At 65.7% G+C, this 55,852-nt stretch carries 50 protein-coding genes and 2 pseudogenes (1 of these 52 cut by a window edge); 16 read left to right on the top strand and 36 right to left on the bottom strand.

All coding sequences use genetic code 11. The features are described 5' to 3' along the window. From ACK6AU_RS06435 to cbiE, 11 genes and pseudogenes are all read right to left on the bottom strand, one after another. On the bottom strand, positions 1 to 854 hold the beginning of the coding sequence (locus ACK6AU_RS06435) for a TonB-dependent receptor (protein WP_409298340.1). It extends 1,285 nt beyond the left edge of the window; 854 of the gene's 2,139 nt are visible here — the first part of the coding sequence; the start codon lies at positions 852 to 854; the stop codon falls past the left edge of the window. 152 nt (positions 855 to 1,006) lie between these two features. Next, positions 1,007 to 2,389 (bottom strand): PepSY-associated TM helix domain-containing protein, encoded by a 1,383-nt coding sequence (locus ACK6AU_RS06430; protein WP_409298338.1) that lies wholly within the window; start codon positions 2,387 to 2,389, stop codon positions 1,007 to 1,009. A gap of 171 nt (positions 2,390 to 2,560) precedes the next feature. Continuing rightward, positions 2,561 to 4,693 (bottom strand): TonB-dependent copper receptor, encoded by a 2,133-nt coding sequence (locus ACK6AU_RS06425; RefSeq protein WP_185697568.1) that lies wholly within the window; start codon positions 4,691 to 4,693, stop codon positions 2,561 to 2,563. 88 nt (positions 4,694 to 4,781) lie between these two features. After that, positions 4,782 to 5,228 (bottom strand): DUF2946 domain-containing protein, encoded by a 447-nt coding sequence (locus ACK6AU_RS06420; protein ID WP_409298336.1) that lies wholly within the window; start codon positions 5,226 to 5,228, stop codon positions 4,782 to 4,784. 22 nt (positions 5,229 to 5,250) lie between these two features. After that, the gene (locus ACK6AU_RS06415; RefSeq protein WP_409298334.1) at positions 5,251 to 5,745 is read right to left on the bottom strand and encodes a copper chaperone PCu(A)C; all 495 of its coding nucleotides are present in this window, start codon (positions 5,743 to 5,745) and stop codon (positions 5,251 to 5,253) included. A 49-nt stretch (positions 5,746 to 5,794) separates the two neighbouring features. Then, positions 5,795 to 6,193 (bottom strand): DUF2946 domain-containing protein, encoded by a 399-nt coding sequence (locus ACK6AU_RS06410; protein ID WP_022642041.1) that lies wholly within the window; start codon positions 6,191 to 6,193, stop codon positions 5,795 to 5,797. Positions 6,194 to 6,292: 99 nt separating this feature from the next. Further along, positions 6,293 to 6,583 carry an addiction module antidote protein gene (locus ACK6AU_RS06405; protein ID WP_124345642.1) on the bottom strand — a complete coding sequence of 97 codons (291 nt, stop codon included), beginning with the start codon at positions 6,581 to 6,583 and terminating at the stop codon, positions 6,293 to 6,295. A gap of 3 nt (positions 6,584 to 6,586) precedes the next feature. After that, positions 6,587 to 6,889: pseudogene (locus ACK6AU_RS06400) on the bottom strand (type II toxin-antitoxin system RelE/ParE family toxin). Positions 6,890 to 7,066: 177 nt separating this feature from the next. Beyond that, positions 7,067 to 7,795 (bottom strand): cobalt-precorrin-6A reductase, encoded by a 729-nt coding sequence (locus ACK6AU_RS06395; RefSeq protein WP_409298331.1) that lies wholly within the window; start codon positions 7,793 to 7,795, stop codon positions 7,067 to 7,069. Beyond that, positions 7,792 to 8,889, bottom strand: a complete 1,098-nt coding sequence (locus ACK6AU_RS06390; protein ID WP_185697571.1) for a cobalt-precorrin-5B (C(1))-methyltransferase — start codon at positions 8,887 to 8,889, stop codon at positions 7,792 to 7,794. Before ACK6AU_RS06390 ends, ACK6AU_RS06395 begins: the two co-directional genes overlap by 4 nt. Continuing rightward, positions 8,882 to 10,126, bottom strand: a complete 1,245-nt coding sequence (gene cbiE / locus ACK6AU_RS06385) for a precorrin-6y C5,15-methyltransferase (decarboxylating) subunit CbiE (protein WP_185697572.1) — start codon at positions 10,124 to 10,126, stop codon at positions 8,882 to 8,884. Before cbiE ends, ACK6AU_RS06390 begins: the two co-directional genes overlap by 8 nt. Before the next feature lie 48 nt (positions 10,127 to 10,174). Here cbiE and cobG point away from each other — a divergent pair, with 48 nt between their 5' ends. The 5 genes from cobG to ACK6AU_RS06360 all read left to right on the top strand — a co-directional run bounded on the left by cobG (position 10,175) and on the right by ACK6AU_RS06360 (position 15,519). After that, the gene (cobG, locus tag ACK6AU_RS06380; protein WP_185697573.1) at positions 10,175 to 11,578 is read left to right on the top strand and encodes a precorrin-3B synthase; all 1,404 of its coding nucleotides are present in this window, start codon (positions 10,175 to 10,177) and stop codon (positions 11,576 to 11,578) included. Next, positions 11,571 to 12,197, top strand: coding sequence for a precorrin-8X methylmutase (locus ACK6AU_RS06375; protein WP_185697574.1), 627 nt, complete (start codon positions 11,571 to 11,573; stop codon positions 12,195 to 12,197). Before cobG ends, ACK6AU_RS06375 begins: the two co-directional genes overlap by 8 nt. Then, positions 12,197 to 12,928 carry a precorrin-2 C(20)-methyltransferase gene (locus ACK6AU_RS06370; protein ID WP_031320795.1) on the top strand — a complete coding sequence of 244 codons (732 nt, stop codon included), beginning with the start codon at positions 12,197 to 12,199 and terminating at the stop codon, positions 12,926 to 12,928. Before ACK6AU_RS06375 ends, ACK6AU_RS06370 begins: the two co-directional genes overlap by 1 nt. Continuing rightward, entirely contained in the window at positions 12,928 to 14,649 is a 1,722-nt protein-coding gene (gene cobJ / locus ACK6AU_RS06365; RefSeq protein WP_409298328.1) for a precorrin-3B C(17)-methyltransferase, read from the top strand. Before ACK6AU_RS06370 ends, cobJ begins: the two co-directional genes overlap by 1 nt. Positions 14,650 to 15,258: 609 nt before the next feature. Beyond that, positions 15,259 to 15,519: a hypothetical protein gene (locus ACK6AU_RS06360; RefSeq protein ID WP_409298326.1), complete on the top strand. Its 261-nt coding sequence runs from the start codon at positions 15,259 to 15,261 to the stop codon at positions 15,517 to 15,519. Positions 15,520 to 15,607: 88 nt separating this feature from the next. Here the strand turns inward: ACK6AU_RS06360 and ACK6AU_RS06355 are convergent, their stop codons facing one another. The 13 genes and pseudogenes from ACK6AU_RS06355 to ACK6AU_RS06295 all read right to left on the bottom strand — a co-directional run bounded on the left by ACK6AU_RS06355 (position 15,608) and on the right by ACK6AU_RS06295 (position 32,582). Further along, a complete protein-coding gene (locus ACK6AU_RS06355; protein WP_185697578.1) occupies positions 15,608 to 16,201 on the bottom strand; it encodes a MarC family protein in 594 nt (197 codons plus the stop codon). A gap of 41 nt (positions 16,202 to 16,242) precedes the next feature. After that, the gene (locus tag ACK6AU_RS06350; RefSeq protein WP_409298324.1) at positions 16,243 to 19,029 is read right to left on the bottom strand and encodes a response regulator; all 2,787 of its coding nucleotides are present in this window, start codon (positions 19,027 to 19,029) and stop codon (positions 16,243 to 16,245) included. Between the two features lie 101 nt (positions 19,030 to 19,130). Beyond that, complete coding sequence (gene purD, locus ACK6AU_RS06345; protein WP_185697580.1) at positions 19,131 to 20,420, bottom strand: phosphoribosylamine--glycine ligase; 1,290 nt, start codon at positions 20,418 to 20,420, stop codon at positions 19,131 to 19,133. A 188-nt stretch (positions 20,421 to 20,608) separates the two neighbouring features. After that, the gene (gene purH, locus ACK6AU_RS06340; RefSeq protein WP_409298322.1) at positions 20,609 to 22,216 is read right to left on the bottom strand and encodes a bifunctional phosphoribosylaminoimidazolecarboxamide formyltransferase/IMP cyclohydrolase; all 1,608 of its coding nucleotides are present in this window, start codon (positions 22,214 to 22,216) and stop codon (positions 20,609 to 20,611) included. A gap of 83 nt (positions 22,217 to 22,299) precedes the next feature. After that, entirely contained in the window at positions 22,300 to 22,620 is a 321-nt protein-coding gene (fis, locus tag ACK6AU_RS06335; RefSeq protein WP_003186237.1) for a DNA-binding transcriptional regulator Fis, read from the bottom strand. Then, entirely contained in the window at positions 22,617 to 23,630 is a 1,014-nt protein-coding gene (gene dusB, locus ACK6AU_RS06330) for a tRNA dihydrouridine synthase DusB (RefSeq protein ID WP_409298320.1), read from the bottom strand. Before dusB ends, fis begins: the two co-directional genes overlap by 4 nt. Before the next feature lie 196 nt (positions 23,631 to 23,826). Beyond that, positions 23,827 to 25,146, bottom strand: coding sequence for a DUF3426 domain-containing protein (locus tag ACK6AU_RS06325; RefSeq protein ID WP_409298318.1), 1,320 nt, complete (start codon positions 25,144 to 25,146; stop codon positions 23,827 to 23,829). Positions 25,147 to 25,176: 30 nt separating this feature from the next. Further along, positions 25,177 to 26,055 carry a 50S ribosomal protein L11 methyltransferase gene (prmA, locus tag ACK6AU_RS06320; protein WP_409298316.1) on the bottom strand — a complete coding sequence of 293 codons (879 nt, stop codon included), beginning with the start codon at positions 26,053 to 26,055 and terminating at the stop codon, positions 25,177 to 25,179. Between the two features lie 180 nt (positions 26,056 to 26,235). Beyond that, a complete protein-coding gene (gene accC / locus ACK6AU_RS06315) occupies positions 26,236 to 27,594 on the bottom strand; it encodes an acetyl-CoA carboxylase biotin carboxylase subunit (protein ID WP_185697585.1) in 1,359 nt (452 codons plus the stop codon). Between the two features lie 17 nt (positions 27,595 to 27,611). Next, entirely contained in the window at positions 27,612 to 28,076 is a 465-nt protein-coding gene (accB, locus tag ACK6AU_RS06310) for an acetyl-CoA carboxylase biotin carboxyl carrier protein (protein ID WP_185697586.1), read from the bottom strand. A gap of 48 nt (positions 28,077 to 28,124) precedes the next feature. Then, entirely contained in the window at positions 28,125 to 28,577 is a 453-nt protein-coding gene (gene aroQ, locus ACK6AU_RS06305; RefSeq protein ID WP_185697587.1) for a type II 3-dehydroquinate dehydratase, read from the bottom strand. 319 nt (positions 28,578 to 28,896) lie between these two features. After that, a pseudogene (locus tag ACK6AU_RS06300) lies at positions 28,897 to 29,412 on the bottom strand (methyl-accepting chemotaxis protein); the annotation flags it as partial. 1,499 nt (positions 29,413 to 30,911) lie between these two features. Next, on the bottom strand, positions 30,912 to 32,582 hold the full coding sequence (locus ACK6AU_RS06295; protein WP_185697589.1) for a PleD family two-component system response regulator: 1,671 nt from the start codon (positions 32,580 to 32,582) through the stop codon (positions 30,912 to 30,914). 288 nt (positions 32,583 to 32,870) lie between these two features. Here ACK6AU_RS06295 and ACK6AU_RS06290 point away from each other — a divergent pair, with 288 nt between their 5' ends. The 4 genes from ACK6AU_RS06290 (at position 32,871) to speA (ending at position 37,183) form a co-directional block, all read left to right on the top strand. Further along, entirely contained in the window at positions 32,871 to 33,938 is a 1,068-nt protein-coding gene (locus tag ACK6AU_RS06290) for a DUF2333 family protein (protein WP_185697590.1), read from the top strand. Positions 33,939 to 33,941: 3 nt separating this feature from the next. Further along, positions 33,942 to 34,478: an NUDIX hydrolase gene (locus ACK6AU_RS06285; protein ID WP_022642067.1), complete on the top strand. Its 537-nt coding sequence runs from the start codon at positions 33,942 to 33,944 to the stop codon at positions 34,476 to 34,478. A 197-nt stretch (positions 34,479 to 34,675) separates the two neighbouring features. Beyond that, positions 34,676 to 35,047 (top strand): translation initiation factor Sui1, encoded by a 372-nt coding sequence (locus tag ACK6AU_RS06280; protein WP_185697591.1) that lies wholly within the window; start codon positions 34,676 to 34,678, stop codon positions 35,045 to 35,047. Positions 35,048 to 35,269: 222 nt separating this feature from the next. Beyond that, on the top strand, positions 35,270 to 37,183 hold the full coding sequence (speA, locus tag ACK6AU_RS06275) for an arginine decarboxylase (protein WP_185697592.1): 1,914 nt from the start codon (positions 35,270 to 35,272) through the stop codon (positions 37,181 to 37,183). A gap of 97 nt (positions 37,184 to 37,280) precedes the next feature. Here the strand turns inward: speA and ACK6AU_RS06270 are convergent, their stop codons facing one another. Together ACK6AU_RS06270 and ACK6AU_RS06265 are read right to left on the bottom strand one after the other, a co-directional pair. Further along, on the bottom strand, positions 37,281 to 38,627 hold the full coding sequence (locus tag ACK6AU_RS06270) for an MATE family efflux transporter (RefSeq protein WP_409298312.1): 1,347 nt from the start codon (positions 38,625 to 38,627) through the stop codon (positions 37,281 to 37,283). Positions 38,628 to 38,697: 70 nt separating this feature from the next. Next, positions 38,698 to 38,991, bottom strand: coding sequence for a hypothetical protein (locus tag ACK6AU_RS06265; RefSeq protein ID WP_085595360.1), 294 nt, complete (start codon positions 38,989 to 38,991; stop codon positions 38,698 to 38,700). Between the two features lie 189 nt (positions 38,992 to 39,180). Here ACK6AU_RS06265 and ACK6AU_RS06260 point away from each other — a divergent pair, with 189 nt between their 5' ends. From ACK6AU_RS06260 to ACK6AU_RS06240, 5 genes are all read left to right on the top strand, one after another. Further along, positions 39,181 to 39,486: a MazG-like family protein gene (locus tag ACK6AU_RS06260; RefSeq protein ID WP_185697594.1), complete on the top strand. Its 306-nt coding sequence runs from the start codon at positions 39,181 to 39,183 to the stop codon at positions 39,484 to 39,486. Next, the gene (locus tag ACK6AU_RS06255) at positions 39,483 to 40,232 is read left to right on the top strand and encodes a methyltransferase (protein ID WP_409298309.1); all 750 of its coding nucleotides are present in this window, start codon (positions 39,483 to 39,485) and stop codon (positions 40,230 to 40,232) included. The genes ACK6AU_RS06260 and ACK6AU_RS06255 overlap by 4 nt, the downstream gene beginning before the upstream one ends. An 11-nt stretch (positions 40,233 to 40,243) precedes the next feature. Then, positions 40,244 to 40,870 carry a DUF4136 domain-containing protein gene (locus tag ACK6AU_RS06250; RefSeq protein WP_409298307.1) on the top strand — a complete coding sequence of 209 codons (627 nt, stop codon included), beginning with the start codon at positions 40,244 to 40,246 and terminating at the stop codon, positions 40,868 to 40,870. 32 nt (positions 40,871 to 40,902) lie between these two features. Continuing rightward, positions 40,903 to 41,460, top strand: a complete 558-nt coding sequence (locus ACK6AU_RS06245) for a DUF4136 domain-containing protein (RefSeq protein WP_185697597.1) — start codon at positions 40,903 to 40,905, stop codon at positions 41,458 to 41,460. A 155-nt stretch (positions 41,461 to 41,615) separates the two neighbouring features. Further along, positions 41,616 to 43,613, top strand: coding sequence for a pilus assembly protein TadG-related protein (locus ACK6AU_RS06240; RefSeq protein WP_185697598.1), 1,998 nt, complete (start codon positions 41,616 to 41,618; stop codon positions 43,611 to 43,613). Here ACK6AU_RS06240 and ACK6AU_RS06235 read toward each other — a convergent pair. Next, positions 43,598 to 46,363, bottom strand: coding sequence for an ATP-binding protein (locus tag ACK6AU_RS06235; protein WP_409298305.1), 2,766 nt, complete (start codon positions 46,361 to 46,363; stop codon positions 43,598 to 43,600). The two genes, ACK6AU_RS06240 and ACK6AU_RS06235, sit on opposite strands and share 16 nt — an antisense overlap. Further along, positions 46,360 to 46,797, bottom strand: coding sequence for a TadE/TadG family type IV pilus assembly protein (locus ACK6AU_RS06230; protein WP_185697600.1), 438 nt, complete (start codon positions 46,795 to 46,797; stop codon positions 46,360 to 46,362). Before ACK6AU_RS06230 ends, ACK6AU_RS06235 begins: the two co-directional genes overlap by 4 nt. A 74-nt stretch (positions 46,798 to 46,871) precedes the next feature. Between ACK6AU_RS06230 and ACK6AU_RS06225 the strand changes: the two genes are divergently transcribed. Both ACK6AU_RS06225 and ACK6AU_RS06220 read left to right on the top strand, forming a co-directional pair. Next, entirely contained in the window at positions 46,872 to 47,339 is a 468-nt protein-coding gene (locus ACK6AU_RS06225; RefSeq protein ID WP_409298302.1) for a prepilin peptidase, read from the top strand. Positions 47,340 to 47,462: 123 nt separating this feature from the next. Further along, positions 47,463 to 48,245: a response regulator transcription factor gene (locus ACK6AU_RS06220; RefSeq protein ID WP_185697602.1), complete on the top strand. Its 783-nt coding sequence runs from the start codon at positions 47,463 to 47,465 to the stop codon at positions 48,243 to 48,245. A gap of 40 nt (positions 48,246 to 48,285) precedes the next feature. On the opposite strand, the gene ACK6AU_RS06215 is transcribed toward ACK6AU_RS06220, so the two are convergent. The 8 genes from ACK6AU_RS06215 to cpaB are packed head-to-tail and all read right to left on the bottom strand — an operon-like array spanning position 48,286 to position 55,735. After that, the gene (locus tag ACK6AU_RS06215; protein WP_185697603.1) at positions 48,286 to 48,552 is read right to left on the bottom strand and encodes a DUF3613 domain-containing protein; all 267 of its coding nucleotides are present in this window, start codon (positions 48,550 to 48,552) and stop codon (positions 48,286 to 48,288) included. 2 nt (positions 48,553 to 48,554) lie between these two features. Continuing rightward, positions 48,555 to 49,289, bottom strand: a complete 735-nt coding sequence (locus ACK6AU_RS06210; RefSeq protein ID WP_409298300.1) for a tetratricopeptide repeat protein — start codon at positions 49,287 to 49,289, stop codon at positions 48,555 to 48,557. Positions 49,290 to 49,299: 10 nt separating this feature from the next. Beyond that, on the bottom strand, positions 49,300 to 50,184 hold the full coding sequence (locus ACK6AU_RS06205; RefSeq protein WP_185697605.1) for a type II secretion system F family protein: 885 nt from the start codon (positions 50,182 to 50,184) through the stop codon (positions 49,300 to 49,302). Position 50,185: 1 nt separating this feature from the next. Continuing rightward, a complete protein-coding gene (locus ACK6AU_RS06200) occupies positions 50,186 to 51,067 on the bottom strand; it encodes a type II secretion system F family protein (protein ID WP_409298298.1) in 882 nt (293 codons plus the stop codon). A gap of 16 nt (positions 51,068 to 51,083) precedes the next feature. Further along, entirely contained in the window at positions 51,084 to 52,355 is a 1,272-nt protein-coding gene (locus tag ACK6AU_RS06195) for a CpaF family protein (RefSeq protein ID WP_185697607.1), read from the bottom strand. Further along, positions 52,352 to 53,545 carry a CpaE family protein gene (locus ACK6AU_RS06190; protein WP_409298296.1) on the bottom strand — a complete coding sequence of 398 codons (1,194 nt, stop codon included), beginning with the start codon at positions 53,543 to 53,545 and terminating at the stop codon, positions 52,352 to 52,354. Before ACK6AU_RS06190 ends, ACK6AU_RS06195 begins: the two co-directional genes overlap by 4 nt. Continuing rightward, on the bottom strand, positions 53,542 to 54,777 hold the full coding sequence (locus ACK6AU_RS06185; RefSeq protein ID WP_185697609.1) for a type II and III secretion system protein family protein: 1,236 nt from the start codon (positions 54,775 to 54,777) through the stop codon (positions 53,542 to 53,544). The genes ACK6AU_RS06190 and ACK6AU_RS06185 overlap by 4 nt, the downstream gene beginning before the upstream one ends. A gap of 19 nt (positions 54,778 to 54,796) precedes the next feature. Further along, positions 54,797 to 55,735 (bottom strand): Flp pilus assembly protein CpaB, encoded by a 939-nt coding sequence (gene cpaB / locus ACK6AU_RS06180; protein ID WP_185697610.1) that lies wholly within the window; start codon positions 55,733 to 55,735, stop codon positions 54,797 to 54,799. Positions 55,736 to 55,852: the final 117 nt, after the last annotated feature.

Raw genomic sequence — 55,852 nt, 5'->3', positions numbered from 1 at the left:
TAGTGCTGCTTGTCGTTGCTGACGTTGTAGTTCTTGTCCCGCAGGCGCTTGTGCAAGCGCCCGTCGATCAGTGGCGTGCCGAAGTCGTTCATCGGGTTCTGGTCGCCGTAGTCGTGGGCCAGGGTGAAGGCCAGGTCATCGCGGGCCTGCCAGCGCAGGGCGGCGCTGACGAAATCCCCCGAGGAATCGCCACGGTCGACCCAGCCGTTGCTGCGCTCGCGATTGAGGTTGAGCCGGTAGCTCAGGCTGTCGCTCAGCGAACCGCCACTGTCCAGGGCCTGTTGCTGGCGATCGAAGGAACCGTAGCCCAGGCGCAGGTGGTTCTCGATCTCGCCACTGAAGGGCTTCTTGGGGAGGGTGTTGATCACCGCGCCAGTGGCGCCTTCGCCGTACAGCACCGAGGCCGGGCCGCGCAATACGTCGACCCGTTCCACGGCCCAGCTGTTCACCGGAAAGGTCACGGTGCCCATGCCGGTGTACATGCGGTTGCCATCGTAGAGTTGCATCACCGAACTCTGCCCGGTGAAGCCCCGGGCCGACAACGAGGTGCCGCCATCACCCGGGGTGCCGGTGCGGCTGATGCCGGCGCTGCGCGATACCGCGTCCTGGATGCTGCGATCGCCCCGGGCGCGAATGCGCTCGCCACTCAGGCTGTCGGTGCTGGCCGGGGTTTCCAGGGCGCTCAGGCCCAAGCGTGAGCCGGCGGTGGTCGGGGTCTTCAGGCTGATGCTGTCGTCGCTGTCGTTGGCTGCGGCAGAGATAGTGCCGGTGGGCAGGGTCAGGGCGGTATCGCCGGCCTGGGACAGGGACGGTAGGGCGAGCAGGCAGAAAGTGGACAGCAGGTACTTGTTCATCGGGACGCAGGATCGCTTCTTCCAGAGGGTGTCCGCAGCGGCGAGGCTGCGGACAGGATCTTACATGCAGCGTTATAAAGTAACATTATAAATCCGCACGACTGAAGCGGCGAAATTCTACAGGGCGCTCTGCAACGCGCATCTCGCCGGCTTCATGTTGAAGATGAGGCGGATTCAGGACCCCGGGCCAAGCGCGAAAGCACCAGGCGATCCAACAGCCACACCACCACCAGCGAGGCGCCGACCAGGGGGAACGCCAGGGCCAGCAGGACGATGACCAGCATTGCGGTTTTCCAGCGTGGCAAATCGTGGCGCAGCGGCGGAACCCCGAGACGGCCGGCGGGGCGACGCTGCCACCACATGACGATGCCGCTCACCGCACCGAGCAGGATCATCAGGCACACCACCAGCACCACCAGCTGGTTGACGCGGCCGAACATCTTGCCCTCATGCAACATCACTCCCAGCTCGGTGGCTCGGGCCACATTGCTGTAGTGCTGCCAGCGCACATCGGCCAGGACCTTGCCGGTGTACTGGTCGACATGCAGGGTGGCGTCGTTGCGCGGGTCGTCGGCGAACAGGGCGATGGTGAACACCCCGGTGGCGCTGCTGGGCAGGGTGATGCTGTAGCCGGGCTCGACCTGGCGCTGGCGCGCGATGTCCTGGACCTGTTGCAGGCTGATGGCTGGGGCTGCCGGGGCCGCTGCGGCCATGGCCTGGCCCATGTGCTCGGCATGGTCGCCGGACATCGGCATCGGCGTGTTCTCCAGGGCCCAGGGCACGGTCTGGCGGGTGGCGCTGTTGAGCTCGCCGGCCTGCTGGTCGGAGGTCGGTACGTCGTTCCACATGGCCGCCGGGAAGCGGTTCCATAGGTCGGCGTACTGCTTGCCCCAGAAGCCGGTCCAGGTCATGCCGCTGAGTAGCATCAACAGCAGGAAGGCCGCGCCCCAGAACCCCAGCACGCCATGCAGGTCGCGCCAGAACAGCCGGCCCCTTGCGTTCAGGCGTGGCCAGAGCACGCCTGCCGAAGACTTGCCCCGTGGCCACCACAGGTACAGGCCCGAGACCACCAGGACGATGCCCCAGCTGGCCGCCAGCTCCACCAGCCGGTCGCCGACGGTGCCGATCATCAGCTCGCCGTGAATGGCCCGGGCCACCGCCTGCAGGTTGCGCTTGGCATCCTGCTCGCCAAGCACGTCGCCATGGTAGGGGTCGATGAAGACGTTGAGTTCCTGGCCTTTGTGCTGCACCACGAACTGGGCGCTGCGCCCGGCATCCACAGGTGGCAGGTACTGCTTGATTCGGCCCTGGGGATAGGCCGCCTGGACCCGTTGCAGTAGCTGGTCGGCCGCCAGGCTGTGCTGCCCGGCGGGGACCTTGAGCAAGCTGGGGTACATCAGTGGATCGAGTTGCGGTTTGAACAGGTAGACGATGCCGGTCAGGGCCAGCATCACCATGAAAGGGGCGACGAACAGCCCGGCGTAGAAATGCCAGCGCCAGGCCAGGTTGTAGAAAGACACTTTGGGTCGGTTCATCGGCAAGCGCTCCGCAAGGTTGTGGATCTGTCGTTATGGGTGGCACCTGAAACCACTGCTGAAGGCCCTGGGGGCCTTGTCGCAGCCTCGCCCGCTCGGCAGCGGCTACAGGTGCCTGGTGTAGCCGCTGCCGCAGGCTGCGTACGGTCGCGCAGCGGCCGCAACGGTTCGTCAGAAGCTCAGGTCGACCTTGGTCCAGAAGGTGCGGCCGGGTTCCTTGATGGCTTGTGGATCAGTGGCCGGGTAGCCGAAGCCGGCGTTGCCCGCCAGGTTCAGGTGCTCGGCGTAGGCCTTGCCGAACAGGTTGTCGACCCCGGTGCTGAGCTTGAGGTTCTTGTTGATGCGGTAGGCGCCGTTGAGCGAGAACACGCCGAAGCCGCCGCTCTGGCCGAAGTCCTTGCCGACCACGTTGCCCTTGTTCAGGTCGACGCGGTTCTGCGCCGCCACCACCCGCCACAAGGCGCCGGCGCTCCAGTCGTCCTCGCTGTAGGTCAGGCCCAAGCGCGCATCCAGCGGTGGCATCTGCGGCAGGGCCTTGCCATCGCTGCTGTTCTTGCCCCAGGCGTAGGCCAGGGTGGCATCGGCCTTCCAGTTCGAGGTCAGCTTGTAGGCCGCGCCCAGTTCGCCGCCCATGATCCGGGCGTCGATGTTCTCGGCCCGGGACGTGCTCATGCCCATCATCTTCGAGTTGTAGTCGAAGAGGATGTAGTCCCGTACCTGGCCGATGTAGCCCGAAGCCCAGGCCTCCAGGTCGGCGCCCTGGTACTGCAGGCCGAAATCGAGCTGGGTGGTTTTTTCCGGCTTGATCGAGTCAAAAGCGTTCAACGAGCCGGCCGGGCCCATCTTCGGCGAGAACAATTCCCAGTAGTCGGGGAAGCGCTGGGCGTGGCCGAGACCGGCGTACAAGGTGGTCGGACTGTCGGCCAGGTCATGCTCGTAACGCACGAAGCCGCTGGGCAGGGTGTCGGCCCGCGTGTCGCCGGCGGTGGGGTTGGGGCGGCTCATCATTCCCGACTTGATGCTCTGCCGGTAGTCCTTGGCCGAGGCCCGGTCGAGGCGGGCGCCGGTGATCAGCCGGTCGCGCTCGGCGGCGTACCAGGTCAGCTCGCCGAAGGCGCCATAGTTGTGGAAGTCGGCGTCCTTGGCCCAGGGCTGGCCCTTGTGCGCATCCACGCCCATGCCGCCGCGCTGGCGGTGTTCGTTGGTCTGGGCATCGATGCCGCCGATCAACTGCACATCGGCCCAGCGCCAGGTGGCCTTGATCCGCGCCCCGAGAGTGCGGCGGTCGACGTTGCTGACCATGGGCTTGCCCATCATGCCGCTGCCCGACGGGGTGCGCAGGCTGTAGTTGTCCATCACGTGATCGGCGTAGTTGTAGTAGACCTGGGCCTCGACCTTATCCAGGACCTCGCCGATGTTGGATTTCTCGAACCGCAGGCCCAGGCTCTCGCGCTTGAACTGCGAGCCATCCATGCCGCGACCGGCGTAGCGGGCCTCGCCGTCGCCCTTGCCGGCAGTCAGCTCCAGCAGGGTGTCGGCGTCCGGGGTCCAGCCCAGGGCGACATCGCCGTTCCACTTGTCGTAGCGCGAGGCCACGGTGTCGTTGTTACCGTCCTTGTAGTCGTCGGAGTGGGCGGTGTTGCCGATCACCCGGACATAACCCAGGGGGCCGCCGGCAGCCGCGTCCAGGGTCTTGTCGAAGCGGCCGTTGGAGCCGGCCAGCAGGCTGGCGTTGACCCGGGTGCCGAGTTCGCCGAAGTGCTCGGGCTCACGGTCGAAGAGCACGGTGCCGGCGGAGGCACCGGGGCCCCAGAGCACGGTCTGCGGGCCCTTGATCACGGTCAGCCGGTCGTAGGTTTCCGGGGAGATGTAGGAGGTCGGGGCGTCCATGCGACCAGGGCAGGCACCGAGCATCATGCTGCCGTTGGTGAGGATGTTCAGCCGTGAGCCGAACATGCCGCGCAGCACCGGGTCGCCGTTGGTGCCGCCGTTGCGCACCAGGGCGAAGCCGGGAATGGTCTTGAGATAGTCGCCGCCATCGCTGGCCGGCACCGGTTGGCGTGGGTCCTTGGGGTTGGTGACCACGGTCAGGGGCGAGCTGGGGGCGATGGCGGTGATCACCGTCGGGCTCAGCTCGGTGCTGTGGTGGGCGTGTTCGGCCGAAGCCTCGTCGGCCACGGCCAGGGGCGCCAGCAGGGCACCACACAGCACCGCCAGGGCACGGTTGAAGTGCTGGCGCGACGGGTTCAGGGCAAAAGGCTTGGATGGCTGGGCAACGCCCAGGCGCGAGTCAGCAGAAAACATAATGGTTCCATCGATCGGTCTTGAATGACACGGCCGCGAGCGCACGCCTGTCGTGCTGACAGCCGGCCGTGTGGAGTGAGCAGGTGACTCAGGCGTCGATCGGCGGAGCGCGGGTCAGCGCGCCGGGGAACACGGTCTGCCGGGCGTGGCCCAGGCGCGTGGTGGGGACCAGGAAAGGCTGGGCCAGCGGTGCATCGAGCTGGGCGAATGACAGCCCTGACGGCAGTGCCGGGCAGTTGAACAGCAGGCTGCAATAACCGCATTTCTCCCAGAGCACATGCTGCTCGCTCTGGGCTTTGGCGGGGTGCGAAGCGTGTGGGTTATCGCCGTGGCAGCCGGACACGCCGCTGCCCATGTCCATGGATACGGACATGTCCATCGGCATCGCGTGATCCATCGGCATCGACTGGGAAATCAGCGGACCGATGAAGATCATCAGCATGGCGAACAGGCTGATCCAGCTGCCGCGCCGCACTCCGATGGAGGGACGGCGCGCGGCGGACCGCCTGCGGCCAGGCGCGAGCGGGGCGTTCACGGATGGGACCGGCGGTCAGTGTTTAGTGAGCGTGCTGATGCTCTTGCGCAGCGCCGGGTGCCTGCTTCTGCACGGCGACCTCGACGGTGACGTCGCCGGCCTTTTCGAAGTGCAGGGTCAGCGGGAAGCGCTTGCCATCGCTGAGCAGGCTGCGGTCCTTGAGCTCCATGAGCATCACGTGATAGCTCATGGGCGCGAATCGCACTTCGCCGCCGGCGGGCACGGCCACCTTGGCCACCTGCTGCATCTTCATCATGTCGCCCTGCATCACATGCTCATGCAGTTCGGCGCGACCGGCGATCGGCGTCTCGACGCTGAGCAGGGTGTCGGCGCTCTTGCCCGGGTTGTGCAGCACGAAATAGGCGGCGACGGTCGGCGCGTTCGGCGGCAGTTCCTGCGACCAGGGATGGTCGATCTGCAATTGGCCGGCCTTGTATTCATGGGCGCTGGCGAAGCTGGCAGGCAACAGCAGGGCGGCCAGCAGCAGGGTGTGCTTGACCAGGGAAGACTTGAGCATGGTGGTTCTCCAGAACGATTCAAAAACGCAGGTCACTTGCGAAAGGGAATCATGCCAGAGGCGGTGCACCGGGATTCAGGCTGGGCCATTGCTGGCGCGGGGTGAGTTGTTCGAGCGGTGGTTGCGGGGCGCCCGGCTGGGCGATGAAGCGGGTGAAGTACAGCTGCGGCGCATGGCCAGGCAGGGCCACCAGGGGCGCCGAGCCGGAGCAGCACCAGCAATGCTGCATGTTCGAGTGATCGTCGTCCTGCGGGGCTTTTTGTTCGAGCTTGCCCAGGGAGATGGCGATCATCTTGGTGCCGCTGGAGGAACAGAAACTGCCCCATAGCAGTTGTTCGTCCAGCCCCTGGTCGCTGTTCTGCATGGCCCCGGAAAGCGGCATGGCAAGCATGTTGAACAGCACTGCGAAGCAGGCGATCCAGGCAAATGCGAGCCGTTGTCGGGACATGGTGACGATCCGTCGGTTGAGCGATCAGGCGGGTATTTAGCCTGATCGCTGTGGATAAGTAAAAAAACAACGTGTGCGGTGTGGTGTCGCAGTGCTGGCTCAGGCCGGGCTGACCTGGAGCTTGAGTCCCAGCGCCTTCATCACCTTGATGATAGTCGCGAACTCGGGATTGCCCTGGCTGCCCAGCGCCTTGTACAGGCTTTCGCGGCCCAGGCCGGTGTCCCGGGCTATCTGGGTCATGCCCCGGGCGCGGGCGATGTCGTTGAGGGCGGCGCGGATCAGCACGCCATCGCCGGCATCTTCCTCGAAGCAGGCATCGAGGTAGGCCACCATGTCCTGCGGGGTCTTGAGGTAGTCGGCCGCATCGAAGCGGGTCACTGGGGTGCGCATGTTTCAGTCCTCGCTCTTGAGGTCGTGAGCCCGTTGCCGGGCTCGTTGGATGTCGCGACTCTGGGTGCTCTTGTCGCCACCGATCAACAACAGGTAGAGCCGTTCGCCTCGCCTTGAAAAGTACACCCGGTAGCCGGGCCCACGGTGGATACGCATCTCATGGACTCCACCTCCCATTGATACACAGTCGCCGAACCGCCCTAGTTACGCTGCCCTGATCCGGGCCAGTACACGGGTCTTCCCCTGAGGGTCCTTGAGGCGAGTGAGCCAGTGGCTGAACTCCTGGGTTTGCTCGAAGACGAACATGGCGACTGTATTCCTTGGGATACGCCCCTGGCAACTCATTTGCCAGATGAAAGGCAACGCTGCGACGACCGGGCGTGCAGCCGGTCGTTGCTGAGCTCCCAAGAAAGTTAAGGCAGGAGACTGGCGGGCACAGCCAGGGCGTTCCCAGGTTGAGGTGAGGCGCGGCGCTTTTTGCTGTCAGGCGCTAGACAGCCGCTCGAGGGCGGCCAGGAGCTGGGGTACTTCGGTAAAATGGCGATCGACCTCGGGCAGGTCGGGGCGCTTGAGTATCAACACCGGTACTCCCCGTTCACGGGCCACTTCCAGCTTGGGTTCGGTGGCGCTGCTGCCGCTGTTCTTGCTGATCAGCACATCGATGCGCCGGCGCGCGAACAGTTCGCGCTCGTCGTCGATCTGGAACGGGCCGCGGGCGCCGATCACTTCGCAGCGCTCGTTGCCCGGGCAGGCTTCCAGGGCGCGCAGGGTCCAGAACTGGCTGGCGGGAATCTCCTCCAGATGCTGCAAGGGTTCGCGCCCCAGAGTGAACAGCGGTCGCTGGAACGGTTCGAGGGCTTGCATCAGTTGTGGCCAGTCGGCCACCTCGCGCCAGTCGTCCCCGGGCTGCGCTTGCCAGGCCGGGCGGCGCAGGGCCCAGCAGGGAATGCCGGCGAGCCGGGCGGCGGCCTGGGCATTGACGCTGATCTGCGCGGCATAGGGGTGAGTGGCATCCAGTAGCAGAGTGATGTTCTGGGCGCGAATGAACTGCGCCAGGCCCTCGGCTCCGCCATAGCCACCGACCCGCACCTGGCAGGCCAGGTCCGTGGGCACCCGGCCGATGCCGGCCAGGCTGTAGACATGTTCCGGCCCCAGGGTGCGGGCGATGGCCAGGGCCTCGGTGACTCCGCCCAGCAGCAGGATGCGGCTCATGGCTGGGCTCCGGCATGGCCGACGATGCCGCCCTGGCGGTCGATGGCGAAGACTTCCACCTGGACCTGGGCCGGTACCACGCTGCGGGCGAAGTCCAGGGCGTGGCGGCACACCGCATCGCCCAGGGCGACTCCGGCGGCGCTGGCCAGGGCCAGTGCCTGCTGGCTGGTATTGGCCTGGCGGATGGCCTCTTGCAGCGGTTGGTCGGCACCGATTTCGGCGGCCCATTGCGCCAGCTGCGGCAGGTCGATGCTGGAGTGGCGGCTGTGCAGGTCCATGTGCCCGGCGGCCAGCTTGCTGATCTTGCCGAAGCCGCCGCACAGACTGAGTTTATCCACAGGGGCCTTGCGCAGGTGCTTGAGGACCGCGCCGACGAAGTCGCCCATTTCGATCAGGGCGATTTCCGGCAGGTCGTAGACCCGGCGCATGGTGTCTTCGCTGGCGTTGCCGGTGCAGGCGGCGACGTGCCGGTAGCCGTTGCTCCTGGCGACATCGATGCCCTGGTGGATCGAGGCGATGTAGGCCGCGCAGGAAAACGGCCGGACGATGCCACTGGTGCCCAGGATCGACAGCCCGCCGAGAATCCCCAGGCGCGGGTTCATGGTCTTCTGCGCCAGGGCCTCGCCGCCCTCGACGTTCACCGTGACTTCGAAGCCGCCGCTGTAGGCCTGCTCCTCGGCCAGGCGTTGCAGGTGCTCGCTGATCATCCGTCGCGGCACCGGGTTGATCGCCGGTTCGCCCACCGCCAGGACCAGCCCGGGGCGGGTCACGGTGCCGACTCCGGCCCCGGCGACGAAGCGAATACCCGGCTCAGGGGTCAGGCGCACCTGGGAGTAGAGCAGGGCGCCATGGGTCACGTCCGGGTCGTCGCCGGCATCCTTGATGGTCCCGGCTTCCGCACCGTCGGCGGTGCGCCGGCAGAACTCCAGGCGCATCCGCACCTCCTTGCCCTTGGGCAGGACGATATCCACCGCATCGGCCTCGACGTTGCCCAGCAGCAGGCGGGCGGCCGCGAGGCTGGTGGCGGTGGCGCAACTGCCGGTGGTCAGGCCGCTGCGCAGTGGAGCGGGCTGTTCGGCGGTTTCCTCACGCATGGGGCGCGTCCATGGATGGCGTGTAGGCTGGGTCCTGGGGTTTGTGCAGTTCCAGCAGGGTGATGGGCAGGGCCTGGCGCCAGGTGTCGAACTCGCCCAGCGGCTGGGCCTGGGCCACATGGATGCGAGTCAGCTCGCCGCCGTGGCGCTGGCGCCAGTCCATCAGGGTCATCTCGCTTTGCAGGGTCACCGCATTGGCCACCAGGCGGCCGCCGGGCTTGAGCCGTTCCCAGCAGGTGGCGAGCACGCCGTCGCGGGTCACGCCGCCGCCGATGAAGATCGCGTCCGGACGCTCCAGGCCAGCCAGGGCCTGGGGCGCGCTGCCACGGATCAGTTGCAACCCGGGAACGCCCAAGGTGTCGCGGTTATGTTCGATCAGTTGCTGGCGGCCCGCGTCGGCCTCGATGGCCAGGGCGCGGCAACTGGGGTGGGCGCGCATCCACTCGATGCCAATCGAGCCGCTGCCGGCGCCGACATCCCACAACAACTCGCCGGGCATCGGGGCCAGGCGGGCCAGGGTCATGGCGCGCACGTCGCGCTTGGTCAGCTGGCCGTCATGGGCAAAGGCCGCGTCCGGCAGGCCGGCCAGGCGCGACAGGCGGGGTGCGTCGGGGCGGGCGCGGCAGTCGATGGCCAGTAGGTTGAGGTCGGCGATGGGCGGGTCTTGCCAGTCGTCGGCGGTGCCGTCGACACGCCGCTCCAGCGGGCCACCCAGGTGTTCCAGGACGCTGATCCGGCTCGGGCCGAAGCCGCGTTCGCGCAGCAGGCCGGCCACCGCCGCCGGGCTGTGGCGGTCATTGCTCAGCACCAGCAGGCGCAGGCCGTTGGCCAACTGCGCGTTGAGTGCGGCCAATGGCCGCGCCACCAGCGACAGGCTGACCACTTCCTGCAGCGACCAGCCCAGGCGCGCGGCGGCCAGGGCGCAGGAGGAGGGCGCGGGCAAGATCAGCAGTTCTTCGGCGGGCAGCTGCCGCGCCAGGCTGGCGCCGACGCCGAAGAACATCGGGTCGCCGCTGGCCAGCACACACACCGCGGTACCACGCTGGGCGAGCACCGGCTCCAGGGAAAACGGGCTGGGCCACGGCTGGCGTTCGCCACGGATGCAAGCCGGCAGCAGCTCCAGCTGACGTTGCCCGCCGACGATCCGCGAAGCGCCCAACAGGGCATGGCGGGCATTGCGACCCAGGCCCTTGAAGCCGTCTTCACCGATTCCCACTACTGTCAGCCAGGGCGACATGGATATTCCTCGAACACAAAAGCCAGGGTTCCGACAGGCAGGCTTTTCATGCCTTCGGACAAAGCAGGCATAATACCGCGCCTTCGCCCGCGAAGCGTTTTTCCCACACTGCCGGTCACCCCTTTGAACCCACGTCCGCTGTCCACTGCCATCCGTCCCTCGGCCTGTCCGGGGTTGTTGCGTATCGTCCCGGCCCTGGACGGCGGTATCTGCCGGATCAAGCTGGCCGGCGGGGTCATCAGTGCGGCCCAGGCCGTGGCCGTGGCCGAGGCAGCGCAGCTGTTCGCCGGCGGGGTGATCGAGGCCACCAACCGCGCCAACCTGCAGATCCGTGGCATCGGCGGCGAGCACCAGGCGCTGATCGCCAAGCTGCTGGAGGCAGGCCTGGGGCCGACCACGGCGGCCGGCGACGATGTGCGCAACCTGATGCTCAGCCCCAGCGCCGGTATCGACCGCCAGTGCCTGGTCGATACCCGGCCCCTGGCGGCGCAGATCCTGCACACCCTGCAAGGTCATCCACGGTTCCACGAGTTGTCGCCCAAGTTCGCCGTGCAACTGGACGGTGGCGAGGACCTGGCCATGCTCCAGCATCATCACGACTTGTGGCTGGCAGCTTGCGAGCGCGAGGGCCAGCGGTTGCTGGCCTTCGGCCTGGCTGGTTGCCTGGCGGATGCGCCGCTGGCGGCGGTGCCGCTGGAGCAGGGCCATGACCTGCTGGTGGCGGTGCTGGAGGCGTTCCTCGACCTGGCGAGCCCCGAGCAGACCCGTATGCGGCACTTGCTGGCCCAGGTGCCGGTGGCGGAATTTCTGCTCCAGGTGCGACAGCGCCTGGGCGGCCCGCTGCTGAGCGTCGATGGCTGGCGCCGGCCGGCGGTAGCCGAGGGCTTGCACCTGGGAACTTATCCACAGGCCGTGGCCGGGCGGGTCTATGTCGGTGCGGTCGCGCCCCTGGGGCGGCTCGACCCGGGCATGCTCAAGGGGGCCGCGCAACTGGCCCAGCGCTATGGCGATTCCAGCCTGCGCCTGACGCCCTGGCAGAGCCTGCTGCTGCCCGAGATTGCCGTGGCGGATGCTCCGGCGGTCACCGCTGGCCTGGCCGAACTGGGCCTGCTCTGCCGCCCCGAGCAGGCCCTGGCCCACCTGATCGCCTGCACCGGCTCCAGCGGTTGCGCCAAAGCCCAGGCCGACACCAAGGGCGATGCGCTGCGCCTGGCGGCCTTGTTGCAGGCCCAGGGGCAACAGGCGGCGGTACACCTTTCTGGCTGCCTGCGCACGTGCGCTGCGGCCCATGTGGCGCCCACCACCCTGCTGGCGGTGGCCCCGGGACGCTACGACTTGTATGTGCGCGACGCCACGCAGCCGGGGTTCGGCAGGCTGCGCGCGCGCAACCTTTCTATAGAAGCGGCACAAGCGCTGCTTGATGTCCGCCAACGGAGCCACCTTGATGATTGATTACATCCGCGACGGTCAGGAGATCTATCGCAACTCCTTCGCGATCATCCGCGAAGAAGCCAGGCTAGAACGCATTCCGGCCGACCTGGAAAAACTCGCGGTACGGGTGATCCACGCCTGCGGCATGGTCGAGGCCATCGATGGCCTGCAGTTTTCCGAGGGCGCCGGCAAGGCCGGGCGCGAGGCCCTGGCTGCTGGGGCGCCGATCCTCTGCGATGCGCGGATGGTGTCCGAAGGCATCACCCGGGCACGGCTGCCGGCCAACAACCCGGTGATCTGCACCCTGCGTGACGAGAGCGTGCCGCAGCTGGCCCGGGAGCTGGGCAACACCCGTTCGGCGGTGGCCCTGGAACTGTGGCGGCCCTACCTGGAAGGCAGCGTGGTGGTGATCGGCAATGCCCCCACCGCGCTGTTCTACCTGTTGGAAATGCTCGACGCTGGCGCACCTAAGCCAGCGCTGATCCTTGGCTTCCCGGTGGGTTTCGTCGGCGCTGCCGAATCCAAGGCGATGCTGGCCGCCGACAGCCGTGGCGTGCCGTTCGTGATCATGCAAGGCCGCCTGGGCGGCAGTGCCATGGCCGCCGCCGCCGTCAACGCCCTGGCCACGGAGATCGAATGATGCAGCAACCTGGACGTTTGATCGGCCTCGGCGTGGGCCCTGGTGATCCGGAACTGATTACCCTCAAGGCCCTGCGCCTGCTGCGCGAGTCGCCGGTGGTGGCCTACTTCGTCGCCAAGGGGAAAAAGGGCAATGCCTTCGGCATCATCGAAGCGCACCTGCAAGAGGCGCAGACCCTGCTGCCGCTGGTCTACCCGGTGACCACCGAAGCGCTGCCGGCGCCGCTGTCCTATGAGCAGGTGATCAGCGATTTCTACGACGAAGCCAGCGTGCAAGTGGCCGAGCACCTGGATGCCGGCCGCGATGTGGCGGTGATCTGCGAGGGCGACCCGTTCTTCTACGGCTCCTACATGTACCTGCACGACCGCCTGGCCGAGCGCTACCAGGCCGAAGTGGTGCCGGGGGTCTGCTCGATGCTCGGCGGCGCCTCGGTGCTGGGGGCGCCGCTGGTGTATCGCAACCAGAGCCTGTCGGTGCTGTCCGGGGTGCTGCCCCATGAGGAGCTCAAGCGCCGCCTGGCCGATGCCGACGCGGCAGTGGTGATGAAGCTGGGGCGCAATTTCCCCAAGGTCCGCCAGGTCCTGGATGAGCTGGGGCTGGCGCAGCGGGCGCTGTATGTCGAGCGCGCGACCATGGCCAACCAGAAGATCGTGCCCCTGGACGAGGTGGAGCCGATGTCGTCGCCGTACTTCTCGTTGATCATCGTTCCCGGACAAAGGTGGCAAGGCTGATGGCGCGTTCGATTCCGGCCATCGTCATCCTTGGCCAAGGCAGCCTCGATACCGCGCGGCGGATCCAGCGCCTGTACCCCGATGCCCTGGTCTACGGCCTGGCCGAGCGCACCACGGGCGCCGACCGCAGTTATCAGGAGTTCGGCGCGACCCTGCGCCAGCTCTATCAACAAGACACGCCGATCATCGCCCTGTGCGCCGCCGGCATCGTGATCCGCACCCTGGCGCCGCTGCTGCTGGAGAAGGGCGCCGAGCCGCCGGTACTGGCAGTGGCCGAGGACGGCAGCGCGGTGGTGCCATTGCTGGGCGGCCTGGGTGGGGTCAACGTCATGGCGCGGGAAATCGCTGCCGGCCTGGGCGTAGCAGCAGCCATCACCACCAGTGGCGAGCTGCGCTTCGGCACCTGTCTGCTCAATCCACCCAGCGGCTATGCCCTGGGCGACCTGGAGCTGGGCAAGCGCTTCGTCTCCGACCTGCTGGGCGGTGAAAGCGTGCGCATCGAAGGCGCCGCGCCCTGGCTGGCCGAGGCCCGCTTGCCGGAAGATCGCGAAGCTCGGTTGACCATCCGGGTCGGTTCCGCCGAGCGCGAGCCCACCGCCAACGAACTGCTGATCTACCCGCGCAGTGTCCTCATCGCACTCACCTGCAGGAACGAGCTGGCTCGCGATAGCGGCCCCGAGTTGGCCGAGCATCTGCGGGCCGCTCTGCACCAGGCCGGGATCGCTCGCCAATCCGTCGCTTGCCTGCTGGCCGCCGCCAATGAAATGGCCAGCCCGGCCTTGCGTGAAGCCGCCGCCGAGCTGGGGGTGCCGCTGCGTTTTGCTCCGGCGGCCAGCAGCGTGGCGGAGCTGGCGCAACAAGCGGTGCCGCAATTGCTGCCGCCCCTCAGTGTGGGCGAGGACATTGCCATCGCCGTGGCCAGCCAGCCCCTGGACCCGCAGCGGATCGGCCAGCCCCGTGGTCGCCTGGCCGTGATCGGCCTGGGGCCGGGCGCCGCCGAACTGATGGTGCCGGCGGTCAAGGCCGAACTGGCCCGGGCCCAGGACATCCTCGGCTACGAAACCTATGTGCGCATGGCCGGCCCGTTCCGCGCCGACCAGGTCATGCACTGCACCGACAACCGCGAGGAAATGCAGCGTGCCCGCCACGCCTTCGAGCTGGCGGCCCAGGGCCGTTCGGTGGTGGTGGTGTCTTCCGGTGATCCGGGTGTCTTTGCCATGGCCGCGGCGGTGCTCGAAGCCCTGCACGAGTCCAGCGACCCGGCCTGGCACAACGTCGACCTGGAGATCCTGCCCGGGGTGTCTGCCTCCCTGGCCACCGCCGCCCAGGCGGGCGCGCCACTGGGCCACGACTTCTGCGTGTTGTCGCTGTCGGACAACCTCAAGCCCTGGGAGATCATCGAGAAGCGCCTGGACCTGGCCTCCCAGGCCGATCTGGCTTTGGCGTTCTATAACCCGATTTCGCGTTCGCGGCCGTGGCAATTGGGGCGGGCGCTGGAGATTGTGCGTCAGCACCGGACGCCGCAGACGCCGGTGGTGCTGGGGCGGGACATCGGGCGGCCGGGGCAGACCCTGCGGGTCATTACCCTGGGCGCCTTGACGCCGGAACAGGTGGATATGCGGACCATGGTGTTGGTGGGATCGTCCACTACGTGCGTGTTCCCTAAAGCCGAAGGGGGGGAGTGGGTGTATACGCCTCGTTGGTATGGCGAGAAGCCGTAGGCCTGCGCTGCCACGGTAGGGCACGCTTTTGTAGGAGCGAGCGGGCGGCGATCCGACTTGCCCGCGATGGCGCCCGTTCTGGCGCTGCATGTTTTGGACGGTGTACATATCCGTTGCTGCGGTAACGGCGGCTTACGATTCCGCCCTTACGGCGGGTCACTTTTGGCAAACGCCCGGAATGCCGGCCCAGCCAAAAGTAACCAAAAGGTCTTGCCCCTAGCGTACGGCCCTCGCTCCGGCGCCCATCAGGGGGCCATCGCCGCCGGCGATGTCCTCGACTGCGTCGAGGGGCGCTACGCGCCATCCCCCTGATGAACACCTCCACTCGGCCTGCCGATGGGGCGGGTGGATCAAAAGCCAAAGCCAAAGCCGACGACGGAGCCGGAATCGGCGCCATGCGCGACCTCCCGGTCGGCTACAGGAGGTATGGGTTCGTTCCCGGTTGGTGCGGCAAGTCTGGTTCTGCGCAAGGCAATGGCAACACTTTGGCGATTGCCGCTGGTTTTTTGCAAAGCCATAGTTGCCCGGCCGCCGACGCATCGGCGGCCGATCTTAGCCGGTCGGAAAGCAACGCGATGAATACAGAAATGCTAACCATGGAGCTTTCCAATGACCGACTTCATCCCCCTACAAAGCAATCTCACCCCCACCCCGGTTTTCCACCTCGGCCGCAACGCGCCCGCTGCGGACTTGCATGGCGGTGCGGTGCAGCGCATCAAGGCCTCGCGAGATCTGATGCACAGCCTCAACTGCCTGAGTGTCAAAGGCGTGGGTGATCAGGATTTGATTCACTTCGTCAACGCCGCTCACCTCCTGTTGCAAGACGGCTGCGACGCCTTGGATGCCTTGCAGTGGCGGCTGCAGGCATAAAAAGCCCCACCCCAGAAACAGCACAGGCTCAGTTTCCCAGTGAGCCCGCTTGTTCTTGCCGCTTAAAGCTTGAAGCTTGCAGCTGCTTCTACCCCAGGTAGCCCTTGACCCCGGTGAAGATGATCTGCGCCGCCAGGGCACAGACGAACAGGCCCATCAACCGGCTGACGATCTGCAGGCCCTGGTCGCCGAGGATGCGCTCGATGCGGTTGGACAGGTACAGCACCACGCCCACCGTGAGGCTGGCCAGGGCGATGCTGAGGATGGCGGTGAGCTTGTCGTCCCAGTGTGGCTGGCTGACGCCCATCACCAGCAGGGCGCCGATGGTGCCGGGGCCGACGGTCAGGGGGATGGTCAGCGGGACTATGGTCACGTCCTGCTGCACGTTGTCGGTCTGTACCGCCGACTTGCCCTGGGCCATGCCCAGGGCGGAGATGAACAGCACCGAGCCCGCGCCGATGCGGAACGCATCCACGGTGATGCCGAACACACCGAAGATCACCCGCCCGAACAGGTACAGCAGCACGCTGGAGACCAGGGTCGCCAGGGCGACTTTCCAGGCCAGGCGCCGACGCTCCTTGAGGGAGTAGCCACGGGTCAGGCTGATGAAGCACGAGAGGACGAAGAAGGGGCTATAGAGCACCAGCATCTTCAGGTAAACGCTGAACAGCACGTGGAGCATGGTGGAAGCTCACGACTAGGGAGGGCGAGCCAGAGTTTAACTCAGCTAGTGTGGGCGGCGCTGCGTTCGCGCAAATCGCGTTGGGTGACCCAGTGCTCCACCAGTTCGCGCAGTTGCGAGAGCTCCACCGGCTTGGCCATGTGCCCGTCCATGCCGGCCTGGCGCGCGCGCTCCTTGTGCTCGGCCAGGATATGGGCGGTGAGGGCTACCACCGGCGTGCGCACTCGCTGGTTGCCCACTTCCCAGGCCCGCAGTTGCTGGGTGGCGGAGAACCCGTCGAGCACCGGCATCTCGCAGTCCATCAGCACCAGGTCGTAGCGCTTGGCTTTCATCGCCTGCAGGGCTTCCTCGCCGTTGCTGGCGGTATCGGGCTGCAGGTTGAGCTTGCCGAGCATGCCGCGGATCACCTTGGTGGAGATGCTGTTGTCCTCGGCCACCAGGATGCGGAAATCGCTGGGCACGGTGATCGGCTCCGGGCCCAGGACCTGGGCCAGGGGCTGGTTGTAGGGCGTGACGGGCGCCTTGTCACGGTGGCTGAGCTCGTCGGCCAGGGTGGTCTTGAGGGTGTAGCCGGCCACTGGCTTGGCGAGGATGCGCTTGATCCCCGCGTTGCGTGCGATCACCTTGCTCGGCGCGTTGCTGATGCCGGTGAGCATGATCAGCAGGATGTCGTGGTTCAGGCTCGGGTCTTCCTTGATCTTCGCCGCCAGTTGCATGCCGGTCATGCCGGGCATGTTCTGGTCCAGCAGGACCACGTCGAAGTAGTCGCGCAGGTGCGCCTTGGTCCGCAGCAGGGCCAGGGCTTCCTTGCCCGAAGGCACGGCGCTGACGTTCAGGCCCCAGGCGCTGCATTGCTGCACCAGGACCTTGCGGCAGGTGTCGTTGTCGTCCACCACCAAGACCCGGGCCCCTTGCAGCGGGCCGTCGAGGTCGGCGGTGGGATGCTCCAGGCGCTCGGCATCCAGCGGCAGGGTCAGCCACAGGGTACTGCCCTGCTGGTTGCCGCTCTTGATCCCGAACTCGCCATGCATCAACAGGATCAGCTGGCGGGCGATCACCAGGCCGAGGTTACCGCCCAGGCGGGTGGTGGCCAGGAAATTCTTGCTGTGCAGCTCGGTATGCAGCAGGGCGTCGCGCTCCTCGGGCTCCATGGGCTGCCCGCTATCTTGCACGGCAATGCGCAGGCGCGGTTTGCTGCTGCGCTCGTCGAGGGCGACGACGATCAGCACTTCGCCTTCGTCGGTCTTCTTCAGGGCGTTTTCCAGCAAGCTCAGCAGGGCCTGGCGCAGCCGTGTCGGATCGCCACTGATGACCCGCGGCACCTGGGGCTGGATGAAGCTGATCAGCTCGACGTTCTGCTGCTCGGCCTTGGCCCGGAAGATGCTCAGGCAGTCTTCGATCAGGGCATTGAGATCGAACTGCACGTCGTCCAGCTCGATCTGCCCGGATTCGAGCTTGGAAATGTCGAGGATCTCGTTGATCAGGGTCAGCAGCTCGTTGCCGGCGCTGTGGATGGTCTGCACGTAGTCGCGCTGCTTGACCGACAGCGGCGTGCCCAGCAGCAGCTCGGTCATGCCCAGCACGCCGTTCATCGGGGTGCGGATCTCGTGGCTGATCTTGGCCAGGAACTCGGCCTTGGCGTTGACCTCGGCGGTGCTGGCGGCCAGGTCGCGGCTGGCGCTGAAACGGTTCTCGGTAATGTGGCGCTGGCGCTCGCCCAGGGCCACGCTCATCAGCAGGCCGGCCACGCACACCACGCTCATCAAGGTCACGATCAGCCCTTGGGGAGGCACCAGTGTCAGGCCGAGCAGGGCGGGCATGATCACCAGGGTGCCGAAGTTGAAGATCGCCATGGCGGCGACGAAACAGCGGGCCGGGCGATAGCCCTTGTGCCAGTGGTAACCGCCGATGAACAGCATGCTCAGGCCGGCCAGGGCCACCAGGGCATAAGTGACGATGTTCAGCGGCAGGCTGCTGATGAACAGCAGCAACAGGCCGGCCAGGGCGATCAGCAGGATGTTGCCCAGTAGCAGGCGGTTCAGCGGATGCGGCCCCACCGGGGAGAAGAACCGATAGGCGAACATCATGCCGGCAGGGGCGGTCAGCAGCAGTGCCAGGTAGGCGCCGGGCGTCTGCAGGGACTGCCAGTCCGGCAGCCAGGGGCCGAACAGGTTCAGCAGCATCATCAGGCTGAGGGTCAGCAGGGCCTCGCAGACCGCCAGCCACAGGCTGCTGCGCGAGCGGGTGTAGGCGAAGCGCGTGAGGTTGTGCAGGATCAGCATCGCCAGGCAGCCGAACAGCAGGCCGTAGACCAGGGTCTGGCCCTGGCTGGCGGCGGCCATCACCGCCGCTTGCAGGGTGATGTAGGGGCGCAGTTCGTGTTCGGACACCAGGCGTACGTAGACGTCCAGTGTCTTGCTGCTCTGGGGCAATGGCAACGCGAAGTCGCTGCTGGGCAGCGGCTTTTCCGTCTGGGGCTGGCTGGAGCCGGTGTTCACTTGCTCGATCAGCTGGTCGCCTTCGAGCACGTAGAGATTCAGGTGGGATAGGTCGGGAGCGAAGATCCGCAGGATCTGCTCATGGGACCCCGGCTGGAGCTTGAAGCGCAACCACAGGGCGCCGTTGGGCTCGGCGGCGGTGAGCTTGTCCAGTTCGATGGGGCTGAATTGGTTGGTGTAGCGCGGGGAACGGATGTCACTGAGTTGCAGGTCGCCCTGATCGTCGAGCAGCACCGCCCAGCCACTGCCTTGAGCGGCCAGGGCCGGATTCATGCAGAGCAGGGTCAGCAATGTGACGGTGAAGCCTAGGGCAATCCTGAGCCAGCGCACGGCGAAATCCCTTCGTTGGTTGATGCCTGATTATAACTATGCGCGGCGCAATGAGCGCCCGGCAAGGGCCTGGAGGCCCTTGCCGGGGTTTCGTGCGAGGCTTACTGTTCGCCGCGCTCGCGGGCAATGGCACGGTAGCCGATGTCCTTGCGGTAGAAGCAGCCCTGCCAGTCGATTTCGCTCGCCAGGCGGTAGGCTTGCTGCTGTGCCTGGTCGACGCTGGCGCCCATGGCAGTGGCGCACAGCACCCGGCCACCGGCGGTGACGATCTGGCCGTCCTTGAGCGCGGTGCCGGCGTGGAAGACCTTGCCTTCCAGCGCGGCGGCGGCGTCCAGGCCGGTGATGGCCGCGCCCTTGGCATAGTCACCAGGATAGCCGCCGGCCGCGAGGACGATACCCAGGCTCGGACGCGGGTCCCACTGGGCCTCGACCTTGTCCAGGGCCTGGGCCAGGGCGGCTTCCACCAGCAGCACCAGGCTCGATTGCAGGCGCAGCATGACGGGCTGGGTTTCCGGGTCGCCGAAACGGCAGTTGAACTCGATGACTTTCGGGTTGCCGGCCTTGTCGATCATCAGGCCCGCGTAGAGGAAGCCGGTATAGACGTTGCCTTCCTCGGCCATGCCGCGCACGGTCGGCCAGATGACCTGGTCCATCACGCGCTGGTGCACCTGGGCGGTGACCACCGGGGCAGGCGAATAGGCGCCCATGCCACCGGTATTCGGGCCAGTGTCGCCATCGCCGACGCGCTTGTGGTCCTGGCTGGTGGCCATGGGCAGCACGTTCTTGCCGTCGACCATGACGATGAAGCTGGCTTCCTCGCCATCGAGGAACTCTTCGATCACCACGCGCGAACCGGCGTCACCGAAAGCGTTGCCGGCGAGCATGTCGCGCACGGCTTCCTCGGCCTCGGCCAGGGTCATGGCGACGATCACGCCCTTGCCAGCGGCCAGGCCGTCGGCCTTGATCACGATCGGCGCGCCTTTTTCCCGCAGGTAGGCCAGGGCCGGCTCGATCTCGGTGAAGTTCTGGTAGTCGGCGGTGGGGATCTTGTGGCGGGCCAGGAAATCCTTGGTGAAGGCCTTGGAGCCTTCCAGCTGGGCCGCGCCCTGGGTCGGGCCGAAGCAGTCCAGGCCACGGGCACGGAACAGGTCGACCACACCGGCCACCAGCGGCACTTCCGGACCGACGATGGTCAGGGCAACGTTCTTCTCGGCGAAGTCGGCCAGTTGCTCAAGGGCCAGCACGTCGATGGCCACGTTCTCGCACTTGGCCTCGATGGCGGTACCGGCGTTGCCGGGAGCGACGAATACTTTTTCGACCCGTGGGTCCTGAGCGACTTTCCAGGCCAGGGCGTGTTCACGACCGCCGCTACCAATGATCAACACATTCATTTCAAAAACCTCGGATGACGCAAATTCTGTTAGGTGCCTGGAGCGCTTCACGCTTCAGGAGGTCGCAATGAAGTAGGTAGATGCAAGGCGGGGCCGGTTCCGATGAGCGGAGTTGCCTTCTGGCAATGAGCATCAGTGGAACCGGCCTCAACGCAGCAGATGCCTGCTTCAGTGCGGCCGCTGCCGTATTAGTGGCGGAAGTGGCGCATGCCGGTGAACACCATCGCGATGCCGGCTTCGTCGGCGGCGGCGATCACTTCGGCGTCACGCATCGAGCCGCCAGGCTGGATCACGGCGCGGATGCCGACCTTGGCGGCATTGTCGATGCCGTCGCGGAACGGGAAGAAGGCGTCGGAAGCCATGACCGCGCCCTGCACTTGCAGGCCGGCATGCTCGGCCTTGATGGCGGCGATGCGGGCGGAGTTGACGCGGCTCATCTGGCCGGCGCCGACACCGATGGTCTGGCGGTTCTTGGCGTAGACGATGGCGTTGGATTTTACGAACTTGGCCACTTTCCAGGCGAATACCAAATCGTGGATTTCCTGTTCGGTCGGAGCACGCTGGGTAACGATCTTCAAGTCATCGGCGCTGATCATGCCGATATCGCGGCTCTGCACCAGCAGGCCACCGTTGACCCGCTTGAAGTCCCAACCGGCGGCGCGCTCGGCCGGCCACTCGCCGCATTCGAGCAGGCGCACGTTCTGCTTGGCCGCCACTGCTTCGCGGGCAGCCTGGGAGATTTTCGGGGCGATGATCACTTCGACGAACTGACGATCGACGATGGCCTTGGCGGTTTCACCGTCCAGCTCGCGGTTGAAGGCGATGATGCCGCCGAACGCCGACTCGGTATCGGTGGCATAGGCCAGGTCGTAGGCCTTGCGGATGCCGCCTTCGTCTTCAGGGACCACGGCCACGCCGCAGGGGTTGGCGTGCTTGACGATGACGCAGGCCGGCTTGACGAAGCTCTTCACGCATTCCAGCGCGGCGTCGGTGTCGGCCACGTTGTTGAACGACAGTTCCTTGCCTTGCAACTGCAGGGCGGTGGAGATGCTGGCCTCGCCTTTCTTGGCCTCGACGTAGAAGGCCGCGCTCTGGTGCGGGTTCTCGCCGTAGCGCATTTCCTGGGCCTTGACGAACTGGCTGTTGAAAGTGCGCGGGAATTCGCTGCGGCCTTCGGTGGACAGGGTCTCTTTGGCCTGGTCGATGGTGCCCATGTAGTTGGCGATCATGCCGTCGTAGGCCGCGGTGTGCTCGAAGGCCTTGAGCATCAGGTCGAAGCGCTGGGCGTAGGTCAGGCCGCCGGCCTTGAGGTTATCCAGGACGCTGGCGTAGTCGCTGGCGTTGACCACGATGGCCACGTCCTTGTGGTTCTTGGCGGCGGAGCGAACCATGGTCGGGCCGCCGATGTCGATGTTCTCGATCGCGGTCGGCAGGTCGCAGCCGGGCTTGGAGATGGTGGCTTCGAAGGGATAGAGGTTGACCGCCACCAGGTCGATCGGCTTGATGCCGTGCTCGCTCATGATGGCGTCGTCGATACCGCGACGGCCCAGGATGCCGCCGTGGATCTTCGGATGCAGGGTCTTGACCCGGCCGTCCATCATTTCCGCAAAACCGGTGTAATCCGCGACTTCCACTGCGGACACGCCATTGTCCCGCAGCAGCTTGAAGGTCCCGCCGGTAGAGAGGATCTCGACGCCGAGGGCTTCCAGCTCCTTGGCGAATTCGAGGATCCCGGTCTTGTCGGAAACACTGATCAAGGCGCGGCGGATCGGCAGGCGGATAGTCTGGTCGGTCATCTCAATTTCCATCAACAAGCTAGGGGGTCAGCAAAAAAGGCGACCGTTTTTTACGCGGGCGCCTTCCTGGTTTGGTTGAATGCTTACAGCAAATCGTACTGCTTGAGTTTCTTGCGCAGGGTTCCGCGGTTCAGGCCCAGGAGTTCGCTGGCCTTGGTCTGGTTGCCCTTGACGTAGTTCATCACGCTTTCGAGCAGCGGGGCCTCGACTTCGGAGAGCACCAGGTTGTACACGTCCGTGACGGCAGCGCCCTCAAGGTGGGCGAAATAATTGTGCAGCGCCTTCTCGACACTCCCGCGAAGGGTCTGGCCTTCTTCGCTGGGGGTATTGAGGTGCTGTTTCAAATTCACGTTGTCGCTCACGGGTGTTGTTCCACTCACTAAAGTCTCGGTCATCATCGTCATGCGGCCACCCCCTCTCCGTCCCCTGTTTCCAGGCTCTTGTAACGTCCGGCGAAGAACTCACGGACGTTGGCGCACTGTGCTTCCGTATCTTCCAAACGATTGAAGTGGGCGCGGAACTCCCTGGCGCCCGGCAGGGTTGCGAGATACCAGCCCACATGCTTGCGTGCAATGCGTACGCCCATGACATCCCCATAGAAGGCATGCAGCGCGGCCAGGTGCTCCAGCAGAATCCGCTCCACTTCGAACAGCTGCGGTGCCGGGAGGGTTTCACCGGTGCGCAGGAAGTGTTCGATCTCACGAAAAATCCATGGCCGCCCCTGGGCGGCCCGGCCGATCAACAGCCCGTCGGCCCCGGTGGCATTCAGTACTTGCCGGGCCTTCTCGGGCGAGTCGATATCGCCATTGGCGAAGACCGGGATCGACACCGCCTGCTTGATCGCGGCGATGGTGTCGTACTCGGCTTCACCGGTGTACAGGTCGGCGCGGGTCCGGCCGTGGACCGCCAGTGCCGTGATGCCAGCCTGTTCGGCGATCCTCGCCACGGTCAGGCCGTTCTTGTTCTGCCGGTCCCAGCCGGTGCGGATCTTCAGGGTGACCGGTACGTCCACCGCGGCCACCACCGCCTGGAGAATCTCGTTGACCAGGACTTCGTCTTTCAGCAATGCGGAGCCGGCGGCCTTGTTGCAGACCTTCTTCGCCGGGCAACCCATGTTGATATCAATAATCTGTGCACCCAACTCGACGTTGGCGCGGGCGGCGTCCGCCAGCATCTGTGCATCGCCACCGGCAATCTGTACCGAGCGCGGCTCGGGATCGCCTTCGTGGATCATGCGCAGCCGCGATTTGCGGCTGTTCCACAAGCTCATGTCGCTGGTGACCATTTCCGAGACTACAAGGCCGGCACCCAATTGCTTGCAAAGCTGACGAAAGGGCTGGTCGGTCACTCCCGCCATCGGGGCGAGAACCAAGCCGTTTTGCAGTATGTATGGGCCGATGCGTACCGCCGACATAGGACTTCCCTGTTGTGGGGGCCGGATCATGAGAGTTCGAAAAAGGGTTGGCATGATACCCGCTCTCGATGACCGGATAAAGGCTGAATTGGATAAAATCTGAACAGTTCTTCCGCCGGCTTCCGTGAGCGATACGCGGGGAACTGTCATGAATCTGTCGTCAATCCAGAGTCGTCCGCCAACCCTTCCGGCCGTTTCACTCTGGCGAATGGAAACTCAGACTGTAGTTCACGGCTTTGGGGCCGGGGTCGAGAATATCGAGGGCGATGTGGATCGGGGTCTGCGGTGGCATGTCCGCCGCGTCTTGCAGGTCGCCGCCCAGGTATTCCCCAGGCTTGAAGCTACGACTGGCGATCAGGTGGCCGTTGAGGTCGGCGAAGCGCAGTTCCAGCAGCGGGAAAGGCTGGGAGAAGGGCGCACGATTGTAGATGATGGCGTCCACTACCAGGGCACCGCTGAATTCCGGGTGGCTGCGTACCACCAGGTTGCTGCTCTTGATCCGACCGATGTCCACGCGTGAGGGGACCGTACATCCGAATTCCGGGCACAGTTGCTGGAACCAGGGGCGGTACTGGTCCTGGCGGGCCAGTTCGTCGAAGTGATAGGCGATGTACTGGCCCGCCAGGCCACCGGCGGCCAGCAGGATCAGCAACAGCCAGAGCAGGCGCCGGCCCCAGGGCGAGCGACGCTTTTGCCAATCCAGGTGCAGCGGGTCGTCGACCAGGTCCAGCAGCACTTCGTCCTGGACTCCCGGTTCGCTGCGTTCGCGGCGTTTCTTGCCCGGTGCCGGGACTGGGGTTTCGTCTGCGTCCTCGAGGGCGGGCTCGGGGGCCTTTGCCACGAAGGGTTCCAGGTCGGCGTCCAGGCGTAACTTGGGGGACGGTGGCTCGCCGTCCAGGTCCGCCAGGTTGAAGGACAGCGAGGGTTCAGTGCGGGCGGCCTTGGCCGGCTCGGGCTCGGCGTCGTCCTTGGCCGGGGCCTTGTGGCTGGCCGGTTCGTCCTGCTCGCCGGCGCTGCCGAACAGGCCGCCGGGCCAGTTGGCTTCGTCGTTGTCCTGTTGGTCACGCCGGGCGCTGAGGCCGTTTTCCCGAGGCTCGCGTTCCTGGCCGAAGGCCCTGGCCGGCTGGATTTCCCGTTGCTCGAGCTTGGCCAGTTCCTCGTCGAGGTCCAGATGGTCCAGGTCCATCTCCGCTGCCGACCATTGTTTCTGGCTGATGGCGCGCTGGACCGGGGCCGGTTCCGGCTCGGCAACGGGTTGCGGCTTCGGTTGCTCCGGCTCCGCCGCCGGAGGAGGGGATACGGGGGCGGGTGTCGTCACTGGTGCGGTCGGCTTGGCGGCCGGCTTGGCGGCCGCGCCTTCCTTGGCCGCGCGCTGTTCGAGCAGTTGCCGCGCAGCGTTGAACACCTGCAGGCAGGAGCCGCAACGAACCACTCCGCGAGCCACGCTCAATTGGGCGTGGCTGACACGGAACCTGGTTTGGCAATGCGGGCACTGGGTGACGAAACTGTCGGTCATGCGGCCATCCGGATTATGCAGGCGGCCATTCTAGCGCCGACGGCCGGTGATGCGCACCCAGCCATCGAGGCTGGCGATCGGGTCCAGATCGAAGTCCTGGGCATAGGCCGCGGCGACCTCGTCACCCTGCTCGGCGAGGATGCCCGAGAGCGCCAGGCGTCCACCTGGCTTGACCAGGCCGGACAATTGCGGCGCCAGGGACACCAGCGGACCGGCCAGGATGTTGGCCACCAGCACGTCGGCCTGTTCCTGGGGCATCTGCTCCGGCAGGTAGAGCGCGAACAGTTCCTCGGCGATGTTGTTGCGCCCGGCGTTGTCGCGGGAGGCCTCCAGGGCCTGCACGTCGATATCGGTGCCCACGGCGCGCCTGGCCCCCAGCAGCAGGGCGGCGATGGCCAGGATCCCCGAGCCGCAACCGAAGTCCAGGACGTCGCAGTCCTTCAGGTCCTGGCCGTCGAGCCACTCCAGGCACAGGGCGGTGGTCGGGTGGGTGCCGGTGCCGAAAGCCAGGCCCGGGTCCAGCAGCAGGTTGACCGCATCCGGTTCCGGAGCGGCGTGCCAGCTGGGGACGATCCACAGGCGCTGGCCGAAACGCATCGGCTGGAAGTTGTCCATCCAGCTGCGCTCCCAGTCCTGGTCCTCGATGACTTCGCTGTGATGTTCGGGCAGCGGGCTACCGGTCAGCAACTCGAGGTGGGCCAGCACGCTGGCGGCCTCGGTGCCGCCCTCGAACAGGGCCAGCAGATGGGTGTGGGACCACAGCGGGGTGGTGTTCAGCTCGGGTTCGAAGATCGGCTGGTCTTCGGCATCCATGAAGGTCACCGAGACGGCGCCGACTTCAAGAAAAGCGTCTTCATAGGTTTCGGCTTGTTCTGGGCTGATGGCGAGGCGGACTTGCAGCCAAGGCATGGCGGGCACCTTTGAAAATATGTGATGTGCAGCCTAGTGGGCCGCGAGAAGCGCGCAAGTTTACGCGAGCAGGAGGCAGAAGACGACTGCGGCAAGGCAGGCAGGCATTTGCAGGAGCCTCGTTCCTGCAGAAACACCAAGGCCGCTCGAAAGCGGCCTTGGGGGTGTGGCGAATGCCGATCAGTGCTGCTCGGCCAGCTTGTGCTCCAGGTAGTGAATGTTCACTCCCCCTTTGCAGAAGCCTTCGTCACGGGTCAGGTCGCGGTGCAGCGGGATGTTGGTCTTGATCCCGTCGACGACGATTTCGTCCAGCGCATTGCGCATGCGCGCCATGGCTTCGTCACGGGTTGCCCCGTAGGTGATCAGCTTGCCGATCAACGAATCGTAGTTCGGTGGAACCGCGTAGCCGCTGTACAGGTGCGAGTCGACGCGCACGCCGTTGCCGCCCGGGGCATGGAAGTGCTTGACCGTGCCTGGGCTTGGCATGAAGGTTTTCGGGTCTTCGGCGTTGATCCGGCACTCCAGGGCGTGACCGCGGATCACCACGTCTTCCTGGCGGATGGACAGCTTGTTGCCAGCGGCGATGCTGAGCATCTCCTTGACGATGTCGACACCGGTGACCATCTCCGATACCGGGTGCTCTACCTGTACGCGAGTGTTCATCTCGATGAAGTAGAAGCGACCGTTCTCGTAGAGGAACTCGAAGGTGCCGGCGCCACGGTAGCCGATGTCGATGCACGCCTGGACGCAGCGAGCGAAGACTTCCTGGCGGGCGGCTTCGTCGATGCCCGGGGCCGGAGCTTCTTCCAGTACCTTCTGGTGACGGCGTTGCAGGGAGCAGTCGCGGTCGCCCAGGTGGATGGCGTTGCCCTGGCCGTCGGAAAGGACCTGGACTTCCACGTGGCGTGGGTTGGTCAGGAACTTCTCCAGGTAGACCATCGGGTTGCCGAATGCCGCGCCGGCTTCGGAGCGGGTCAGCTTCGCCGAGGCGATCAGGTCTTCTTCCTTGTGCACCACGCGCATGCCGCGACCACCGCCGCCACCGGCGGCCTTGATGATCACCGGATAGCCGACTTCACGGCCGATGCGCAGCGCGGTTTCCTCGTCTTCCGGCAGCGGGCCGTCGGAACCTGGAACCGTGGGCACGCCGGCGGCGATCATGGCGTGCTTGGCGGAAACCTTGTCGCCCATCAGGCGGATGGTCTCGGCCTTGGGGCCAATGAAGGAAAAGCCGGAGTTCTCCACCTGTTCGGCAAAGTCGGCGTTTTCCGCCAGGAAGCCGTAGCCAGGGTGGATCGCGGTGGCGCCGGTGACTTCAGCGGCCGCGATGATGGCCGGGATGTGCAGGTAGGACTGCGCGGCTTGCGCCGGGCCGATGCACACGGACTCGTCCGCCAGGCCCAGGTGCATCAGCTCCTTGTCGGCCTTGGAATAGACGGCGACGGTCTTGATCCCCATTTCCTTGCAGGCACGCAGGATCCGCAGGGCGATTTCGCCGCGGTTGGCGATCAGGACTTTTTCCAACTTCGCAGGCTTCATCAAAGACTCTCCGCGGTTCAAACGATGGTGAACAGCGGTTGGTCGTACTCAACCGGCTGGCCGTCTTCGACAAGGATGGATTCGATCACACCGCTGGTTTCAGCTTCGATGTGGTTCATCATCTTCATCGCTTCGACGATGCACAGGGTGTCGCCCTTCTTCACGCTCTGGCCGACTTCGACGAAGGCTGGCGAGGTTGGCGAGGATTTGCGGTAGAAGGTACCGACCATTGGCGAACGGGCTACGGTGCCGTTCAGCGCGGGTGCGGCGGCAGCGGCCGGGGCGGCAGCGGCAGCAGGAGCAGCGGCGGCTGGAGCGGCCACTGGAGCTGCGGCCACTGGAGCCGGAGCGTAGTACTGCTGGGCCGGAGTCTTGCTGTGACGGCTGATGCGTACGGACTCTTCGCCTTCCTTGATCTCCAGTTCGTCAATGCCGGACTCTTCCAGCAGTTCGATCAGCTTCTTGACTTTACGAATATCCATGAATCATCAACTCCCAGGGGTCGGTCAGGGGCGTTTAACGCTTGTTGTTCAAGCAGTTGCCTGTATTTCAAGCTGTTCCAGGGCGGCCTCCAGGGCCAGTCGGTAACCGCTGGCGCCAAGGCCGCAGATCACTCCTACCGCAACGTCTGAAAAGTAGGAGTGATGGCGGAAAGGTTCGCGTTTGTACACGTTGGACAAATGCACTTCGATGAATGGGATGCTCACCGCCAGCAACGCGTCACGTAATGCGACGCTTGTATGTGTAAAAGCCGCTGGATTGATCAGGATGAAATCCACGCCTTCGTCCCGCGCGGCATGGATGCGCTCGATCAGTTCGTACTCGGCATTGCTCTGCAGGTACTGCAGGTGATGCCCGGCGGCACGGGCCCGCTGCTCCAGGTCCTGGTTGATCTGGGCCAGGGTGGTGGCGCCATAGACTCCCGGTTCGCGGGTGCCGAGCAGATTCAGGTTGGGGCCATGCAGAACCAGTAGGGTGGCCATCGATCGTTCCTTGTCAGGGGGGCGGTTGGCAGAACCCGGCGACTATGCCGGAAAGACTTTGTGACTGTCCAGTTCCCGGCAATAGCCAGCACGATGACCGATGTTTGCGCGAAATATGTGACTGGCCTCTGGAATCCGGTCATATGTCCGTCATGAGGCGCTGCTGAAGTGGTTGCTGACTTTTTCGCCGATCTTGGCTTCGCCCGGAGCGTTTTTCCGGCCGATGTGGGGCGGCGGTCCGATCAGGTCGCGGTGGGCCCGGGAGGGAAGCCCCTCGCAGACTTGGCACAGTGGGCGGCAGTTGCCGGCGTGGATCGGCTCAAACGCGGAAGGCCTGCACTGCCGTGTGCAACTGGTCGCCAAGGTGCAGCAGGTTCTCGCCCTGGGTCCGGCCTTCGCCGATGCGCAGCAGGTTGTCGCCCCCCAGTTGGTGGATGCGCTCGCTGTGGTCGCGGATCTCGCTGACCGCGCCACTTTGCTGGGCCGTGACATCGGCGATCCGCACCGCGGTCTCGGCAATGGTCTGGATCGCCCCGACGATTTCATCCAGCGCGCCATCGGCCGCCTGGGCCTGGCTGGCAGTGGCCTCGGCGTGCTCGACCTGGGCCCGCATGCCCTGTACCGACTGCTGCGCGGCGCTTTGCAGGCCAGCGATCAGCGCCTGGATTTGTGCAGTGGCGCCAGCGGTGCGCTGGGCCAGGGAGCGCACTTCCTCGGCGACCACGGCAAACCCCCGGCCCATCTCGCCGGCCCTGGCGGCTTCGATGGCGGCGTTCAGCGCCAGCAGGTTGGTCTGTTCGGCAATGGAGCGGATCACCGTCAGCACGCCGCCGATGGTGGCCGACTCCTGGGCCAGGTGTTCGATCATCTGCGCATTGCCCTGGACTTCCCCGACAAGGGCATGCAAGCCGGTGAGGCTCAGGCCTATGACTTCCTGCCCCTGCTGGACCGCCAGGCCGGCGCTGCGGCTGGCCTCCGCGGCCTGGCTGGCATCACCGGCCACCTGCTGGATGGTGGCTTCCAGTTCACCCAGCGCATCGCGGATCTGCGCGGTATCGCCAGCCTGGCGTTCGGCGCCACTGTGCAGGCCGCTGCTGAGGTCGGCCAAGGCCCGGCTGCTGCCGGCTACCTGTTCGGCGTTCTGGCGAATGGTATCCACCAGGTCCACCAGGTAGGCCCGCAAGCGGTTCAGCGATGCTTCGATGGCATGCAGTTCGTAGTTGGTCCTGCCCAGCTGGATCGGCTGGCCGAAATCGCCCCCGGCCCAGGTCGACAGGGCCGGGGCGAGATTGGTCAGGACCCGCGCCAGCTTGCGCTGCAGGGTGTCGATCACCAGGGCGATCAACAGGATCAGGCCGATCATCAACCCCTGCATCAGTCGCACTTCGCCCTGGATCTGGCCGTGCTGGGCGCGCACTTCCGGCTCCAGTGCGGCGATCGCTTGCTGCACGGCGGTGATCTTCAGCAAGGTCGCGGCGCTCAGCTCGGCGCGTTTCTTGATCTGCTCGCGGGTGCGCGCCAGCTCGGCGGGATAACGATTGAGCAGACTGTTGAGCTCGCGCTTGAGGCCGATGCCGGCGTCCTCGACGGCGCTTTTCTGGGCGTTCTCCAGGCCCATCATGGCGGCGAAGTCATCGGTGCTCGACTCGCTGCTGGTCGCCACGCCCAGTAAAGGCAGGGCCTCGAGGCGCTCGGCCTGGGCACGGATGTTGTTCAGTTCGCGCTCGACGTCGGCTGCCAGTTCGCTGCGCCCAGTGCTGACCAGCTTGTCCCGGGCCAGCGAGAGTTTGCCCAGGTGCTGCGAAGCGGCCAGCAGCAGGGGCAGGTAGGCATTGGCCTCGCCGGTCTTGCCACCGCCCGCGTATTGGCTCAGTTGCTCCAGGCTGGCGCCCAGCTCGCGTTCGGCCTGCAACAACAGGGCCTGGGGATCGCCCGCCAGCTTGCCGGCGGCCAGCAGGTCGGTCTGGCTGAACTCGGCGAGGCTGGCCAGGCTCGGACTCAGGCTGCGTGCCAGTTGGGGCGGCAGTTCGGGCAGGGCACCTTGCAGGGCTTCGATGGCTTGGGTGGCGCTGCTCAGGCGCAAGGCATCGCCGCTGGTCAGGTAGTCCTCGATGTTGCGCGCGGCCTGGTTCTGGAACTGTTGGGACAGGCCCAGGTAGCGCTCCATCAGCAGGTAGGGGCGTTCCAGGGCGCGCTGCGACCACCACAGCGTCGCCCCCAGGGCCACGCACACGGCAACTAATAGAAGGGTGTTGAGATTGGTCAGCAACTTCAGGCGCATCGGGGCTCTACCAACGACTTGAATGGCAAGCGCCTGAATTTATTGCGGTTGTATTACAAGGTTATGACCGAATCGGTGGATTCGGATGAAAAGATGGCACTTTGACTTGATTGCCGGGCGCTCTGCACCCGGTTGCGGCCGCTGTGCTTGGCCCGGTACAGGGCCTCGTCCGCCTGGCTGGCCATCATCAGGCTGTCGGAGTCTTCCTGCATTTGCACCACTCCGGCGCTGAAGGTGCACCACAGGTCCTGGGGTTGGGCCGGGTAATGGATCTCGGCGAAGCGCTGGCGGATTTCGTCCAGCACCTGGCATGCCGCGTCCTGGTCGGTATCGGGCATGACGATGGCGAACTCCTCGCCGCCGTAGCGACCGATGAAGTCGGTCTTGCGCAGGCGCTGCTTGAGGAACAGCGCCAGGCTCTTGATCACCCGGTCGCCCATGGGGTGGCCGTGGCTGTCGTTGACCCGCTTGAAGTGGTCGATGTCCAGCATGGCGAAGCTCAGCGGCTTGTTCTCGCGGCGGGCGCGGAAGCAGCAGTCTTCCAGCAGTTGCAGGATATGGGTGTGGTTGTACAGGCCGGTCAGGCTGTCGCGGACCATTCGCGCCTTGAGGTTGCGCGCCCGGGCCGCGCGGTTGCGCACCGTGGTGATCAGGTGGCGCGGCTTGATGGGCTTGGTGAGGAAGTCGTCGCCGCCCTCGCTCATGGCGTCCAGTTGCTTGTCCAGGTCGTCCTCGGCGGACAGGTAGATGATCGGCACGCTGACGTAGCGGTCGTTGTGGCGGATCACCTTGGCCAGCTCGGTACCGGTGCAGGCCGGCATGTACATGTCGAGGATGATCAGGTCGGGTTGGAAATCCGCCAGCTCGGCCATGGCCTGGATCGGCTCGATCAGGGTGCGGGTGACGATCCCGGCGCTGTTGAGCAGGCGCTCGGTGTGCAGGGCCTGGGCCCGCGAATCGTCGATGATCAGCACTTTGTAGGGCTCGTACTGGGCGACGCAGGTCAGCACCTCGATCTTTTCCAGCAGGCTGGAGGCTTCCAGGGTGCCGGTGAGGAACTCCTGGCCACCGGCGCGCACGGCGGCCAGGCGGGTCGGGGTGTCGGTTTCGTGCAGGCTGAAGAACAGCAGCGGCAGCTTCTGCTCCAGGCCCACCTGGGCTTCGGCGGCCAGGGTCAGGCCCATGCCGGGGCCGCAGAAGTCCACGTCGATGACGATGGCCGCTGGCAGGCGCTCGACCATGGACGAACGAAACGCGGCGATGCTGTCCAGGGGGTGGGCGCTGAGGCCGAAGAACTCCAGCTGCTTGGCCAGGCGTTCGGCCCGGTCGTGATCCTGCAGCATCACGTAGATCGGCTTGCGCAGCGGCGGCAGGAAGGTCTGCTCCAGCTGGTCGCCATGGCGCAGGCCGGTACGCGAGAGGCGCTGCATCAGGCGGTTGAGTTCGGTGATCAGGTGGCTGCTCAGGCGGCCGCGGTTGGCATCCACCGCTTCCAGCGACTGGCTGATACTGCGGGCCAGCTGGGTGTGCTCGGGTTGCTCGAAGCGTTCGGCGAAACGCAGCAGGCGCAGGTTGGCTTCGCAGAGTTCGGACATGTCGGTGGACGACCACTCGCTGCGCTGCAGCCGCTGCCAGATCTCGAGGATCTGCCGTGCCTGATGAATTACCCGCTGGGCAAAGTGGTGCTTGAGGCGCTCACGGCTGGGGTCTTCTGGCTCGGTCATATCCTGACTACTAGTTAGGGTGCATGCTGAGATCGACTGGTGGCTCTATGCTAGCACCACTTTTGTCTCACATGAGTGTCGTACGTCAATAATGTGCTAGGCGACTCGGCCGGGTTCGCCAGCGATTGCTCGCATAGGCTGCGGACTGTGCTTCATTTATAGTGGTCGCCCGATACGCAATCGTTGTGCGGCGCGCGTTTGCCTGAAGATTTATCCCGCCAGGGCGAGGCACGATGGAGCAGGGTTGTGGTCGAATCGATGAACCCAAGTGATTGAAAGGATATAGCCATGCTGGATTGGAAGAACCGCGCAGACAGCGCGCCGGAACGGGCCGCCCAACCCAAGTCGGCGACTCGCAGCTACTTCGGTAGCCTGCTGTTCAGTCGCGCCCTGGCGACCTTGCTGGGCCTGTACCTGCTGGTCACCGGTGCCCTGGGCTGGTACTGGAGCCAGGAACCGGCGCTGTTCCCGGTCCAGCAGAACGCCCAGCTGGCCGCCGAGAAGGAAGGCCGGCAGATGGTGGTGGGCTACACCACCGTGGAAACCCTCAAGACCGTGGTCGGCACCCTGCTCGACAAGCCGGGCGGCTATATCTCCAATGATCGCTTTCCACCGGGCATCTGGCTGGACAACATGCCCAGCTGGGAATATGGAGTCTTGGTCCAGGTCCGCGACCTGACCCGCGCCCTGCGCAAGGATTTCGCCCGGTCCCAGTCGCAGTCCGCCGAGGACGCCGACCTGGCCAAGGCCGAGCCACGCTTCAACTTCGACAACAAGAGCTGGATCCTGCCCTCCAGCGAGTCGGAATACCTGGAAGGCATCAATTCCCTGAGCCGCTACCAGGCGCGGCTGTCGGACCCGAACCAGAAGACCGCGCAGTTCTATGCCCGGGCCGACAACCTCAACAACTGGCTGGGTGACGTGGGCACCCGCCTGGGTTCGCTGTCCCAGCGGCTGTCGGCCAGCGTCGGCCGGGTCAAGCTCAACACCGCGCTGAAGACCGAAGTCCCGGCTCCGGGTCAGGTTCCGCAGGTGGGCGAGGAAATCGAAGAAACCCCATGGATGCAGATCGACAACGTGTTCTACGAGGCGCGTGGCCAGGCCTGGGCGCTGTCGCACCTGCTGCGCGCGATCGAAGTGGACTTCGCCGATGTGCTGGCCAAGAAGAACGCTACCGTCAGCGTGCGCCAGATCATCCGCGAACTGGAGGCCTCCCAGGAGACTGTCTGGAGCCCGATGATCCTCAACGGTAACGGCTTCGGCGTGCTGGCCAACCACTCCCTGGTCATGGCCAACTACATTTCCCGCGCCAACGCTGCAGTCATCGACTTGCGCCAACTGCTCAACCAGGGCTGATCCATGGTCGCGACCACCAATGAGGCGGCCCACCGCGCCGCCTCCGATGCCGAACAGATCGCCTGGGTCGATGGCGAGGACCAGCTGCTGGGGGCCATGGCCCGTTCGGAGCTGCGCGAGCGGGGCCTGATCGGCCGTGGGACCTACATCATGCTGTTCAACTCCGCCGGTGAGCTATGCGTGCACCGGCGCACCCTGAGCAAGGCCATCTATCCGGGTTACTGGGATGTCGCCGCCGGTGGCATGGTCCTCGCCACTGAGAGCTATGCCGAGTCGGCGGCCCGTGAACTGGAAGAGGAACTGGGGGTGAGCGGGGTCGAGCTGGTCGCCCACGACCACTTCTTCTTCGAGGACACCGACAACCGCCTGTGGTGCTCGGCTTTCTCCGCCGTATGGGACGGACCGCTGCGTTTGCAGCCCGAGGAAGTGCTGGAGGCACGCTTCCTGCCCCTGGACCAGGTGCTGCGGGAAATCCACGAGAAGCCCTATTGCCCGGACTCCCTGGCCGCCTTGCAGCGCTATCTGGCGCGACGTCGTTAAAGTTGCATAAATTGACGCCGATTGGCTCTTAGCAAGTCGGCTTTTTGCCGTTACACTGCGCGCCTTTTCAAGCTGAGCCAGCGCTTTCCTCGCAAGGGACCTGGCCCAGTAGCGCTGCCCCTGCCTGAGTGGGGCTTCGCGGTCGGCGACACCGCCATGTGCCCCGACCAGTCTTTGTCCTCCCAAGAGGATTGCCGGTGGCCAAAAAAGCCGCATCCTTCGCCGCCCTTGGCGGCCTGGTGTTTTCCACCGACGCAGGTCGACATTGCCCGGACTGTAGCCAGCCGGTGGCCGCCTGTATCTGCAAACAAAGCGTGATTCCAGCCGGCGACGGCATTGCTCGCGTGCGTCGCGAAAGCAAGGGTCGTGGTGGCAAGACGGTGACCACCATCACCGGCGTGCCCCTGGCCCAGGACGCACTCAAGGAACTGGCCGCGGCGTTGAAGAAGCGCTGTGGTACCGGTGGCGCCTTGAAAGAGGGCGTGATCGAGATCCAGGGCGACCACGTCGAGCTACTCTTGGCGGAACTGGTCAAGCGCGGTTTCACGGCGAAGAAGTCCGGCGGCTAGCAGCCTCTGTGAAAACCACCTCTGACTGGACGCTGTCCTGATTGGCTCGGGATGCCGGCGTCGTCTCCATGGTTTTCACAGAGCCTGTTCATGAACGGTTTCTAAACTCGGCCCTGCAGGCGTGGTCTATTGCGCGTGCAGGCTAATCGTCATTTTCATTCTTTAGACTGCGTCGGCCCTGGATCGGGGCGGCGCTCTATGACTTCTTTATAGGGGACTTCGATGTCCGTACGACGCACACGTAAAGACGATGGCAGCCAATGGACAGTTGCGGACAGCCGCAGTGTTTATGGGATTCGCCATTGGGGGGCCGGATATTTCGCGATCAATGACGCCGGTCGCGTCGAAGTTCGCCCCAACGGTCCGGGCAGCTTGCCCATCGATCTGTTCGAACAGGTCGCGCAGCTGCGCAAGAGTGGCTTGTCCCTGCCCTTGCTGGTGCGTTTCCCGGATATCCTCCAGGATCGCGTGCGCCAGCTCACCGGCGCCTTCGATGCCAACATCGCGCGCCTGGAATACCAGAGCAAGTACACCGCCCTGTACCCGATCAAGGTCAACCAGCAGGAAGCGGTGATCGAGAACATCATCGCCACCCAGAACGTCTCCATCGGTCTGGAAGCCGGCTCCAAGCCCGAGCTGCTGGCGGTCCTGGCCCTGGCACCCAAGGGCGGCACCATCGTCTGCAACGGCTACAAGGACCGCGAGTTCATCCGCCTGGCGCTGATGGGCCAGAAACTGGGCCACAACGTGTTCATCGTCATCGAGAAAGAGTCCGAAGTGGGCCTGGTGATCGAGGAAGCGGCGTCGCTCAAGGTCAAGCCGCAGGTCGGCCTGCGGGTACGCCTGTCGTCCCTGGCCTCGAGCAAGTGGGCCGACACCGGTGGCGAGAAATCCAAGTTCGGCCTGTCGGCGGCGCAACTGCTGGCGGTAGTGGAGCGCTTCCGCGATGCGGGCCTGGACCAGGGCATCCGCCTGCTGCACTTCCACATGGGGTCGCAGATCGCCAACCTGGCCGACTACCAGCACGGCTTCAAGGAAGCCATCCGCTACTACGGCGAGTTGCGCAACCTCGGCTTGCCGGTGGACCACATCGACGTCGGCGGCGGCCTGGGCGTGGACTACGACGGTACCCACTCGCGCAACGCCAGTTCGATCAACTACGACATGGACGACTACGCCGGCGTTGTGGTGGGCATGCTCAAGGAGTTCTGCGACGCGCAGAGCCTGCCGCATCCGAACATCTTCTCCGAGAGCGGTCGTTCCCTGACCGCGCACCACGCCATGCTGGTGGTGCAGGTGACCGACGTCGAGAAGCACAACGACGACGTGCCGGTCATCGAGAACAAGGACGAGCTGCCGGAAACCGTGCAGTGGCTGGTGGACCTGCTGGGCCCGACCGACATCGAGATGGTCACCGAGACCTACTGGCGCGCCACCCACTACATGAGCGACGTGGCCGCGCAATACGCCGACGGCAAGCTGACCCTGGCCGAGAAGGCCCTGGCCGAGCAGTGCTACTTCGCCGTGTGCCGGCGCCTGCACAACTCGCTGAAGGCTCGCCAGCGTTCCCATCGCCAGGTGCTGGACGAGCTCAACGACAAGCTCGCCGACAAGTACATCTGCAACTTCTCGGTGTTCCAGAGCCTGCCGGACACCTGGGCCATCGGCCAGGTGCTGCCGATCCTGCCGCTGCACCGCCTGGACGAAGAACCGCTGCGCCGCGCGGTGCTGCAAGACCTGACCTGCGACTCCGATGGCAAGATCAAGCAGTACGTCGACGAGCAGAGCATCGAGACCAGCCTGCCAGTGCATTCGGTCAACGAGGGCGAGGACTACCTGCTGGGGATCTTCCTGGTGGGCGCCTACCAGGAAATCCTCGGTGACATGCACAACCTGTTCGGCGACACTGACTCGGTGAACATCTACCAGCGGGCCAACGGCAGCGTGTACCACGCCGGCATCGAGACCCACGACACCATCGAGGACATGCTGCGCTACGTGCACCTGTCGCCCGAAGAGCTGATGACCCACTACCGCGACAAGGTGGCCAGCGCCAGGATCAGCGCCGCCGAGCGCACCCAGTTCCTGGACGCCCTGCGCCTGGGCTTGACCCGCTCGTCCTACCTGTCGTCCTGACGCTTCGGGCACCCCTGGCGGTGCCTGCGGGCCAAGGCCAAACGCCGTTTCCCCAGTGGGGGAAACGGCGTTTTTTCATTTCCGGCACAAGCTGTGCTCAATGGGCCCTGGCGAACCAGCCATCGCTGCGCTCCAGGCGCCAGGCGAAGATACCCAGGGTCAGGCTGCGCAATAGCATGAACAGCAGGAAGCTCAGCCACAGGCCGTGATTGCCCAGGCCCTGCAAGGCCCAGGCGCAAGGCAGCAGCAGGAGCACGGTGAGCAGCATGCCGTTGCGCATTTCCCGGGCCCGGGTCGCACCGATGAACAGCCCGTCCAGCAGGTAGCTCCAGACCGCGATCAGCGGCAGTACGGCAAGGTAGGGCAGGTAGGTGAAGGCCGTCTGGCGCACGTCGGCAATGTCGGTCTGCATCTCGATGAACAGATGTCCGGCCAAGAGGAACAACACCGTGAAGCCCAGGCTCGCCAGCAGTGACCAGCCTCCGGCGACCACCAGCGAGCGGCGCAGTGCCCGATGGTCGCGCGCACCGATGGCGTGGCCGCACAGGGCCTCCACCGCATGGGCCAGGCCATCCAGGGCATGGGCCGTGAGCAGCAGGCCATTGAGCAGCAGGGCATTGGCCGCCACCGTGGCGTCCCCCAGGCGGGCGCCTTGCACGGTGATCAGGAAGAACACCGACTGCAGGGCCAGGCTACGGATGAAGATGTCGCGGTTGACCGCCAGCAGCGGGCGCCAGTTCTGCCAGCGGCGCAGGGCCGCCCAGGCGATCTGCCCCGGATAGGCTCGCAGGGCCGGGCGGGTCATGGCCAGGCCCACCAGGGCCCCGGTCCATTCGGCGAGCACCGAGGCCCGGGCCGAGCCCACCACGCCCCATTCCAGGCCAAGGACGAACCACAGGTTCAGGGCGATGTTCACCAGGTTGGTGCTGAGCAGGATGGCCAGCGGTGCCCGGGCGTTCTGGGTGCCGAGGAACCAGCCCACCAGGGCGAAGCTGGCCAGGGCCGCGGGCAGGCCCAGCAGGCGCGTATGGAAGAAGGCCCGGGTCATCTGGTCCAGGTCCGCCGAGGGTTGCATCAGGTGCAGGGCGGCACCGCTGAGGGGCACGCCGATGATCCCCAGCAGCAGGGCCAGGCCCAGCGCCAGCAACAAGCCCTGGAGCAGGATCTGCCGTAGCGCCGCGCCGTCGCAGCGACCGGCGGCCTGGGCGGCGAACCCGGTGGAGCCCATGCGCAAGAAGCCCATGGCCCAGGCGAGGAAGGTATAGAGGCTGGCGCCCACGGCCACTGCGCCCAGTTGATGGGCGTGGGGCAGGTGGCCCACCACCGTGCTGTCCACCAGGGCCACCAGGGGTACGGAAATGTTCGACAGGATCATCGGCGCGGCCAGGGCCCAGACGCGACGATGGGTGGGGTGATGACGCCAATCGGTGATCAGGGGGGACATGCGGGCTCCTTGCGTGAGCCGGCATTGTAGCCGCGCAGCCTGTTGGCGCCGAGGCCCGGCACCGCCGGGGTCAATGGATGATCCAGCTCAGCAGCCAGAGGCCGAGCACCAGCCAGATGATGCCCAGCAGGATCGAGGCGCGCATGAAGGCGCGGATCGCCCAGTAGAGGAACATCAGGCCGATGATCAGGCCGATGATGCTGACGATCGAGGTGTCCATGCCCAGCGCCCGGGCCAGGCCATCGACGAAGTTGCCGCCGGCATGGGTCAAGGTATTGAACAACCCGCCCAGCAGATCGACGATGAAGCGGATGGCCGAGCCGATAGCCTGGCCGAGCCATTCGAAGAAGCTTTCTACCTGCATGTGCATTTCCTGATCAGAGAGGGGCGCGTCAGCCGAGCTCATGCTTGGGCCGCCAACGCTGGCGGTGAGTTCCCCATCAGCATAGAAGCTGGCCGGTGGTGCGCATTCTGGAGCAGCACGCGGGCGGGTGAAAGCGCTCTTGCGTCCGCTGCCCAACCCCCGGAAGCTATAGGCCTTCAGGAGACCCCGATGAACCTAGAGCAACTCACCCAACGCCTGCATGCCATTCGCGACCACAACGACTGGCGGCCATTCCACAGCCCGAAGAACCTGGCCATGGCCGCCAGCGTCGAGATGGCCGAACTGGTGGAGATCTTCCAGTGGCTGACCGAGGACCAGTCGCGCCAGTTGCCGGCGGACAAGCTGGCCCATGCCGGGCAGGAAGTCGGCGATATCGTCCTCTACCTGCTGCTGTTGTGCAGCGAACTGGGGCTGGACATGGACCAGGTGGTGCGCAGCAAGCTGGCGGACAGCGAACGGCGGTTCTGTTCATGAGCGATCGGCACTTCGACCAGCTGGCCACACGCTTCGCCGAGAAGATCTATGGTGGCGCCAAGGGCGCGATCCGCCTGGCGGTGCTCCAGGCGGACCTCAAGGAAGCCTTGCCTGAGTGGCCGTTGCGGGTATTGGATATCGGCGCCGGCCTGGGCCACATGTCCCTGTGGCTGGCCCAGCACGGGCACCAGGTGACCCTGGCCGAGCCGGCCGCACCGATGCTCGAAGGGGCCCGTCAGCGGTTCGCCGAGGCCGGCCAGCAGGCCACCTTCATCCAGGCGCCCTGGCAGGACCTGCTGGGGCAACTGACCGAGTCCTACGACCTGGTGCTGTGCCATGCGGTACTGGAGTGGCTGGCCGAACCCCATTCGATCCTGCCGGTGCTGCACCAGCTGACCGCCGCCGATGGCTGGCTGTCCCTGGCGTTCTACAACCGCGACGCGCTGGTCTATCGCAACCTGCTCAAGGGGCATTTTCGCAAGTTGCGCAAGAACGACATGGCGGGAGAGAAACAGAGCCTGACCCCGCAACAACCGCTTGATCCTCGCGAGCTGGCGGCGCAACTTGATGGCAAGTGGCGAGTCGAAACCCAAAGCGGGGTGCGGGTATTTCACGACTATATGCCCGTGGAGTTCCAGTCCCGTGCCGAGCTGACGGATCTGCTGGAGATGGAGCTGGCTCATCGCCGACACCCAAGTTTCGCCGGGCTTGGACGTTATCTGCATTGGCTGTGCCGGCCGGTTTGACGGAGTACTCGATGAAACGCCGCCTGGGTCTGTTGTTTTTTTGTTCGGCCCTTGCCGCCTGCCAAGGCAGCAATCCCTATGTCGCCAGTTCCAGGCCGCTGCCACCGGCGCCACCGCAGGCGGCCACGACCTTCGACCGCAGCGCCTATCCGGCGGCGCCCCGGGACTACGGACGCTACCGTAGCTGGGCCTGGCTCAACGGCCGCCTGCCCAATGGTTCGGCCTGGGCCGATTCGGCGCAGGTCGCCGAGGCGGTCAGTGGCGCCCTGGACCAGCGAGGCCTGCGCCCATTGCAGGACAACCGTCCGGCCGACCTGTGGGTCAGCGCCGACCTGCGTCTGGAAAAACGCCTGCGCCAGGTCCAGGAGGACTACGGCTATGGCGGTTATGGCGGCTACGATCGCTATGATCGTTATCACCGCTACGGACCGGGCTACGGCATGTATGGCAGCGTACCGGTGGTGCGTACCTACGAAGTGGAAGTGGTGGTGGTCAGGGTCGACTTGTACGACGCCGGCAATGGCCAGCCGGTATGGAGCGCCAGTGCCGAGACCAGCAGCAAAGGCACCTTGGGCGAGCGCGCCGATGCACTGCGCGAAGCGGTGCAGAAGGCCATGGCGGCCTATCCTCCGAGCTAGGCCGGTGTCCTGACTTCAAGCGGAGAAACGACATGTCCCATCGCATCGCATTACTGGCCTGTGCCGCCTTGCTCAGCGCCTGTGCCGCCAACCAGGTGAACCATGACTTCGACGCCAGCAGGGATTTTGGCGCCTATCGCAGTTGGAGCTGGAAGGAACCCGCGCTGCAGTACCGTCCCGATGATCCGCGGATCAGGAGCGATCTCACCGAGCAGCGCATCCGCCAGGCGGTGGCCGAGCAACTGGACCAGCGCGGCCTGCGTCCGGCTCGTGGGGGCGCCCGGGCTGACCTGGATGTCCAGGCCTACCTGATCGTCGAGGATCGCCAGCAGCAGGTCACCACCAACTACGGCGGCGGATGGGGCGGCCCGTGGAATGGCTACTGGGGCGGACCTGTGTACAACGAGACCCGCAACATCACCTACAAGGTGGCGACCATCCAGGTCGACCTGCTCGATGGCAAGGACGGCAAGCTGGTATGGCGCGGCAGCGACGAGCAGTTGCTCAGCAGCTCGCCCAATCCCGCCGACCGGGCCTCGGCAGTGCGTGCCACGGTGACGCGCATCCTGCAGAACTACCCACCCCGCTAGACCCAGGGCGCCCTGGCGCCGATCCGGGCGCCGGGGCGCTGCGCCGTCAGTCCGCCGGGCTGGCACCTTGCCAGCGCTGGCGGCGGAGCTTGACTACACTGCTTGGCATCGATGGAGGCAGCCCCTGGGCTGAATGTCGGTAAAGGAGTGCCTCGATGTCTCCCCTCAAGCGGTTTTCCGGTCCTGCCCGCCAGCGTGGCGCCATCGGCCTGATGGCGGCGGTCACGTTCGGCCTGGCGTTGGTGTTCATGCTGCTGGTGGTCGATAGCGGCCGGTTGTACCTGGAGCAACGCAAGCTGCAACGGGTCGCCGATAACGCGGCACTGGAGGCGGTCAGCCGCGGAGGCACTTGCCAGGCCGGCCTGACGGCGGCCGCCTATGCCAACCAGAACGCCACCCGCAACGGCTTCACTCCCGCCACCGGCAGTACCCTGGCCGCTACCTGCGGCACCCTGGTCACCGGCGCCAATGGCCTGCGCAGTTTCACCGTCGATCCCACGCAGGCGGTGGCGGTACGGGTGATCGTCAGCAACACCGTGCCCATCAGCGTGGCTGGAGGAATCGCCGCGCTGTTCACTCCGGGCCCGGTCAATCTCACCACCCAGCTCAGTGCCACGGCAGTGGCCGCGGCACCGATGCCACCGGTGGCGCAGTTGAGCATCCGCAGTACCCTGGGCACGGTCAGCACCGCGCAGTCGAGCATTCTCAATCCACTGGTGGGCGGCTTGCTGGGCGGCAGCCTGAACCTCACGGCCGTGGGCTGGAACGGCTTGCTCAATACCAACATCAACCTTTTGAGCTTCCTCGACCAGCTGGCGATCAATCTCAATGTGGCGGCAGGCAACTACACCCAGTTGCTCAATACCACCACCACCCTGACCAAGCTGATCCAGGCGGCGATCACCGTGGTCCAGGCCAACGGCGCCACGGCCGACATCCTCACCGCCCTGGGCAACCTGCAGATCGCCGCGCTCAACGCCGCGCCGCTGAAGCTGGGGGATATCCTCAAGCTGCAGACCGGCCTGCCGAGCACGGCGCTCAATGCCAGTGTGCAGCTGTTCCAGCTGCTGCAGGCCTTTATCCAGCTATCCAACAGCAACAGCGCGGTGGCCGCGACAGTGCCGATCAACGTCCTGGGGCTGGCCAACATCACCGTGCAGACCAAGGTCATCGAACCCCCGCAACTGTCGGCTGTCGGTAATCCGGCCCTGGCCAAGGCCGACCCCACCGGACCCAACCGGATCTACGTCCGTACCGCCCAAGTGCGGACCCTGATACGGGCCAATCTGTCGCTGCCGCTGGTCTCGGGCTTGAGTGCCGCGGTGGGTAACCTGGTGGCGCCGCTGACGCCGGTACTCAACGGCCTGTTGAGCCTGAACCTGGTGCAGACCCTGGGCTCGGCCCTGTGCCTGCTGGGGGCGGGATGCCAGCAGTTGTATCCCGACCTGGCGCCGTCATCGGAGATCGACCTGAGCCTGGATGCCGGTGGTGCGGTCGCCTATGTCACCGACTACAGCTGTCCGGTCAACGGCAACAGCGGGACCAAGAGCTTGAGCGTGCACACCACCAGCTCCCTGGCCGACCTCAAGGTCGGCAAGATAGATCCCAGCAATGCCTTTTCTTCTTCCGCCGAGCCCACGGTGACACCGCTGCCCCTGGTGGACCTGGGCATCCGCACCTGTTATCAGCTGCTGGTGCTGCCGGGGTATTGCGATCCGGTGGTGCACTATGCCGGCGGCGGGATCGCGATCATGGTCGACTCCCAAGTGGGGCGGACCGACCAGGACCTGGTGTACTCCAGCTCGGCCTCGCCCTATCCGGTGCCGCCCAACGTCAACCAGCCCCCGAGCTACCAGACGGCGGCGCCCACCAGCAACGTGGTCGGCAGCCTGGCCGGGACCCTGGCAGGCATCAACCTGGTGGTCTACAAACCGGTCAATGGTAATCCGCTGGGATCCATAGTCACGGGGTTGGCGTCGGCCATCAGTGGCGTCACCAACCTGCTGACGCCAGTGATCACCGGGCTCCTGGGCCCACTGCTCGACCCCTTGCTGAACAACCTGTTGTCGGGACTGGGGGTCAACCTCATGGATGTCGAGGTCGGCGCCAACCTGACCTGTGGCCAGACCGGCAAGGCCTACCTGGTGATCTGATCGGCCGGGACTATCGGGAGCTCGATGCAGAAGCGTGCGCCGTCCGGGCCGTTGGTCACGCTCAGGCGTCCGCCCATGTTCTCGATGATCCCGTAGCTCACCGACAAGCCCAGCCCGGTGCCCACGCCCACCGGCTTGGTGGTGAAGAAGGGTTCGAAGATCCGCTCCAGCAAGCGCGGGTCGATGCCGCCGCCGTTGTCCTCGACCCACAACCGCACCCACTGCTCGTCGCGCTGGCCATGCACCGAGATCCACGGCTTGAAGTCGCCCTGGGCCTGGCGCTTGGCCAGCAGCGCGTCCCGGGCGTTGACCAAGAGGTTGATCAGCACCTGCTCCAGCTGGTCGACGAAACCCATGACCTGGACCGCGAAGCCCAGCTCGCTGATCCGCAGCTCCAGGCCCTTGCCGCGCATGCCTTCGGCCAGCAGCGACAGCGTGCCTTCGATGGCCTGGGACGGGTTGAAGGGCTGCTGCTCCACCTCCGAGCGCCGGCCGAACACCCGCATGTGATCCACCACCCGCGCCGCACGCTGGACCTGGGCGTCGATGCGGTTGAGCTTGTCGGTCAGGTAGTCGATTTGCACGTCACCGTTACCCAGGCGCTTGAGCACGTTGACGATGGCCATGCGCATCACGTTCAGCGGCTGGTTGATCTCATGGGCGAGGCCGGTGGCCATTTCGCCGAGGGTGGCCATCTTCGCGCTTTGCGTCAGTTGCTGTTGCGAGCGCCGGACCTCGGTGTTGTCGCGGCCCACGGCCTGGATCTCCAGCAACTGGCCCTGGTCGTCGAACACCCCGCGATCGGACCACACCCACCAGGCATGCTCGCGGCCTGGCAACTGCAAGTTGATCTCGGCGGTACTCACGGGGTATTCCGGGCTCAACAGCCTGATCCGACGCTCGAAGCCCTCGCGCTGCTCGGTGGACAGCCACTGCCCCAGGTTGTTGCCCGGCAGGTCCTGGGCGGCGCATTCCAGGTAGGCCGCCAGGGGCCGGTTGCCGAAGGTCAGGGTCAGGTCGGGGCGGTAGCGGCAGATCATTGCCGGCGAGTCCTCCACCAGGATCCGGTAGCGCTCCTCGCTCTGGCGGACCTGCTCGGCGGCCAGGGTCGCCTCGGTGACGTCCAGCCACAGGCCCACGGCTTCCACCGGCAGGCCCAGGTCGTCGCGCAGCAGCCGGGCCTCGTCCAGCACCCAATGATAGGTGCCCCGATTGTCTTGCAGGCGGTAGCGGGCATGCACGTTGCCTTCACGCAGCAACTGCCGGCAGCGCTGGAAGTACAGGTCGCGGTCTTCGGGGTGGACCCGTTCCACCAGCTTGCCGTCGTTGCAGTCCTCCAGGCTCCAGCCCAGCAATGGTTGCAGGCTGGCGCTGAAGAAGCTGGGTTGCAGCGCGCCTTCGACATAACGCTGGACGTAGATCACCGCCGGCGAGCTGGCGATCAGGTTGTCCAGCCGGGCGTGGGCCGCCGCGGCCTGTTGCTGCTGGTTCTTGATGTCGCTGATGTCCAGCATGAAACCCACCAGCCGCTGGTTCTCTCCCCGACCCAGGACCTGGCCCTGGAGGCGATACCAGAGTGGCGCGCCGGCGGGATCGCCATGGTGCAGGCGTACGCTGAGCAGCAATGGCTTGCCCAGCTGCAACGCTTGCAGGCGGCTGCTCAGTTCGGCGCGATCGGCCGGGTGGAACAGCTCCAGCCAGGCCTCGAGGCCCAGGCGGCCATGGTCCTCGGCCAGGTGCAGGCTGGCGGCCAGTTGGCTGGCCAGTTGCACTTCGGCGGTGGCCGGGAACAGTTCCCACCAGCCGGCACCCAGCAACCCCTGCAGGGCATCCAGGCGCTCCATCTGCAAATGATGGCGGTGTTCGCGCAGGCGCCCGAGCAGTGGTCCGGCCAGGGCCGCGGTGAGCATCAGCCAGTCGCGCTCGAGCAACTCCGGCGCCTGGCGCTGGACCGCATAGCCGCCGCACAGCAGCCACGCGGCTACGCCATGGTCATCGCGGTAGGGCACCAGCCAGCCTTCGCGGTGGGCGAAGATGCCTTGCAGGCGCGGGTGTTCGTTCAGCCCCTGGACCTGGTTCAGGCGCAGGGGCGTGTTGCCGCTCAGGCTGTCCAGGCCGCTGCCCAGGGGCTGGCCGTCCTGCCACAGGCGCGGGGCGTCGTGGGCGTGGTAGCAACTGTGGAGCACCCAGCCTTGTTCCTGCTCGTCCAGCAAGGCCAGGCCCAGGCAGGGGATACGCCAGGCATGGGCCAGGTCGGCGAGCAGGTCGTGCAGTACTTCCGGCAGGCGCACCAGGCTGCATTGGCGGATCTGTTCACTGCTCTGGGCGGCGAAGATCTGGCTGCGCTCGCGGCACAGGGCCTGTTGGCGTTGCTGCATCAGGTCGCCGATGTCCAGTAATTGCAGATGCCAGTTTGCGCCTTGCTGCTGGACCCAGCCACGCAGGTACAGGACCTGGCCGGCGAGCCCGCGAAATTGCAAGTCCAGTACCTGGCCGCTCCAGTCGGCGGGACCGCCTTCGAGGGCCTGGGTGCTGGCGGGCACCACGTAGTCGACCAGTCGGAGCGGGTCGGCCCCGGGCGGCAGCTGTGCCAGGGCATGGCGCAAAGGCCCGGCGATGCTGAGCACTCTTGCTGACGCATCGAGGACCAGCAGCAAGCCGCTGTTCTGGGTGGGGGGCTCTGGCGCAAGGTCGCTGGCCGCTGGCGGGCGGCCGAGGAAACGCCCGAAAAGCTTGTCGCCAGGACTCAAAATTGCAGGCTCGATGTGACGGACAGGCTGCTGGGCAGGCTGGGCACCGGGCCGATCAGCGGCAGTACTACCTGGGGCATTACCTGGTTCAGCTTGCTGATGGGATAGTTCACGCTGACAGTCAGTACGCCGCCGCTGTAGGTCGCGCTGTAGTCGTTGGCGCCGAAGTTGAAGGCCGACGGAATCCACCCGGTCTGGGCCTGTATCACGCCGAGGGCAAGGTTTTGCACCGTGGTGGCGTAGTTGGGGGTGTTGGGGTCGACCTTGACGGCCTGGCGCAGGGCCTCGGCGGTGGCCTGGTGGAAGGATTGCATCATCAACAGCGGCACGCTGTAGCTGACCAGGCCGTAGAACACCGCGAAAAAGATCACGAAAACCGCCGCGAACTCGATTGCCGCAGCGCCTTTCTGTTTTCTAGGGAGGCCCGGTTTCATGAGTGCGTCTACCCTGACAACCACTATGTCCATTGAGCATAGGATCAAACCGCCGAAAGGGACTGTTCTGGCCGATGCATTTCTTGGTTTTGTGGAGCTGGTTGGCACTCTGTGCGTTGCAGGACCTGCGCCAACGGCGGATCGCCAATATCCTGACCCTGGGCGCTGCGCTGCTGGCGGCGCTGTACCTGGCATGGGCCGGCAGCACCTGGCTGGGAGCACCGCCCGCCGAAGGGGGCTGGGCCCTGGTGGTGGCCCTGGCGCTGACCTTGCCCGGTTATGCCAGGGGCAAGATGGGGGCGGCGGATGTGAAACTCATGGCGGCCCTGGGCCTGGCCTCCGATCTCCAGCATGTGCTGGGCGCGTTCATCGGCGCCGGGCTATGCAGCGGGCTCTGGTGGTTGTCTGTCCGGCTTTGCAGGTTGGCCAGACAGGCACTTGGCCTGCCTGTCCGGGAGGAACCTGCACGGCCGTCAAAAAAATATCCCTTCGCGCCTTTTGTCCTGGCTGGAATGGTCTTAACTGTGATGGTGGTCCATTAGTCGCCGGGCCGTTTAACGCTATGTACATAGTCGGAAAGTAGGTCTAGGTTCTAGTTCAGCGGCCTGGATCATGCGAGGCACACAGGAGTGGCCGGCCGGTGCCGGGCCCGCACGGAGTCACACGTGAACAAGCTCACTTCACAGATGAAAGTGCTGGTGGTGGACGATCAACCCCTGATCGTCGAGGAACTCTGCGAGTTCCTGGAAGGCAGCGGCTATCGCTGCGTGCCTTGCCAGTCCAGTCGGGATGCGGTGGACAGCTTCGCCAGGGATCCGGAGATCGCCCTGGTGCTGTTCGACCTGCACATGCCCGACCTGGACGGCATCGAACTGGTGCAGGAACTGCAACGCATCGCCGGCAAGCACCGGGTGTTCGAGGCCATCATGCTCACTGGCCAATCCGACAAGCAGGATGTGATCAAGGCCCTGCGGGTAGGGGTGGCCGACTATTACCAGAAACCCATCGACCTGGCGGAGCTGCTCGAGGGCTTGCGGCGCCAGGAGGCCGCCTTGCAGGAGCGACAGAACAACCTGCACCTGGGGCAGCTGAACCAGAAGCTGCAGTTTCTTTCGGAGTCCATCGACGACCTCTACCAGGACCTGGACAAGGTCCGTCGCAGCCCCGCCGACCCTGGAACCCAAGGTGAGCCAGGGGCCGATGCCGATGCCGTCGAGATTCCGACGATCTTCCACCAGCTCTCGCCCCGCCAGCTGGACGTGGCCCGCCTGGTGGGCAAGGGCCAGACCAACTACCAGATCGCCTGCGAGCTGGGTATCACCGAGAACACCGTCAAGCTCTACGTTTCCCAGGTCTTGCGCCTGACCCACATGCACAACCGCACGCAATTGGCCCTGGCCCTGTCGCCGAGCAATTCGGGGCTGCGCCAGCGCGTCACCGAGCACTGATCACCTGGCGCCTGTGCGGCGCCAGGCGATGCCTTGCCAGCTACTTGGTATCGATCTTCCCGCCGGCATCCGGATCGTAGAAGTCCGGGATTTCGTACTGGTATTTCTTCAGCCAGCGTTGCAGCGCCAGTTCCTGTTCGCGGGCGGTGGCGGCCTGTGGCTGTGGCGAGGCCTCCAGGTTACGGCTTTGCAGCAACAGCCAGCCTTCGGTTTCCTGCTGCTGGGGCGAGGCCGGGCCGGGGTCGATGGCCTGGGCCGCCAGGGGCAGGACCAGTAGCACGGGACAGCAGAGCATGGACAGTTTCATCTTCAGCGCTCCTTGGCGGGTGTGGCGTCGGGTTGCAGGCTGGCCGCGCCACTGGCCACCTGGGTCATCTTGGCGACAGGTTTTCCGGAGGTCTTGAGTTCTTCGGCGCGGGCCTGGGCCTGGGCGAACTGCTGTGGATTCAGGCGGGCGCGGCTGACCACTTGCGAGGCCTGCTGCCAGTTGTCCTGGTAGAGCAACAGGGTCACCAGGTTGATGGCCGCCAAGGGATCGGACTGCTGGAGCTCGATGGCGGTCAGGAACTCGAAGCGGGCGTCCTCGAGCCGCAGCTGATTGAGGTAGACCACCCCCAGGTCGTTGCGGATCTTCTCGTTGGTCGGCGCCAGGCTGGCAGCCCGTTGCAGGTGGGCCTGGGCCTGGCCGTTGTCGCCCCGGGCGGCGGCCAGCTGGCCCAGGCCGTGTTCGCCTTCGGCCGCCAGGCATGACCCCAGCAGGCTGCGATACAGCGGCTCGGCTTCGCTGCGGCCCAGCAAACGATAGACCCGGGCCTTGCGCACCCGGACCTCGGCCAGGTTGTCCGGCAGGCTCTGCAGGTTGGCCAGGCTGGCATACAGCTTGCCGTCGTTGGCCATGTCGTCGGCCAGGTTCACCGTCAGCTCCTGTTCGGAACTGAGCTTGGCGCAACTGCTGGAGCCGGTCAGGGCCGCCCAGGGCGCCGGGCCGTGGCTGGCGCACCCGCCGAGCAGTGCCAGGCAGGTGATGGCGATCAGTGGTTTCATCAGGTTTCCTCTAGGATGCGAAGGCCCGGGCGATGGCGGTGAAGCCCGGCCCGGCCAGGACGATCAACAGGGCGGGGAAGAGGAACAGCATCATCACCACCGACATTTTGGCCGACATTTTCGAGATGTATTCCTGCAAGCGAGTCAGGCGCCGGTCATCCAGCAACTGCTTGAGCGCCTGCAGCGATTTCATCGCACCACCGCCTTGCAGGATCAATTGCTGGAGAATCACGCAGGTGTCGGTGAACTCATCCACCGCCAGCAGCACCGCGGTCTGGTTGAGTTCGTGGCCCAGTTCCAGGCCGGAGTCGACCCGTGCCAGGATCAGGCGCAATTCATGGGTCAGCTCAGGCAGCAGTTTCTGCGCCTCGGTACTCAGCACCCGCAGTGCCTGTTCCACGGCCATGCCCGATTCGAACAGGATGCGCAGCAGTGGGATGAACGTGGAGATCTCCAGGGCGAGGTGTTTCTGCCTGCGTTGGGCGAAGTAGGCCAGGGCGCGCTTGGGTAGCAGGTAACCGACACCGGCGGAAAGCATCGGCAACAGCCACTGGTTCGCGGTCTGGGAGTAGGCCACTTCCTGGATGAGCAGGGTCAGGCAGACCACCACCAGTGGCGTGGCCAGTTGCAGGGCGGCGAATAGCGAACGCTGGTTGGCGCGGCGCCAGCCCAGGCGGTTCAGCAGCACTTGGGTCTCGCTATCCATGCTCACCGCGCGTTGGCCGAAGCGGCTTTCGCCAAGCTGGCGCAGCCAACTGCCCAGGCGACTGTCGCGGGTCATGTGGCCCTGCAGCCGTTGGGCCACCTGGCGCTCGCGCCGGCGCTGCTCCAGCACGATGTTGCCAAGCAACAACGCGGCTCCGAGGAACAGCAGCAGCGCCGCTAGCAGCAACACTTCAGATACTCCTCAGCATGCGCCACAGCGCGAGGCAGCCGACGATCTGCAGGCACACGGCGGTGACCAGCAGCTTCTGCCCGGTGGGGTCATGCCACATGCCGAGCATGTAGCCGGGGTTACTGAACATGAAGTAGCCCACCAGCAACAACGGCAAGGCACCCAGGACCCAGGCGGTCATGCGGGTTTCCCCGGTCATCGCGCTCAGTTGCCGGGCCCCTTGCTCGCGCTCGCGGATCAACTTGATCAGGTTCTCCAGCAGCTCGCTGGCATTGCCGCCGTAGCGATGGTTGACCTTCAGGCCCAGGGCGAACATGCGCAGTTCGTCCTGATCGTAGAATTCGGCGAAGTCGCTGACCGCCTCCGGCAGGTTGACCCCCAGTTGTACGTTGCGCTGCACTCGGCCCATGGCTTGCCTGAGTGGGTCGCTGCTCGATTCGATGGCTCCCAGTACCGCATCCGCCAGGGTTCGCCCCGACTTCAGGCTGCGCACGCTGTGATCCAGCAAGGGTGGCAGCTGTTCGATCATGCGCTTGATCCGCCGCTGGTAGCGCCAGCTGACGTACAGGCGCAGCGCCATGGGTGGTCCCAGGGCGGCGCCCAGCAGGCCGAGCCAGCCGGCCGCCAGGTAGCCCAGCAGCATGCACAGGGCCCAGGCTGCCAGCCACCACCCCAGGCGTTCGCCGGGCTGGCCCAGGCCGGCGCGGGCGAAGGCGCGTTCCAGGCCGCTCCAGGACTTGGGGGGTGGTGCCTGGTGGGGTTGTCCCTCGGCCAAACGGGTGAGCACCCGCTCGCGTTCGGTCTTGCGTATGCCGTGATAGAACGTCCACCCGGACAGTCCCAGCAAGACCAGGCAGATCAGGGTCAGCAGCAGCGCGATCATGGCTCGCCCCGACGGTTCAATTCAGGCCCAGCCCGACTTCCCGGCGCAGCTTGTCCCCGGCGGGGTTGAGCGCCTCGCGCAGGAAACCGAAGCCGGTACGCCGATCCAGGCGGAACAGGGTGTTGGTGACATAGATGTCGTCGCGGATGCCCACCACTTCCACCACCTCGCTGACGCAGCGGCGGCCGTCGGGCAGGCGGCTGAGCTGGATCACCACGTCCAGGGCCGCGCAGATCATCTGCCGCAGGGTGCGCTCGGCGACGTGGCGGCCGGTCAGGCCCACCAGGGTCTCCAGGCGCAGCAGGGCATCCTGGGCATTGTTGGCATGCACCGTACTCATGGAGCCGTCGTGGCCGGTGTTCATCGCGGTCAGCACGTCCAGCACCTCCACGCCGCGGATCTCGCCGAGGATGATGCGGTCCGGGCGCATCCGCAGGGCGTTGCGGATCAGGTCGCTGGCCTTGACCTCGCCATGGCCCTCGGCGTTGGGCGGACGGGTCTCCAGGCGCACCACATGGGGATGGCCCAGTTGCAACTCGGCCACGTCCTCGATGGTCACCAGGCGTTCATGGGGGTTGATCAGTTGGCTGAGGATGTTCAGCAAGGTGGTCTTGCCGGTGCCGGTGCCGCCGCTGATGAGAATGTTGCAGCGCTTGCCCACCGCGTCCTGGAGAAACTCGAAGATCGCCTGGTCGATGGTCTGCATGGCGATCAGGTCGCTGCTCTTGAGCATGTCCTTGCGAAACTTGCGGATCGACAGGCACGGTCCGTCCAGGGCGATCGGCGGAATGATCGCGTTGACCCGGCTGCCGTCTGGCAGGCGCGCATCGACCATCGGCGAAGACTCGTCGAGGCGCCGCCCCAATGGCGCGAGGATCCGTTGCATCACGCGCTCCACGTGGTGCGCGTCGATGAAGCGCAGGTCGCTCTGGTGCAGCACTCCGTCGCGTTCGACGAAGACCCGGTGCGGGCCGTTGACCAGGATCTCGGTCACCGCCGGATCGCGCAGCAGCACTTCCAGGGGGCCGAAGCCGGTCAGCTCATCGACGATCTCCTCCGCCAGGCGTTCCATTTCGTAGCGGGAAATGGCCAGGTGCATGCGCGCGATGTATTCGGCCACCTTGTCGGTGACGAACTGCGAGAGGTTCTGCCGCGAGCTTTCCAGCAGGTTCTTTCCCGACTCCTCGATGGCATCGATGATGTAGCGATGCAGGACCAGCTTCAGGCCTTCGTGGTCGGCGTTGCCGCTGGCGCGGTTCGACGCGCCAAAGAGTTGTTCTCCGCTCATCGGCCCCCCATGATCCGGTTCAGCCAGCCGGCCTTGGGCTGGGGCAGGCCTTGGGAGCGTTTGGCCAGGCGTTCGCCCAGGGTCCGCAGGGCTTGTGTCAGTTGTTCGCGCGGGCCCAGCTCGAACAGGGTGACGCCCTGGTTCTTGGCGTTCAGGCGCAGCTCGGGGCTGAACGCCAGTACCGCGATCACCTCCAGGCCGAAGGTCTTGCCCAGGGTGTCGGAGTCCGGGGCGACCGAGCGCAGGTAGCGGTCCACCAACAGGCGCGCGTGCTCCAGCTTCATGCCCTTTTCCCGCCAGTGGTTGAGCACCTCCAGGTTGCGCCGGCAGTCGAGCACGTTCTGGTCGGTGCACCACAGCAGCTTGTCGCAGTGGCTGACGAAGGTGCGCAGGGCCTCGCTGTCCGGTTGTCCCACGAGGTTCACCACGATGTGCTGGAAGTGCTGGCGCAGGGCGCTGAGCAGCATGTACAGCTCCGCCGCGCTGGTGTGCTCCAGGGGCTCATCGTGGCTGGCGTAGGCGAGGATCCGCAATCCGGCCTCGGCGCTGGTGAAGGCGCTGTCGATCAGGGTGGCATCCAGGCGGCGCAGATGGCGCAAGGCATCGCCGAAGTGGAACGAGCTCTCCAGGCCCAGCAGGGCCAGGCTGTCGCCCCGGGGCAGTCCCAGGTCCAGCAGCAGGGTCTGCTGGCCGCTCTTCTGCACCACCAATGCCAAGTGTCCGGCCAGTAGCGCGCCGTCGCCATCGCTTTGGGCGCCGTAGAGCACGGTCAGGCCGCCTAGCTGGGTGCTGGGGGTGACGGCCGGCAGGCGCTTGCTCAAGCGCCGGACCAGCCCGGCGACTTCGCTGGAGCGTGAGCCATAGGCGACGAAATCGCGGGCCCCGGCGCGCATGGCGTTGAGCACCAGCTGGTTGTCCATGCCATCGCCCAGGGCGACGATCGCCAGCATTGGCTTGGCCTCCAGGGCGCCCTCGATCAGCGCCGCCTGGGCCACCACGTGCTCGCGGTCGAGGCCGACGAACACCAGGTTGGCGCAGGTCACGTCCACCAGCGCCAGCAACTCGTCCAGGCTGCCATCGGCGCCCACCACCTGGCCCAGGGGCGCCAGAGCGCCTTGCAGCCACTCCAGGTCGGTGTTGTTGCGGGTGATGGCGAGGAAGGTCTGGCTCAGGTTCTGGTTCTGGCTCATTGCGACAATCCACTGCGTTTATCGAAGTTGCCGTTCTCCAGGAAGAACATGCGATAGAAGTTCGGATCGTAGTTGCGCAGGCGCTCGCCGGGCAGGGCCGGCAGCTTGGCATCCGCCGCCAGGGGCTGGACCAGGTGCGGGGTGACCACCATCAGCAGTTCGCGTTCCTCGCGGCTGATGGAGTTGTCGCGAAAGAAGGCGCCGAGCACCGGCACGTCGCCCAGCCCGGGAAACTTGTTGACCTGGGAGCTGTTGCGAGTGCTGATCAGGCCGCTGATGACGAAGCTCTCGCCGTCGGCCAGGGAGATGCTGGTATCGGTACGGCGGATGGTCAGGGCTGGCACCCGGGTACCGGCGATGGCCACGGAGTTGCTGTAGTCCAGCTCGCTGACCTCGGGGGCCACCTTCAGCGAGATGCGCCCGCGATCGACGATGGTGGGGGTCAGGGTCAGGCGGATGCCGAACTCCTTGTATTCGATGGTCACGCTGTTGCTGCCGGTGCTGGGCACCGGGATGGGGATCTCGCCTCCGGCGAGGAAGCTCGCGCTCTGGCCGTTGAGGGCCAGCAGGCTCGGCCGGGCCAGGGTATAGGCGAAACCGCTGCCTTCCAGGGCGTTGATCAGGGTCAGCACCCGGCCACCGCCGAAGCCGATGTTGAACGAGTCATTGTTCAGCGGGATGCTGCCGAAGACTGGCGTGGTGCTGCCGGAGGTGCCGCTGGTGACCGGGGCGGTATTGGGCGAGCCGATCAGGAAATTGTGCCCGCGGCCGAACAGCGAGACGCTGGCCTCCTTGAGCTTGGTCCGGCTGACCTCGACGAAGCGGATGTCGGTCTGCACCTGGCTGGGCAGTGGCGCTTCATCGGCCCTTGATACGCGAGCAGCCTGCATATCGGTACTGGCCCGGCCCTCGACGAACACCATGCTCTGGCGCGGGGTGCTGGAGCAGGCGGTCCAGACCATCAGGCTGGTGGCTCCCTGGCCCATGCCGGTAAGCAAGAAGGCCCGGTCGCCGGTGGCCTGGACGTCGGCGATCTTTGGGTCGCCCACCGCCAGCCGGGTAATCGCCACTGGCGACTGCAGCTGTTGTTGCAGGCCTTCGCCGACTTCCAACACCGCGGGCAACGGGAGCAGGCCCGAGCAGCCCGTTGCCGGAGCGGCCTGGACCGGATTCCAGAGCAGTTGGCCCAGGGCCAGCAGCGCGATGAAGGTCGGCGTGGAACGACTGCGCATGTATTGCATCCTTGCTCAATCAGGGGGTCTGTTGGGTGACCTGGTTGCCACGGATCACCTCCACCGCCGGGCGTGGCGCGGCGCCTTGGGCGACCGGGCTGCGGGGCGCGCTGCCCAGGGCCAGTTGGGTGAACTGGAACAGGTTGCTGCTGGCGGTATCCAGGTGCTCGACCGCCTCTTCGTTGCCGGCCCAGTAGTGGGCCAGGCGCTGCTCCTCGCTGCTGCGCACCGCCAGGCGCAGCACGCCGACCTGGGTGGCCAGCATCATCCGGCTCAGCAGTTGCTCGGGCACCGCCAGGACCACGGTACGAGCATTGATCCGGCGCTGATCCTGCTTGAGCCGTTCCTCATTGCTCAGGGCGTTGCCCGGCTGGCCATCGTTGGTCAGCCCCAGTTGTTCACCCACGGCCAACACGCGGATCGCCGGTACGGCGATCTGCGCCGACTGTTGCGGGTTGGCGTTGTCCTGGCGCAGGAACAGCAGTACGTCCACATAGTCGCCGGGGCTCAGTTGGCCTGCTGCGCCGATCACTTCGTCGACCGCCACCGCCAGTGCCCGCTCATCGCTGTGGATCATCCGGGCCAGGGCGCCACCGCTGGCGAAGCTCTGCTCGTTGAGCCAGGTGCCGGCGCTCAGCTGGCGCCAGGGGGTACGGCCCACGGCCTGGTCGATGGCGCTGAGACTGCCGGGCGGTGCGGTGCGCAGTTTTTCCAGGGCCAGGTCGCCGGCGGCCAGGGGCACGAACGGTGGTACGTCGTGCACCAGCACCACCACCGGCTGGCGCGTCTGGTCCTGGGCGGTGCTGGCGGTCTGCTCCACGACGGTGCTGGGAGTGGGGGGTGGTGCTACGGCTGGAGCAGGTTCGGGTTGACGGCTGAGCACCAGGCCCCAGTACCCGAAAAACACCGCACCGAGCAAAAGAAGTCCTGCCAGGCCGATAGTGACGCGACTGTTCATGAGGGCTCTCCCTTTCCTGCTGCACTACAGCCCGTGACAGCCCGTGATTCCAAACGAGTCGATTCGCAATCAGGCAGCTATGAACATGCAACTATTTCGCTATGTGAAGGTAGTAGA

This window comes from Pseudomonas sp. KCJK8993 (assembly GCF_046230915.1).
Lineage (GTDB): Bacteria > Pseudomonadota > Gammaproteobacteria > Pseudomonadales > Pseudomonadaceae > Aquipseudomonas > Aquipseudomonas piscis.
The sequence above is the reverse complement of the archived record's forward strand: the minus strand, read 5'-3'. Positions and strand labels throughout refer to the sequence as shown.

Bases quoted from the DNA above. Each gene is read 5' to 3' on its own strand.
- ACK6AU_RS06355 (WP_185697578.1), bottom strand. From the start codon at position 16,201: ATGCTCCACGTGCTGTTCAGCGTTTACCTGAAGATGCTGGTGCTCTAT.
- ACK6AU_RS06430 (WP_409298338.1), bottom strand. From the start codon at position 2,389: ATGAACCGACCCAAAGTGTCTTTCTACAACCTGGCCTGGCGCTGGCAT.
- ACK6AU_RS06415 (WP_409298334.1), bottom strand. From the start codon at position 5,745: ATGCTCAAGTCTTCCCTGGTCAAGCACACCCTGCTGCTGGCCGCCCTG.
- speA (WP_185697592.1), top strand. From the start codon at position 35,270: ATGTCCGTACGACGCACACGTAAAGACGATGGCAGCCAATGGACAGTT.
- ACK6AU_RS06260 (WP_185697594.1), top strand. From the start codon at position 39,181: ATGAACCTAGAGCAACTCACCCAACGCCTGCATGCCATTCGCGACCAC.
- ACK6AU_RS06200 (WP_409298298.1), bottom strand. From the start codon at position 51,067: ATGATCGCGCTGCTGCTGACCCTGATCTGCCTGGTCTTGCTGGGACTG.
- ACK6AU_RS06425 (WP_185697568.1), bottom strand. From the start codon at position 4,693: ATGTTTTCTGCTGACTCGCGCCTGGGCGTTGCCCAGCCATCCAAGCCT.
- ACK6AU_RS06375 (WP_185697574.1), top strand. From the start codon at position 11,571: ATGATTGATTACATCCGCGACGGTCAGGAGATCTATCGCAACTCCTTC.
- ACK6AU_RS06390 (WP_185697571.1), bottom strand. From the start codon at position 8,889: ATGCGTGAGGAAACCGCCGAACAGCCCGCTCCACTGCGCAGCGGCCTG.
- accB (WP_185697586.1), bottom strand. From the start codon at position 28,076: ATGGATATTCGTAAAGTCAAGAAGCTGATCGAACTGCTGGAAGAGTCC.
- ACK6AU_RS06265 (WP_085595360.1), bottom strand. From the start codon at position 38,991: ATGCAGGTAGAAAGCTTCTTCGAATGGCTCGGCCAGGCTATCGGCTCG.
- ACK6AU_RS06325 (WP_409298318.1), bottom strand. From the start codon at position 25,146: ATGACCGACAGTTTCGTCACCCAGTGCCCGCATTGCCAAACCAGGTTC.
- cobJ (WP_409298328.1), top strand. From the start codon at position 12,928: ATGGCGCGTTCGATTCCGGCCATCGTCATCCTTGGCCAAGGCAGCCTC.
- ACK6AU_RS06285 (WP_022642067.1), top strand. From the start codon at position 33,942: ATGGTCGCGACCACCAATGAGGCGGCCCACCGCGCCGCCTCCGATGCC.
- ACK6AU_RS06290 (WP_185697590.1), top strand. From the start codon at position 32,871: ATGCTGGATTGGAAGAACCGCGCAGACAGCGCGCCGGAACGGGCCGCC.
- ACK6AU_RS06295 (WP_185697589.1), bottom strand. From the start codon at position 32,582: ATGACCGAGCCAGAAGACCCCAGCCGTGAGCGCCTCAAGCACCACTTT.
- fis (WP_003186237.1), bottom strand. From the start codon at position 22,620: ATGACGATGATGACCGAGACTTTAGTGAGTGGAACAACACCCGTGAGC.
- ACK6AU_RS06210 (WP_409298300.1), bottom strand. From the start codon at position 49,289: ATGAAACCACTGATCGCCATCACCTGCCTGGCACTGCTCGGCGGGTGC.
- ACK6AU_RS06215 (WP_185697603.1), bottom strand. From the start codon at position 48,552: ATGAAACTGTCCATGCTCTGCTGTCCCGTGCTACTGGTCCTGCCCCTG.
- dusB (WP_409298320.1), bottom strand. From the start codon at position 23,630: ATGTCGGCGGTACGCATCGGCCCATACATACTGCAAAACGGCTTGGTT.
- ACK6AU_RS06410 (WP_022642041.1), bottom strand. From the start codon at position 6,193: ATGTCCCGACAACGGCTCGCATTTGCCTGGATCGCCTGCTTCGCAGTG.
- ACK6AU_RS06250 (WP_409298307.1), top strand. From the start codon at position 40,244: ATGAAACGCCGCCTGGGTCTGTTGTTTTTTTGTTCGGCCCTTGCCGCC.
- ACK6AU_RS06395 (WP_409298331.1), bottom strand. From the start codon at position 7,795: ATGAGCCGCATCCTGCTGCTGGGCGGAGTCACCGAGGCCCTGGCCATC.
- ACK6AU_RS06405 (WP_124345642.1), bottom strand. From the start codon at position 6,583: ATGCGCACCCCAGTGACCCGCTTCGATGCGGCCGACTACCTCAAGACC.
- ACK6AU_RS06230 (WP_185697600.1), bottom strand. From the start codon at position 46,797: ATGAAACCGGGCCTCCCTAGAAAACAGAAAGGCGCTGCGGCAATCGAG.
- ACK6AU_RS06225 (WP_409298302.1), top strand. From the start codon at position 46,872: ATGCATTTCTTGGTTTTGTGGAGCTGGTTGGCACTCTGTGCGTTGCAG.
- ACK6AU_RS06240 (WP_185697598.1), top strand. From the start codon at position 41,616: ATGTCTCCCCTCAAGCGGTTTTCCGGTCCTGCCCGCCAGCGTGGCGCC.
- ACK6AU_RS06360 (WP_409298326.1), top strand. From the start codon at position 15,259: ATGACCGACTTCATCCCCCTACAAAGCAATCTCACCCCCACCCCGGTT.
- ACK6AU_RS06255 (WP_409298309.1), top strand. From the start codon at position 39,483: ATGAGCGATCGGCACTTCGACCAGCTGGCCACACGCTTCGCCGAGAAG.
- ACK6AU_RS06270 (WP_409298312.1), bottom strand. From the start codon at position 38,627: ATGTCCCCCCTGATCACCGATTGGCGTCATCACCCCACCCATCGTCGC.
- cobG (WP_185697573.1), top strand. From the start codon at position 10,175: ATGCCTTCGGACAAAGCAGGCATAATACCGCGCCTTCGCCCGCGAAGC.
- accC (WP_185697585.1), bottom strand. From the start codon at position 27,594: ATGAAGCCTGCGAAGTTGGAAAAAGTCCTGATCGCCAACCGCGGCGAA.
- purH (WP_409298322.1), bottom strand. From the start codon at position 22,216: ATGACCGACCAGACTATCCGCCTGCCGATCCGCCGCGCCTTGATCAGT.
- aroQ (WP_185697587.1), bottom strand. From the start codon at position 28,577: ATGGCCACCCTACTGGTTCTGCATGGCCCCAACCTGAATCTGCTCGGC.
- ACK6AU_RS06185 (WP_185697609.1), bottom strand. From the start codon at position 54,777: ATGCGCAGTCGTTCCACGCCGACCTTCATCGCGCTGCTGGCCCTGGGC.
- ACK6AU_RS06195 (WP_185697607.1), bottom strand. From the start codon at position 52,355: ATGAGCGGAGAACAACTCTTTGGCGCGTCGAACCGCGCCAGCGGCAAC.
- ACK6AU_RS06245 (WP_185697597.1), top strand. From the start codon at position 40,903: ATGTCCCATCGCATCGCATTACTGGCCTGTGCCGCCTTGCTCAGCGCC.
- cpaB (WP_185697610.1), bottom strand. From the start codon at position 55,735: ATGAACAGTCGCGTCACTATCGGCCTGGCAGGACTTCTTTTGCTCGGT.
- prmA (WP_409298316.1), bottom strand. From the start codon at position 26,055: ATGCCTTGGCTGCAAGTCCGCCTCGCCATCAGCCCAGAACAAGCCGAA.
- cbiE (WP_185697572.1), bottom strand. From the start codon at position 10,126: ATGTCGCCCTGGCTGACAGTAGTGGGAATCGGTGAAGACGGCTTCAAG.
- ACK6AU_RS06370 (WP_031320795.1), top strand. From the start codon at position 12,197: ATGCAGCAACCTGGACGTTTGATCGGCCTCGGCGTGGGCCCTGGTGAT.
- purD (WP_185697580.1), bottom strand. From the start codon at position 20,420: ATGAATGTGTTGATCATTGGTAGCGGCGGTCGTGAACACGCCCTGGCC.
- ACK6AU_RS06190 (WP_409298296.1), bottom strand. From the start codon at position 53,545: ATGAGCCAGAACCAGAACCTGAGCCAGACCTTCCTCGCCATCACCCGC.